We start from the raw sequence: 56,899 nt of genomic DNA on the forward strand, positions 1-56,899 counted from the left end.
CCCGTGTCCAGACCGTCGCTAAACGCCTGAACACGAGTAGAATCAATGTCATGCACCTTGTCCAGAAACTTAAACCGGACAGCAGTGGCACAAGGCGGGGATGACCGGCACGGGAGTGGCAGACTCAAAAGTCACCCTGCCTCTCCCTCGTCGCTCCTGCGCAGGCAGGAGCCCAGTAACCATCAGACGTCGTTGTCTTTTCCGGTTCTGCTCCGCCCCCTCACGCCCCGAAACCCGCACTCCGGCGCCTGAAGCATCCACAACAGGCAACCCACCCGGCCACCACCCCACCCGCGCCGTCCCGGCCCTGTGCCGGGACCTGTCAGGGTCGCCGCAGTATCTCCGCCCGGTCACCAGTCATGCAGAACGATGAGGTCCCGGCTCAAGGCCGGGACAGCACGGAGAGGCTTTCAGAAGATCGACATGACCGATGCGTGATCTGGGGGCAGCGATTATGCCGAGTCATAATCGGTCACCAAAAAGGTTGTTTGATCCAAGTTTGCCAGTTTAGGATGATTCATGGCGTTCTGGAGATAAGCAATGACTCTTGCAAATATTCCCTTGAATAAAATAACGGAATTAGATCTTTTGGCGCTATGTGAAAATAATGTACGCGAAAGTCTCAGTATTGAGTTTAAAAGAGACATATACGAGAAAAATGCCGACGGAAAAAAGAGTTTTTAAAAGACGTTAGTGCGTTTGCAAATAGAGTTGGTGGGGACTTGATTATTGGGATCGAAGAGGACGGTGAAGGGTGCGCATCAAGGATTAATCCGATAATTTTACATAATGTCGAAAATGAAAAGTTAAGTATCAATAATTTTTTAAATGACAGCATTAAACCAAGAATTTCTGGGCTTGATCTTGAGTTTGTTGCGGTTGGTGGCGGGCACGTTTTGGTCATACGTGTTCCCAAGAGCTTTTATCCACCTCATCGCACAAATGGCGGGGGCTCGAGTCGCTACTATGTGCGTAATTCATCGGGCGTGCACGAAGCTGATGTTGATGAACTCCGGGCAATTTTTCTGCAGGGAACCATGATCCGAGAAAAAGTAAGGCATTTCCACGCTGAGCGCACGGCTTTGATCATGGAAAACAGGGGCATTTACCCCATTAAGCGCGAGGGAGGTCAGATCATCCTTCATATCCAACCAATGTCGGCATTTGGCGATCACATTCCACTTAATCCTGTAGAAGTGCGAGCTATAGAGAGTGAATTTCGACCGCAAGTTCCAGTGGGTGGCAGCACCTCTCCGCGCATCAACATAGATGGCTTTGCAGTTCTCGGACACAGCAAGGAGTCGAGCATTGGTTACTGTCAGATCTTTCGTGATGGTCGGGTTGAGTATACTCGCAATACGATCTGGGGTGAGCTGGAGGACGGCAGTAAGATGCTGTCAAACATAAACGTCGAACGTCACATAGTCGGTTCTGCCTGTAAGTTTTTGAAAGGTCTGAAAGCACTGAGTTTAACGCCGCCGATGTTAGTTTCCGCAAGCCTGGTGGATGTAAAGGGCTGTGTCCTTCAACAAAGTGGATGGCACGATTATGAGCCAAATTATCCTTTGGAGCACAATATATTGGTTTTACCGGAGATATTTCTAGATTTTTATGCAACGGATAAAGAATATCAAGCAGCGCTACGGCCGATGGTCGACGGTTTCTGGAATGCCTTTGGCCGGGACTGTTCGCCGAACTTTGATAGTAACGGAAACTGGACCCCGGCACCTTAACGTCAAGTCTTGTTGAGGTATCGGTGTGTGTTTGAAAAGGCCGTAATTCTTTCCTCACCCAATGGCATGTCGACACGGTCCTACACCCGATGCGCGCTACCAGCGTCTTTCAAGATTGCGTTGGCCGTGTGCCGGCTCTTGAGGTTTCTTGGCACGAGGACGGCCTTGCCGGTTTTGGCTGATCGCCAGACCTCGTGCGATCCCTTTGCGTTTCTCTCATAGTTGAAGCCGAGCGACGATAGCAGCGTGCAGACATGCCGGTAGAAGCCCTCGACCAACTAGGCAACTTCTCGTACATCTGGACGCTGCCAGATGATTGCAGGAACAATATCCTTGAACGACCGGGAAGCGATGTCGGCAGCGGACATGTGATTGCTGATGATCATGTCGATGGCTTCGTCCATCATGATCTCTTCAAACTCATCGAGGGTTGCCGCCTCGATGTGCAGTCCCTCGATATCACTTTCGCTGTAGAAGACTTTTGCTTCGTCGTCCCACACGGCCTTCACGCGAAACGTGCGTTTCAACATGGCGAAGCTCCTCGTCGCGCGATCTATCACGCTGCGCCCATGCTCGTACTATATGGCACATCGCCTGCTTTTCAAAACGCGGCGATGCTGCAGGCCTCACCGCTCCAGAGCCGCCACCACTTCCACATGCGGGGAGTAGAGGAACTGGTCGACCGGGGTCACGCGGGTCAGCTTGTAGCCTCCGTCGAGGAGGATACGCAGGTCGCGGGCAAGCGTCGCCGGGTTGCAGGAGATGGCCGCGATGCGCTTGACCTTGGAGAGCGCAAGCTGTTCGGCCTGGGCTTGCGCGCCGGCCCGCGGCGGATCGAAGGCGACGGCGTCGAAGGCATTGAGTTCGGCGGCCATCAGCGGCCGGCGGAACAGGTCGCGACGCTCGAAGGTCAGCTTCTTGAGGCCCGAAGGCACGCGGCTTGCCTTGTCGAGCGCGGCAATGGCGGCGGCATCGGCCTCCACAGCGTGCACCGACATCAGCGGCGCCATGCGGAAGGTGAAGGTGCCGATGCCGGCGAAGAGGTCGGCGGCCTTCTTTGACGGGCCGAGGGCGTCCAGCGTCAGCCGCGCCAGTTCCTCCTCGGCAACGGCGCTTGCCTGGGTGAAGCCGCCCGGGGGCGGCACGACGGCGATCTTGCCGATCATCAGCACCGGCGCCCGCGCCTCAATGACGATCTCGCCCTTCACGGCAAGGCGGGCGAGGCCGATCTCGGCGGCGAGCGCCGAGACCTGGATCAGCTTCTTCTCGTAGCCCGTCACCGGATCGTCAATCGCCACATCCAGCCCGGCGGCCGTCGACAGCACGGTCAGGCGCAGCTCGCCCTTGCGCGGGATCAGCGGCTCGGCGAGCTTCTTCAGGCCCGGTACGGCGGCGAGGATCGCCGGGTCCAGAACCGGGCATTCAATGAGGTCCACCAGCCGGTGGCTGCCCTTCTCGTGGTAGCCGAGCAGCACCTTGTGCCCGGCCCTGAGCGCCGTCAGCACGGCGCGGCGGCGGCTGCCGGGAGGGGTGGCGAGGATCGGATCGACGGGCACCTCGATGCCCCGGTCGGCGAGCGCCCGGACCACCTGGTCATGCTTGAAGGCGAGATAGGTCGCATCATCCATGTGCTGCAGGCTGCAGCCGCCGCAATGGTGGTTCTGGTCGGAATTTGTCGCACGGCGGTGGGCCGAAGGCGTCAGAATCTCCAGAATTGTCGCACGATTGCCCTGCAACGACACCCTGAGGTGATCGCCCGGCAGGCCGCCGGTCACGAAAAGGGGGCCATCCGGTCCCTCGGCGATGCCGTCGCCGAGATGTCCGAGGGTGGAAATGGTGATGTCGAGGGTCGCGTCAGTCATGGCCGTGCGATACTCCGCTTGAAGGCGGCCCGCAAGCTTTCCCTTGGAAATCAGCTTGTTTTGCGGCCGTAGAGCAGGAATTCCCGGTTGCCGTCACCGCCAGTGACGGGCGAGGGCAGCAGCCCAAGCGCCTGCCAGCCGGGGAGGCCGTCCAGCCAGTCCCGAAGCTCCCCGGCCGAGGCCTCGGCCCGGTCCGGTGCCACCAGTCCGCCCTTGCCAACGCCTTCGCGGCCCACCTCGAACTGCGGCTTGACCAGCAGAAGCGCTTCGGCACCCGGCGCGGCAAGGTCGAGGGCCGGGGGCAGCGCGAGCTTCAGCGAGATGAAGCTGACATCGCTGACGATGAGAGAAGGTGTAGTGGTTTCAATGTCTTGCGCCGTCAGGTCGCGGGCGTTGAGACCGTCGCGCCGGTTGACGCGCGGGTCATTCGAGATGCTCTCATGCATCTGCCCGTGGCCGACATCGATGGCATGTACCCGGGCAGCGCCGCGCTCCAGCAGCACCTGGGTAAAGCCGCCAGTCGAAGCGCCGACGTCGAGACAGATGCGGCCCTCAGGCGAAACCGCAAAGCCGTCCAGCGCGGCAATAAGCTTAAGCGCGGCGCGGGAGACATAGGCCCCGGCGGGATCGGAGATCTCGATTTTGGCTGCCAGGTCAACGGGTTGGCCGGGCTTGGTGGCGGTGCGGCCATCCACGGTCACCGTGCCGCGCAGCACCGCGTCGCGAGCCCGTGCCCGGCTGGGGGTCAGCCCGAGATCAACCAGCCGCTGGTCCAGCCTTTCACGGTGCGCCATGTGTCTCAAGTGCCTGAAATAACAGAAAGATCAGAAGCAGCCAGCCAGGCCGGACATCAGGCGATCAAAGTAGATCGCTTCGCCGAACTTCAGCCAGGCGAGGCTCGCCGCCAGGACCAGGGCCCCGCCGCCAACACCTGCGCCTGTCATCCAGTATCGCGACTGCATTTCCACGCTCCCGAATGCCCGTCAGCTGGCCGCAGCTTCAGCGATCATCCGCCGCAACTTGGCCAGGGCCGTTTCCGGGTTTTCCTCGTAGGCGATGGTGCCAACGAAGCGATTGTTCTTGTCCATCAGATAGATGGCCGCCGTGTGGTCCATTGTGTAGCCGCCGGCATCCAGCGGCACCTTCTTGGCATAAACCCGGTACGCCTTGATCATAGCATCGATCTGCTCCCGTGTCCCCGACAGGGCCTGAACCCTCGGATCAAAGGCAGCGACATAGTCTTTCATCACCTGCGGCGTGTCGCGTTCCGGATCAACGGTCACGAAGGCATAGTTCAGCTTCTCTGCGTCCGGTCCGAGCTGCTCGATCCAGCCCTGCAGGTCAGACAGGGTGGTCGGGCAAACGTCCGGGCAGAAGGTGAAGCCGAAGAACATCACGGTCGGCTTGCCCTTGAAGGTGGCATCCGAGACAGGTTCATTGTTGCCATTGACGAGCGAGAAAGGCCCGCCAATCGAGGCGACCGGTTCGATCAGGGTCGTGGGGGCTGAGCCGCCCGCGACCTGCTTGTAGCTGACATAGCCTGCGCCGAGTGCAAGGGCGGCAACTGCCGCCCAGGCCCCGTAGCGCACGAATTTGAGCGCTGACATGTTGGTTTCGCCTTAATTGGAGGGCTTCTTCGTGCCATGGCCACCGTGGCCACCGTGCATGTCGTGGTTCATTTCCTTGGCGCCAATCTTGGCAATCGGCATGTCGACGGTGACAGTTCCGGCCTTCTCGAAGGTCAGGGTGATCGGCAGTGTCTCGCCTTCCTTCAGCGGCTGCTTGATGTCCATGAACATCACATGCAGGCCGCCCGGCTTCAGCTCGACCGTTGCGCCAGCGGGAACGGGAATGCCGCCCTCCATTTCGCGCATTTTCATCACGCCGTCGATGACGGCCATTTCATGCAGTTCGGTGCGCTCGGTGACCGGTGCGCTGGCAGCCACCAGCTTGTCGTCGGCCGCGCCCTTGTTGGTGATGATCAGAAAACCGCCGCCAGCCATCGCATTCGGCGGCGTTGCACGGGTCCAGGCATCACGAACGGCGATGTCACCAACGGTGGCTTCGCCGGCAAGGGCGCTGGCGGCAAGCGTGGTCGACAGGAGAGCGGCAGCAACGAGGGACTTCAGAAGGGTCATGATCAGGTCCTGAAACAGAATTCAAAGTTACGCCGGGTCGGCGTCCGGATTGGGTCGGGTGTTTCAGGACTGCGGAGGACCACGGATCTGGCGTTTGCTCCGGACAAGGGATGCAACGGGCGATTGATCAGCGTAGGGCAGGCTCGACGCCGCCGTCACGACAAGGATGGTTGGTAGCGCGGCGAAGTCCAGTGCGGGCGAGAAGCCGAGATGCAGGCACGCCGGGCCGCAGGCACAATGGATCGGATCATGCCCGCGGACGGGTTCACCAGCGCCAGCCTGCGAGGTGCAGATCAGCCCCTCGGCCCAGGCAGAGGCATCCACCGTTGCGACGGTGCCGGTCAGGCCGATCGAGACCAGAAGAAGCCGGGCGACCAAGGCCACGATGCCAAGCACGACAATCGGATGCCGTTCGCGGCGCAAGAAACGGAATGTGGTGCCTGTCCGGAGCATGGGCGCACTATGGGTGAGCAACGGGCCGTAGGCGAGTGAAATCTTGCCGCAGGCTGGGTGCCAAGGTGTGCTTGCACTGAGGACCGGACTTTGCATCAGTCCGCAGCATGTCCCGGTTCCGGTGAGATCACTGCGCCGACCGGGGATGTCGCCTCCGGGCCAAAGTCGCGCTTCATGTCTTGCGCCGGCGTCGCGCGGGCAAAAAGCCGGGTCAGGACGAATGCGATGGTTAGCAACTGGACGCCGCCGACGAGCAGGTAAAGCCCCGAAGGCCCGACAGTCTGCATCGCGATCGACGCACCAGTCGGCCCGATGATGGATCCGATCCCGTAAGACAGCAGCAGGCCTGATGAGGTTTCGACATAGTCCGAGGCCTTGGCGTGGTCAAAGGCATGCGCCACTGCCACCGAATAGGCGGGCTGTAGCACGGCTCCGACGCCCACGACGCAGAGGGTCGCGATCCATGGCGCGCGCGGCTCGATAAGCGCAATGGCGCCGGCAATCGCAAGCGTCGCAAGCGCGAGGCCCAGCAGCACGTGACGCCGGTCCATCCGGTCTGAAAGCCGGCCGAACGGCCATTGGCCAATGACACCGCCACCGATGAAGGCTGCGGCGTAGTAGGCAGCTTCCGTGGTTGTCAGTCCGATCTGTGTTCCGTAGATCGGCGCCAGCGTCCATACCGCACTGCTGGCCAGTCCGACCAGGAAGCACCCGACGAAGGCCGCCGGCGATGTCTGATACAGCTTGACCGGCCGAAACCGGACGATGGTGATCGGCGCCGGTTGGGTCGATGTGGTCAGGGAAACCGGAATGACAGCGAGGCTGACCATGACCGAGGCAAGAATGAACGGGACGAAACTCTCGATGCCGACAAGGGAAATCGAGATCTGGCCAACCATCATCGCGGCGTAGAGAACGACGATATAGAACGACATGATCATGCCGCGGTTGCGGTTGTCCGCTGCCTCATTCAGCCAGCTCTCGACGATCATGTAGAACCCGGCCAGGCAAAAGCCGGAGATCACACGGATCACGAACCACGCGACCGGATCAACGTAGACCGGGTGCAGCAGCACTGCGGCCGACATCAGCGACACCAGCGCCGCGAAGGCGCGCACGTGACCGGCTCGGCGGATAACGAACGGACCCGCCAGGCACCCCGCAACCATGCCAACGAAATAGGCCGAGGAGATCAGGCCGATTGCAAGATCCGAGAACGCTGCCTGTTGCGCCGCAAGCGGCAGCAAGGTGCCTTGCAGGCCGTGACCGACAAGCAGCAGGGCGACCGAGGCCAGAAGCGCCGAGATCGAAGCGAGAGCCTTGAACATGAGACCGGATTCCTGGTCGCCGACAGCAAGACGGCCATGCTGCCACTGCGCGCCGGCATGATAGCCGATTTGGGCTGGCTTGTTGCGATGGAGAACAGGGGCCTGACCGGCTGTTGCGGATCGTGTCCGCAACAGCCGGTCAGGTCTTATGCTGTCCGGACCGATCCGCTCATGTCACGGCCCAGAGCTTCGAACACGGTGACGAGAATGCCCTCTGACGTCAGCAGCGCATCCTTGTACATCTGCTCCGGCTTGTCCTGATCCTGATAGCGATCCGGCAGGCGCATGCACCGGACCTTGAGACCACGGTCAAGCGCGCCGATATCGGCGAGCGCGGTCAGGACATGGCTGCCAAAGCCTCCGACAGACCCTTCCTCGATCATTACCAGCACTTCGTGTTCGCGGGCGAGCCGTGCGATCAGGTCCATGTCCAGCGGCTTGGCAAAGCGGGCATCGGCAACGGTGGTCGAGAGCCCCGCAGCGTCCAGCTCGTCGGCGGCTTTCATGCATTCCGCCAGACGGGTTCCGAAGGACAGCAACGCAACCTTGGTGCCTTCCTTGCGGATCACGCCCTTGCCGATCTCAAGCACCTGGCCACGCTCGGGCAAATCAATGCCCACGCCTTCACCACGCGGATAGCGGAAGGAAATCGGCCCTTCGTCATAGGCCGCAGCCGTCGCCACCATATGCCGCAGCTCCGCCTCATCGGAGGCGGCCATCACGACAAAGCCGGGCAGGCAGGCGAGAAACGCCGTGTCGAAAGAGCCTGCATGGGTCGGTCCGTCCGCGCCGACAAGACCGGCGCGATCGATGGGGAACCGGACAGGAAGCCCCTGGATCGCGACGTCATGGACCAACTGGTCATAGCCGCGCTGCAGGAATGTGGAGTAGATGGCACAGAATGGCTTGTAGCCTTCGCTGGCAAGACCGGCGGCAAAGGTGACGGCATGCTGCTCGGCGATGCCCACGTCAAAGACGCGTGCCGGCATGACCTGCTGCATCAGGTCCAGACCTGTCCCATCCGGCATGGCGGCGGTGACGGCAACGATCTTGTCGTCGTGTTCGGCCTCCTGGATCAGGGACTGGGCGAAAACGGAGGTGTAGCTGGGGGCATTGGCCTTGGGCTTGGCCTGCTTGCCGGTGATGACATCGAACTTCGCGACGCCATGGTACTTGTCCTTGGCGCCTTCCGCCGGCGCGTAGCCCTTGCCCTTCTGGGTCACGACATGGATCAGCACCGGCCCTTGATGCGTGTCACGCACGTTCTTCAGAACCGGGAGAAGATGCTCCAGATTGTGACCATCCACCGGGCCGACATAATAGAAGCCCAGCTCCTCGAACATGGTCCCGCCGGTCCAGAAGCCCCGCGCGTATTCTTCCGCGCGCGCCGCCTTCTCCTGCAAGGGACGCGGCAAAGCCTTGGCAATGTGCTTGGCCGCATCGCGCAGAGATTTGTAGGTTGGCCCGGACACCAGCTTGGCCAGATAGGCCGACATCGCGCCCACCGGCGGGGCGATCGACATGTCATTGTCGTTCAGGATCACTATCAGGCGCGAGTTCATCGAGCCTGCGTTGTTCATGGCCTCATAGGCCATGCCTGCGGACATCGCGCCATCGCCGATGACAGCAATGACGTTGTTCTTGCGGCCGTCCAGATCCCGGGCCACTGCCATGCCGAGGCCTGCCGAGATCGACGTCGAGGAGTGCGCCGCGCCAAAGGGGTCGAATTCGCTCTCGCTACGCTTTGTAAACCCGGACAAACCGTTCGGCTGTCTCAGGGTGCGGATGCGGTCGCGGCGCCCGGTCAGGATCTTGTGCGGGTAGCACTGGTGGCCGACGTCCCAGATCAGCCGGTCGTCCGGCGTGTTGAAGACGTGATGGATCGCCACGGTCAATTCAACGACGCCAAGGCCGGCACCAAGGTGGCCGCCGGTCTGGGACACGGCATCAATGGTTTCTGCGCGCAGTTCCTGAGCCAGTTGGGGCAGGTCGGCTTCGGGAATCGACCGCAGCACCGAAATATCAGTCAGCAGATCGAGCAGGGGGGTATGCGGCTTGACGGACACGCTCTCAACCACTCCAAATGGGCGCAGACAAGCACCGACGCTTACACGAAGGGCGCAAGGGGCGCAAACCCTGCGACACGAAGGATATAGGGCGGTGCGGCTATACAGCTCGCGCTGTGATTGAACAAAAACGAAGTCAGTTTATTTTGTCACCCGCTTGGGTGATGCGGCTCGGTAAAAAATGTCATAATGGTTTTGCGTGGTCGATGGGGCCACGTGCACAGTGATAACTGGGGCCGTGCTATGCGCGGCCCCGTTTTTTTAAGTCTGCACATATTGATATGTAGTATTTCGTACGTAGAAACAATGAGGCCTTGCGGTCGGTTTTCTTGCCGTTTTCAATAAAGTGCCGAGATGCGGAACATCAGCTGATACAGCTCGGTCTGTGATCCTGCTCCGGTCTTTTCAAAAATGCGGCGCAGATGCGTCTTGCCGGTGTTTCGCGTAATACAGAGCGTTTCGAGGGTTTCGGTCAGGGAGCCGGTCATGGCGAGGTAATAGGCAAGCCGGGCCTCGCTTTTCGACAGGCCAAAGACGGACTGGAGTGCATCGCGGGCATCGCGCGAAATTGCCGGTGCTTCGCGAAGCGTGATGAGCACATGGCCGTCCGAAGGCTCGGCGTCGAGCCCAGGCACCGGCCACACCGTCCGCAGGACAAATCGGCAAAGGGCACCGTCAAACCGGCTGTGCAGGCTGTCGCGGATCTGGATTGCAGGTGGCGGCCCCGACCGATCATGTTGCCGGACCTCCTCGAGCAACTCGTCCAGGAGTTCGTCAACATCCTTGGGCACGATCTGCAGCCGGCCGCTGCGGGTATCAAACAGGTCGGCAGCAGCGAGTGCTTCGATGCCCCCTGGCGTTGTTGCGACCACGCGGCGCATTTCATCAATCAGAATCGCATTGCCGCCATCATGCCGCGTCAGCATCCGCTGGCGCTGCAGGTCGAGCATGTGGTTGCGGCGTTGCCCGGCCAGTTCCAGGCCCTGCCCAAGAGCCTGTAGAAGGCGGCGGGTGAACGGAAAATTCGCCGCTGAGAGACCGGGGCTGCCAGGCATTGACAGAAGCATGAAGATATCCCGCCCGCCGCCATTGGCCCGGACGGCGGCCAGAAGTCCATGCGTCTGTACCAGGTCACTGTGCGGGCCAGCCCAGAGCAGGTCGTCGATCTGTGAGGTGAGTGCCTGCTTGCAGTAGGGCGTTTGCAGTTCGGCCTCGTTGAGCATGAAGCCAAGCATCGAACGGCCGCTGGCTGTCTTGAGGGCGACCAGCAATTGCAGGGGCACAAGAGCCTGTTCCGGCGAACAATAGCGGCCTGTGTGCCGCCCGCCGGCAGAAAACTCGAACAGATAAGCTGTCCCGCCAAGTTCCGCCCCGATCCGGACAGCCGCATCCGGCCACATGGCAGGGGCATTCACCGCAGCGTAGAGGCTGTCGATCAGCGCATCACGGGGGTCATCGTCGGGTTGCGTCATGTCGGGACAGAACTCCCGGCCCTCACTGCCTCATGCGGGCCATGCAGCCCTTGTCGGCCAAAGTCTTGCCTGATCAGCTTTCCGGATCAAGGGGGGTGGTTCCTTGCGCCCGGCCATCGGCGCCGAGCTGAATTTTCTCGACCTTTTCCTCGGCCTGTTTCAGCAGCCGGTCGCAATGGGCACGCAACTGGGCCCCGCGCTCATACATCTCGATGCTCTTTTCCAGCGGCACGTTGCCCTGTTCCAGCGCCTGGACGATCTGCTCAAGCTGACGCAGAGCCTCCTCGAAGGAAAAAGCGGCGAGATCGGCGGGCATCTGGGTCATGGCGTGGCTCACAGAAACAACGATGGAACAGCCTCGGCTGGCGGGCCGCAACCCTCGCTGCAACCGCGCCAAAGGTCAAGAGCCGGTGCCGCATCGCAGATGTGGCTCACCGTTTATTCCGGCGCTGGCTGTTCGGCGCGCGCTAGCCTGTCATCAGGGTCATGACATGGGCCGCCGTCGAGCGGGCAAGTCCTTCAAGATCGTAGCCGCCCTCAAGAATGGATACGACATGCCCATTGCCGTGGCGATCGGCGACATCCATCAACTGTCGGGTGATCCAGCCGAAATCGGCCTCCAGCAGGGCAAGCCCGCCGAGCGGATCGCGGGCATGGGCGTCGAAGCCCGCCGAGATCAGGATCAGTTCCGGGGCAAAATGCTCCAGTCGCGGCAGCACGGCCGTTTCCACGGCTTCGCGAAATATGGCGCCGTCGTCGCCGGCGGCCAGCGGCACGTTGACAATCGTATCGGCGTCGCCCCGCTCGTCTGCCGCACCGCTGCCAGGATAAAGCGGCATCTGATGGGTGGAGACATACATCACCGAGGGATCGGCCCAGAAAATATCCTGGGTGCCATTGCCGTGATGCACGTCGAAATCAACGATGGCGACCCGGCCAAGGCCATAGCGTGCCTGTGCGTAGCGGGCGGCGATGGCAACATTGTTGAAAAGGCAGAACCCCATGGCGCGATCATGCTCGGCATGGTGGCCCGGGGGGCGCGAGGCGACGAAGGCGTTGCCAACCTTTCGGGTCAGGACTTCATCGACGGCCCGGCACGCACCGCCGACGCCGCGCAATGCGGCCTCCCAGCTTCCCGGCGACATGGTCGTGTCCGCGTCGATCCGCACCAGGCCTTCCTGCGGTGCCGCCTTGTAAAGCCGGTCGATATAGGCACCTGGATGCGCGCGGGCGATGTCCTCGATTGCGCCTATCGGCGCCGTGTCGCGCTCCAGCGACTGAAACCGCTCGTGTTCCAGAACCCGGTCAATCGCCCGCAACCGATCCGGCCGTTCTGGATGGCCAATCGGCGTCAGATGGTCAAGGAAGCAAGGATGGGAAATATACAGGGTGGACAAGGCGGCTCCGGGGCGGCGCGAGACTGAAAGTCGAGAGCCGTCAGTGAGCGTCATGATGCAAGGCCTGTCAATGCGTCAGGTCAAACACCGGCCGAATGGTGAGATAGGGCTTTTGCCAAGCATGCGCCTGGAAAAGGCACAGAAAAAAGGACCTGGCCGCAAGGCCAAGTCCTCTGGAAGGTGCGAGCATCGCTATGCTCGAGGGGAGGTCCGCTGCATCACCCGTCTAACTATTGAATACGTGATTCCGTCGCGGAACGTCGAGCGGATTACCGTAATATACGCCGGCAAAACTGTGAATAAGCGAGACCTGCAGATAATATCAATGGAGCAAATTCAGCTTGAGATTTTTAGAATTGCGTAAGGTTTTGAGGTGTTAACTCGCAAGTTACACAGAATTCTCGATACTGCCGGTTAAAAATTATGTGAATAGGCAAAATTTCGTGAAAATTTAACACGCATGTTGGTAATTTAACTTTAGGGAATGCTTCATTTTTTTCGAATATAGTCGATCTCAATGGTGCGGTTCCCCATTCCTGGAGCAAGAGTCTCGCCGCCATACAGGAGGTCCGACCCGGATCACTTGCAAAGTCTTTTACCGATCGTCAGACGCAGGAGCATACAATGCGGAATATGTTGCGGGTGAGTGTGAGCTTCTTTCTGGTGTCTGCCGCATGTTTGACGGCCAATGCAGCCGAGATCAAAATTCTCGCAGGCGACCTGCCGCCGATGATGAATGCGGACGGCACGGGCCGCGAAGCCGAAATCATCAAGACGACTTTGGAGCGCTGTGGCCATACAGTGAAATTCGAAGTTCAGCCCTTCACGCGCCACTGGGCCAGTTTCAAGGACGGTGCCGGCGATGCCGTAACAACCGTTCCTCCTGGCTTCCCGCTTCCCGGCACACCGACGTCCCAATACATTGCGTATCAGAACGGCGTCGCGTTCCTTGCCTCGCGTCCGCAACCGTTCGAAGCTCTCGGCGATCTCAAGGGCAACAGCGTTGTGGCCTTCAAGGGCGCCGCTGAAATCATTCCGGGCTTCGGTGATGCCAGCAAGGGCTTCTCCGAGTACCGCGAGATGGCGGATCAGATTACCCAGAACAAGCTCGTCTTTGGCGGGCGTGCGGCTGCTGCCGTTGGCGACGGCATGATCTTTGCCGAATACAGCCGGCAGCTGAAAGAAAGCAAGGAAGCGCTGCCGTTCGATCCGAACCAGCCGGTCCGCTTCAATGCGCTGTTCGAGCCGTCGCCCTATGTCATGCAGTTCCGGGACCCGGCCCATGCAGCCGACTTTGAACGCTGCTTCAAGGAAGCTGAAGCGGACGGCACGATTGCCAACATCAACAAGGCCTGGGTCGACAAGTACCGCGACACCCTTGGCTCGTCCTATCTGAACTACTGATATTGAAGACCTGCGCCGGGATCAGCTGCGTGGCGCAGCGGCCCGGCGCAGGCGGTCATTGATCGCCTCGCCGAGATCCCTTTCAGGAACTGGTTGCACCGCGATGGTTGCTGCGCCCGAGCGGTCGAGAATTCGCAATCCCTTGAACAGGTTGGCTGCGGCCTCCGCAAGGTCTCCTGCAACGGACAGGTTGAACACCTGAACTGCATGGCCGGCGTTCACCGGTGGCACCGACCCAAATGCGAGCAAGGCCTCGCCCGGCTGCACGTCCTTTGCATCAAGGCGCACATGCGCGCCGGGGGCATAATGCGATGTCATCATGCCAGGAGCCATCGGAGCGGCGTCATCCGTCTCCGCGACGACCAGCGGCTCACCAAGAACAGTTTCAATTGCAGACCGCGGCAGGCCGCCGGGCCGAAGCAGTGTCGGGCGCGGGCCTGCCAGGCTGACAATTGTGGACTCCAGCCCGATCGGGCAGGAGCCGGCATCGATCACATGGGCAAGCTTGCCTGCAAGGTCACCGATGACGTCATCTGCCGTGGTCGGACTGATCTTGCCAGACAGGTTGGCGCTCGGTGCCGCCAGCGGCCGTCCACTGGCCTCGGCCAGCCAGCGCATCACCGGAGCGTCTGGAACCCGCAGCGCCAGTGTCTCCAGTCCGGCTGTCACCAGATCCGCAATCGGCGAGCCTTCCCGGCGCGGCACCACGAGCGTCAGCGGGCCCGGCCAGAAAGCATTGGCCAATCTCAGGGCGCGCTCGTCGAAGATGCCATGGCACCGGGCGGCCTCAAGGCTTTCGACATGCGAAATCAACGGGTTGAAGCTCGGTCGCCCTTTCGCGGCATAAATGCCCGCGCAGGCAATGCCATTGGTTGCATCGGCCGCCAGACCATAGACGGTCTCGGTCGGCACCCCGACCAATGCCCCGGCCGCCAGCGCATCGGCAACCGGCTGCAGCAATTTCGAGGTCATCCATGCGGTGGACTTCAAATCCACGGACCAGCGTTGCATTGTGATGGTCATCCCGGCCTCATCGAAGGCAGGCTCTGCCCTGAGCAAAGGCTACCGACGGGTAATGGTATTGACGTTTACGTAAACGTCTATACGTTCGCCTGAAATCAAGAACGTTGCGCGGCGTTTTGGGGGCTAGGCCCGCTGCCGTCAAGCGGCAAGCGCTCGCGCAAGAGGGAGAAACCGATGTATCGCGCACCTCTGTCTGAAATTGCCTTCACCTTGAACCATGTCGCCGGGTTGCAGGAACTTCGCTCGCTGCCTGGAATGGATGAACTCTCCGACGATCTCGTGGAGGCAATCCTCACGGAGGCGGGGCGCTTTACAGCCGAAGAAATCGCGCCGCTCAACGCCGTCTCCGACAAGACCGGAACACCGTTTAAGGACGGCAAGGTCACGATCCCGCAGGCCTGGACTGATCTGTATCACAAGTGGATCGAGGGGGGCTGGAACGGGCTTGCTGCTGATCCGGCACATGGCGGACAGGGGCTGCCGCTGATGCTCTACATCGCCACACTGGAGATGTGGAACTCGGGTTCCATGGCCTTTGCCATTTGCCCGACTCTGACGGTCGGTGCAATCGAAGCGCTGGAAAAGCATGCCAGCGACGATCTCAAGGCGACGTATCTCGAGAAGCTCGTGTCCGGCGAATGGACCGGCACGATGAACCTGACCGAGCCGCAGGCTGGTTCCGACCTCAATGCCCTGAAGGCGCGTGCGGAGCGCAATCCTGACGGCACCTACCGCATCTTCGGCCAGAAGATCTTCATCACCTATGGCGAGCACGAGATGACGGACAACATCGTCCATCTCGTCCTGGCCCGCCTGCCGGATGCACCGGCGGGAACGCGCGGCATCTCGTTGTTCCTGGTGCCGAAGTTCCTGGTCAATCCGGACGGTAGCCTTGGCGCGCGCAACGACGTGCGCTGCGCAGGCGTTGAACACAAGATGGGCATCCACGGCTCGCCGACCTGCACCATGATCTATGGTGATGAGGGCGGGGCAACTGGCTGGCTGATCGGCGAGGAGAACCGTGGCCTTGCCTGCATGTTCACGATGATGAACAACGCCCGGCTTGCCGTTGGCGTGCAGGGACTGGGTGTATCCGAACGCGCCTATCAGAAGGCCCTGTCCTATGCGCTGGATCGCCGCCAGGGCAAGGCACCGGGCGACACTGGCGAAGGCATGAGCGCCATTGCCCTGCATCCGGACGTCAAGCGGATGCTCCTTGGCATGCAGGCCCGCACGCAGGTTGCCCGTGCGATCTGTTACGCCTGCGCCCACGCCATCGACCGCGCGCGCCTTGCCACGACCGCCGAGGACAAGACCTACTGGAGCGACCGCGCCGGTCTGCTGACCCCGATCGCCAAAGCCCTGTCGACCGACTTCGGCGTTGAAACCGCGTCGCTCGGCGTGCAGATCCACGGTGGCATGGGCTTCATCGAGGAAACTGGCGCGGCACAGCACCTGCGCGATGCCCGCATTGCCCCGATCTACGAAGGCACCAACGGCATTCAGGCCATTGATCTGGTGCAGCGCAAGCTTCCGCTGTCCGGCGGCGCGCATGTGAAGCGCTTCATCGAGGAGCTGTCGGCCATCGCGTCCGAAGCGAAGGCGCACGGGGACGCAGGCGTCGCAGGCCTGGCCAAGCCGCTGGAGGCCGCAATTGCGGACCTCACCGGGGCAACTGGCTGGATGCAGCAGGCACTGGCTGACGGTCGCATTGCCGAGGCGCAGGCCGGCGCAACGCCTTACTTGCGCCTGGCCGGACTGACGCTTGGAGCCGCGCTGCTTGCCAAAGGCGCGCTGCATCAGGACGTTGATGCAAAGGCAACCGCGCATCGCCGTCTGCTGGCCCGGTTCTTCGCCGATACGATGCTGACCGAGGTCGCCGGGCTTGCCCGTGACGTGACCGGTTCGTCCGCCAGCATCCTTGCCTATGACCCGCTGGCCCAGGCGTCCTGAGCGCACAAGGAGTACCCGAGATGATCCGCATCCACCGCGACGGCGGCGTTAATGTCCTGCGCTTTGACCGCCCTGAAAAGAAAAATGCCATCACCGGCGACATGTACACCGCCCTGGCCGAGGGACTGAAAGCGGGCGACAGCGATGGCGACGTGCGCTGCCACATGATCTGCGGCAGTCCCGGGGCCTTCACGGCGGGCAATGACATCGCCGATTTCCTGCAACATGCGGGCAAGAGTGACTTCGCCAAGATGCCGGTGCTGCAGTTTCTCGATGCGCTGGCGCGTGCGCAGAAGCCGCTGGTGGCTGCGGTTGATGGCCTCGCGATTGGCGTTGGCACGACGTTGCTGTTCCATTGCGACATGGTGTTCGCCAGCCCGCGCACGCTGATCAAGTCCCCGTTTGTGGACCTGGGGCTGGTGCCGGAGGCCGGTTCGAGCCTGCTCGCACCGCGCCTGATGGGCCACCAGCGAGCCTTTGAGCTGCTTTGCCTTGGCGAAGGCTTCAGCGCAGAGGCGGCGCAGGCGGCAGGTCTCGTCAATCACGTGGTGCCGGAGGAGCAACTGGAAGCACGCGCGCTTGCAACGGCGCATGCCATCGCATCCAAGCCGGTCGAGGCCATGCGGCTGTCGCGGGATCTGCTGCGCGGCGATCGCACTGACCTGCTGCAGCGCATGGACGAGGAGGCGAAGCTTTTCGCTTCCCGGCTGTCCTCTGCCGAGGCAATCACCGCCTTTACTGCGTTCATGTCCAAGGGCCGCGGCTGACCCGTTTCGGACTGACCTTGTGCGCCCGCGTTCTTTCGGCTTGGGGAGGCCGATCAACGCGGGCAGGCAATTTTGATTTCTCAGTCGAACTCGGGCCCGCGCGCTGGATAGGGCGTGATTTCCTTCCAGGCTTTCATCAAGGTGGCCAGTTCCTCATCGCCGTGTGGCGGGAGAACGATCTCGAGCCGGACCAACAAGTCACCGTGGCCGCCAGTCTTGGTCGGTAGCCCTTTGCCCTTCAGTCGCATGACCTTGCCACTGCTGGAGCCAGCCGGGATGGTGAGGTTGACGGCGCCATCGAGCGTCGGCGTGCGGATCTTCGCGCCCAGCACGGCCTCATAAAGGGTCAGCGGCAGATCGAGGTGCAGGTCCGACGCCTTGACCTCGAACAGCTTGTGCGGGCGCAGGCGAATTTCCACCACGATGTCGCCTGCCGGGCCACCATTGAGGCCGGGGTGGCCCTGGCCGCGCAGGCGGATCTTGTCGCCTTCCTCGGTGCCGGCCGGGATCCTCATGTCAACGCTCTTGCCCGACGGCAATGTTACGCGGGCCTTGCCGTCGCGGGCCAGTTCCTCAAGCGTGACAGCAAGCGTGATCTCGGCAGTCTTGCCAGGCTGCGGCATGGACGAGCGTCCCGCGCCCGTTCCAGCGTTGCCCGAAGCACCGCCACCGCGACGCGCGCCGAACCCGCCGAGTATGTCGTTCAGAATGTCGTCGAAGCCGCCACCGCCGCCGCTTGCGCCGCCTGTCGGTCCACCCGAGGCGCGGAAGCCGCGTGTGGCACCGGCGTCGCGGAACGGATCGAAGTCGGAAAAGCCTTCGAAGCCATGCGTCTGGAACTTCGGCTTGCCATCGGCATCGATTTCGCCGCGGTCGAATTTGGGCCGCTTCTCCTTGTCGCCAAGGATCTCATAAGCCTGATTGATCTCGGAAAACCGGGACTGCGCCTCCGGATTGTTGGCGTTCTGATCCGGATGGTACTGTTTGGCGAGCTTGCGGAAGGCTCGCTTGATGTCCTGTTCGGTCGCCGACTTGGGTACGCCAAGCACGGAGTAGGGATCGCGCATGTGTGGTCCGCTGTTGGGGCAGGTGCACCGGGGTCGGCGCAGCCGTCTGCCGATTTAACTATCGTGACTGGAATATATGATGCGAGGGGCAGTTGTACCAGATCAGCCTTGTCCCGGACTGGCGCAAATCCCGCAGCGTCAGATCTTGGCTTCCGCCAGATTGATCACCGCCATTTGCTGGCGCGCATCGCGGCAGGCATTGCCGTCATAGGCCCGGACACCCTGGATGGTGTTGGCGGTGGTGCGAAAGGCGACACAGCCAAGCAGGTCCCGTCCTTCCGGGGTGAGTGCGATGATCGTACCCGAATTGCCGCTTGCCGGATTGAGCCAGGGGATACTGATCGCGTTGCCTGGCGCTGGCGCGGTTGCAATGGCCAGGGCTATCAGTTTCCGGTCCGTCGCATCGATGTCGGATGAACGTGCCTGAGAACTCGCGCCTGCCACCTCCGTGACTGGCCCGTTGCCCGCACTGGCCCCCGCACTGTCTATGGAGCCTGTGACATCGCTCATATCGACCACGTCGCTGGTGGCAAGTGGCCCGCTTATCTGGGCGCAGGCACCAAGACCAATGTTGACCGACAAAAATGTCGCAAGCAGCCCGAGACGCTTGGAAAGCGATCCCGGATATGGAAGGTTACGCATCACCAAGGGCCCTTCTCACCCGGATCATGCCGCCCCGACGGCCACCGGATACCCCACCCAGACCAGCCGACAGAGCCAATGACCCAGAGTGATGACACTTCCTCAAAAGACTTAACAAACGGTGATTTCACGGAAGTCGCGGAGCCATTTGACCTTTTTGCAAAATGGCTTGCTGATGCCGAGCCCAAGGAGCTCAACGATCCCAACGCTGTTGCCCTGGCGACGGTGGACCCGGATGGCCTGCCGAATGTGCGGATGGTGCTTTTGAAGGGCTTCGATGAGCGCGGCTTCGTCTTCTACACCAACCTGGAGAGCGCCAAGGGACGCGAGCTGATGTCCGCCCGCAAGGCTGCCCTGTGCTTCCATTGGAAGTCGCTGCGCCGTCAGGTCCGCGTGCGCGGGCTGGTGGATGTGGTCAGCGACCAGGAGGCGGACGAGTATTACCAGTCGCGCGCCCGGGGCAGCCGGATCGGAGCCTGGGCGTCAAAGCAGTCACGGCCGCTCGAAAGCCGGTTTGCGCTTGAAAAGGAAGTGGCGCGCTACACGGCCAGGTTCGGCATTGGCGAGATTCCTCGCCCCGACCACTGGACCGGCCTCAGGATCACGCCGCTGGAGATCGAGTTCTGGCACGACCGCCCGTTCCGGCTGCATGACCGGGTCCGCTTCACACGCCCGAGCGGGGATGCGGCTTGGGACAAGGCGCGGCTCTATCCCTGACGCTGTAAATGAAGCTGCTCGGAAGCGAAGGCTTCAGAGCAGCTTCTTCATGCGGAAATAGAGGAAGGTGAGGCCGACCGAGACCACCATCAGGCCGAGCGAATAGGGATAGCCATACTCCCACTTCAGTTCCGGCATGTTCTCGAAGTTCATGCCGTAGATGGACGCGATCAGCGTCGGCGGCATGAAGATGACCGCAAGAACCGAGAAGATCTTGATGATCTGGTTCTGCTCCAGATTGACGAGGCCGACGGTGGCGTCCAGCAGGAAGCTCAGCTTGGTGTCGAGTGCGTCGGCATGTTCCTTGATCGACTGGATGTCACGGCCATAGGTCTTGCAGGCCGCTGTCTGCTCATCGGTCAGGCCGACACGTTGTGCCCTGCTGGCAAGAAACAGGAACAGGCGCAGCAGGCTGGCGCAAACGTCATGCATGCGGGCGACCTGCAGGCCAATGCGGCCCTGCATGCGGATGGCGGCGCGATAGGTGTCAGCCTTGCGGGAACTCAGCCCCTCCTCGAACACCTTGACCGACATCTTGTCGAAGGAATCCGACGCTTCCTCCAGCACATCGGCGCAGCGATCGATGATGATGTCGAGCATCACGAAAAGAACCCCCGGTCCATTGCGAGGAATGGTCGGATCGCTTTGCACCTTGCGGGAACAATTGACGATGGATTGCGGCTCGCCATAGCGCACGGTGACCAGACGCTTGGCGCTGAGGACGAACGTCACCGAGGAGAGTTTGGGGTCGGGCGTGCGTGCGGCCATAGGCAGCAAGCCTGTCATGACGATGGCACCCGGCTCATCATAAAGCCGTTCGGACGTCTCGATGGATGCGATTTCCTCGCGGGTCGGGATCTCGGCGCCCATCATATGTTCGGCGGCGAGTTGTTCCTCGTGGGTCGGGTTGAACAAGTCAATCCAGACCGCGGTCATTGGAATGTTGCCGCCGGATGGAACCTCTGATCGGGCGAAACCGTTCGTGGTCGGCGTATAGACGATGATCATGTCCCAGGCTCCGCCGGCAATGTCAACTTGCCGGACCATGCCATGGGAACACACTTCCGCCAAGCCGAAGTTATTGATTTGTCAGCGAAGTAATGAAGGGCATTCTGGTGCGCAGCCCTCCGGCGCAGGCAGCGGGACTGCCTGGCGCCGGGGCAGTTACGATGCCGGTTACCGCTTTGCGGTCCCGGCAGCCTTCACGCACATGGCAGCTGATATGGCCTGGATGGCGACAGGCTTGTATTGCTGCACGAGGTTCGGGGCAGTCTCTGGTTTCTTCTCGGTTGCGCTCGTCATGAACGAATATCCGGTTTTGGGGGCGTTGACAGGAGAACTGCTGCGCCTCGATTGCGGCGGCCTTGTGGCCAACGCCTCGGGCGCGTGTCTCTTTTGCAGTGCAAACTACTGAAAATTAACACGGATCCCAAGCCTCACCGGGTAGAGGTGACGCTTGGTTAACTCATACTCTCAAGCAAAGCCGGCGAAAAGAGTGAAATAGCGATATCGGCTTGAACTTTCGTGACAGAACGTCTCCGGCACGTGACCTGCGACAGGCCATCTGAAACCCGGCCGACCATCTGCCCATCCGTTTTCAAGTCAGGCAGGCGAACCGCCGCTGGGCCATTGCAATGGACGTCGCCATGATGACCGGGAAGCATATTGGCCGCGCAAGAGCCAGTATCCACGAGCTTGTGTGGCTTTGACCGGTGTTGACGCGCCGAATCGTCCGCATGGGCTTGCGCATTTGCAAAGAGCGTGGCTGTTTCCCTTACCCGGCGGATGAATCGCAGGGGCCTGATGCCCGCGGAGCCATCACTGCAGTCAAGTGGATGAGGCCTGTTCGTCGCGGCAGGGAACATGAAGACGATGCGGCAGCCGGTCACAATACCCGCCGCCCCGGAGACGGTTCATGAGTGCACGCCCGCAGACGGCGATCAAAGCGATCCTCTTTGACAAGGATGGCACCCTCATCGATTTCCAGCAAACCTGGTCACCAGCATTCGGTCGCCTGCTCGAGACAATGGCCGCGGGTGATGTCGCCCTGAAAGGGGAACTTGCCCGTATCAGCGGTTTCGACCTTGGAGAGGGACTGTTCGACCCGAACTCGCCTTTTGTAGCAGGTGCAAATGATACGGTGCTGGATGACTGGGCCCGCGTGCTCGGCGTAACTGATTCACGGGCGTTGCTGCTGGAGATGGAGGCGCATCTCTTCCGCTTCGGCCTTGAAAGCCTCGCACCGTTTGCAACGCTCGAACCAACGATCCGCACGTTGCACGCTGCCGGCTATGTCCTCGGGATCGCCACCAATGATACGGAAGCCGCTGCTCGTGCGCAGATGGAAGCGCTCGGCCTCAGCGACTGTTTTGCCCATGTTTTCGGATATGACAGTGGCCATGGTCCGAAGCCTGAGCCGGGCATGATCCTGGCCTTCAGCCGGGAAACCGGTCTGGCGCCGCATGAGATCGCCCTGGTCGGCGACAGCCTCCACGATATGCACGCTGGCCGAAATGCCGGGGTACGGCGGGTGGCTGTCACAACCGGCACTGTGGGCGCGTCAGTCCTGGCGCCGCATGCCGATCATGTTTTCGATGGTCTTGATGACCTTCTCGACTGGCTGGATCGCATGGAAGGCTGATCCGCTCCCATCTGTCTGGTATTTGTCCGATGTTCGGCTAGGATGCTTCCTCGCAGGCTCAAGAAGCCGGAGGGGCCGATTGCGCAAGAGATATCCAGTCCGCCGATCCGAACTGGCACGTGCCGCCCGGTTCATCGCAGCGCTCGGCTTGCCGACTTTGCTTGCAGGCATTCTGGCCCACCGGTCCGGAGTGATTGGCGCCCAGGATCTGGCCAACACGCTTCTGGCCGCCGTCGTCCTCGGTCTCACCGGTGTAGCGATGAGTTGCATCGCGATTGCAAACTGGTGGAACAAGGGAGGTATTGGAGTTGCCGATGCCGCCCGCGGCCTGTTCTACGGGCTGATCATGCTTGCTCCTGCGGCCGCTGTGCTGGCCGCGACCGCAGCATTTCCGCCCCTGACAGATGTCAGCACCGACCTGAATGATCCGCCTTCCTTCGCTGGCGAGCCTCTGGCCCTCGTCTCAGCGAGCGCTGCTGCCGCTAGCGGGGAAATCCAGCGGGGAGCTTATCCGGACATCGTCTCCCGCCGCTTCCGCATCAGTCCGTCCGATCTGCATGCGGCGGTCCTCAAGGTTGTCGAAAAGGAACGATGGACGGTACTTGCTGAACTGCCACCAGATATGCGCGATGCGCCAACCCTGATTGAGGTCAAGACACAGGTGCCTGTAGTGGCAATCGCCAATGATCTGACCATCCGGGTCCGTCCGGACCGCACAGGCGCATTGATTGATGTCAGGGCACGCAGCGCACTGCCGACGCATGACCTCGGGCTCAATGCCTGGCGCATTCGCGGGTTTTACCGGGCGCTCGACGAGACCTTGACGGAAGCCTATGGCGACATCGCAAAACTCACTGTGACGGCGGAGGAGGCGGCTGCCACCGTGGTGGAAGAGTTGCCGTTGCTCACCGAGCAGCCGCAATCCGCCGGAGCGGGAGCCGTGCCTCTGCCGTCGATGAAGCCGCTGGCAGTGCCGTCTGGTCCGGGGAGCCTTCCGGGCGAGCTTGACGAAATTTATGAGGAAGACCTGCCTCAGGGATGAAGATGTTTCATCCGGCCCGGGTGTAGTGGTCGGACAGACCTCCGTCGTGGCCGGGGCTCACAAGCCCCAGTGCGATCAGGCGCTCCAGTTGGGCAAGCACTGACAGGGCTGCTGCTCCCTTCAAGGATGGCTCAAGGCCGACATAGACCGCGTCCACGATCTGCGGAACGGACAGGGGAGCGCCGCCAAGTACGGCAAGGACTGCAGCCTCCCGCCGAAGTCTGTGGTCTTTCAAGGCCGCCACATAGTCATGCGCCGAATGAAGCACAGCGCCGTGTCCGGGCAGATAGGTTTCTTCGCTGCGCTGCAGCAGGACATCCAGCGAGTCCAGATAGTCCTGCATTGACCCGTCCGGTGGTGCGACGATGGATGTCGACCAGGCCATGACGTGATCGGCGGAGAACAGGACATTCTCATCTGGGAGTGCGAAGGCCAGATGATTTGCCGTGTGTCCCGGGGTAGCAACGGCGACGAACCGTCCGGCCGAAACATCCAGTTCCGCCCCGTCGGCAAGTTCCTCGTCTGCCCGGAATTCCCGGTCCGAACTGGCATCAAGCGGATTGATTTCGCCAAGTGTCAGATCGCGGGCGCTGTGATGCGGCCTGCAGCCGATGATCTTTGCTCCGGTGCGGTGCGCCAGGGGCCGGGCGGCCGGCGAGTGATCCTTGTGCGTGTGGCTGACGAGAATCGTGCTGATTCGCGCACCGCCTGCAGCCCGGAGAATGGCTGCGATGTGGCCCTCATCGTCGGGGCCCGGATCGATGACGGCAAGATCCTGTGTTCCCACGAGGTAGGTGTTGGTGCCGTGAAAGGTGAAAGGGCCCGGATTGGCTGCGGTCAACCGCCGGATGCCAGGCAGAACCTCAACAGCCATGCCATAGGCGGGGTCGAAATGAAGGTCGTGGACGAGCCTGGACATTGGGTCACTCCGGGGCGAAACAGTGCTGCCGAGACCCGGAAAATCCGGTCGCCGGGCCGCGCCATTGCCGAACTGCCGTGAATCGGTAATGTGCCTTGGTTAGGTTCGGGACCTTGAAGACGCGCCCGTCTGTCGGGCCCATGAACACGAAACCGGCGGCAATAGACCATGTCCAATCCCGAGCAGTCCATATCTCTTGAAGTCGTGTTGCCGCTTGCCCGGCCACAAGCCTTCGAACTGGTGGTCGAGCGGTTCGCGGCCTGGTGGCCGCGCGAGTACACGTTTCTGGGCGATAACCTCGATGATATCGGCATCGATCCTCACCTTGGCGGACAATGCTACGAGCAGGACCGGGGCGGAACGCGCATCGTCTGGGGCACCGTGCTGTCAATCGAGCGACCTTTGTATCTGCGCATCGCCTGGCAGATCGCCCCGGACCGCCAGACCATAGCCGATCCCGCGGCGGCCAGCCGCGTGATGATGTCTTTCCGCGAGGCGGGCGAGGCGACCCGGCTGGAACTGGTTCATACGGACTTTATCCGTCACGGTGAAAGTGCGGACGCATACCGGGCGCAGATGGCCTCGCCGGCCGGCTGGCCGCTTTGCCTTGCACGGTTGGCGGCGATGGCCGGGCGGCGCTGAGCCCATCCACCGGATTTGGTGAGCCGACTTATTGCGCGCGTGTGGATTGACGACCGGATTGTCGCGCAACTGACATCTGCCCTGTGTTATTTGGCCGGTTCAGTTTTGCACCAGTCTCAAGAGCCGGGAGGAGGCGCCGGGGAGTGCCATGGCCGACAATACCGAAGTGACCGAACCTGCGCCGCGTAGTGGTCCGGTGACGTCTCCCTTGCGCAGAATTCTCGACGTGAAGTGGCTGCTGTTCGCCGCCTTGCTGTTGATGGGGCTTGCCGCCGCGGTTTATGGAGTGCCGGTTCCAGCTGTGCTTGCCGCCGCGGGATTGCTTCTGGCCATAGTCCTTGTCACGCCGCGCCCCGGCCTGCTGCCACCCGCTGTCTTGCTGGACGATCGCCGCGACCAGAGACGTCTGTGGCCAGGCACCGGGATGAAGGTGACGGTGGATGCGTTGTCGATGCCCTGTTTCCTGGTCGATGGGCGCGGGATCACCCGCTATGTCAATACAGTGGCCCGTGCCCGCTACAGCGGCGTCCGACCCGGGGATCCTGTGTCCTTCGGCCTGCGTGCGCCGTCGCTGCTGGAGGCCTTTGACCGGGCCCGCACCAACGGCACGGTGGAACGCATCGAGTGGGCTGAAAAGGTGCCGACGGAATCCTGGTTCGAGGCCAGTATTGCACCGATCCACATGCCTGCCGCAAACGGCACGGCCGCAACCGGCGGCAACCCGGATTTCCTGCTGGTTGCGATCAGGGACCTGACCGAACAGCGCCGGCTTGAGCGGATGCGCACGGATTTTGTCGCCAATGCCAGCCATGAACTGCGCACGCCGCTGGCCTCCCTGACCGGCTTCATCGAAACGCTGCAGGGGCCGGCCAGGGAAGATGCAGTGGCGCGGGAGCGGTTTCTCGCCATCATGCTCGATCAGGCCAACCGCATGCGCCGGCTGATCGACGATATCCTTTCCCTGTCGCGGATCGAGCTCAAGGCCCATGTTCGCCCGGAAACGCAGGTCGACCTCGCCGAGATCGTCCGGCACACGATGGATGCCCTCTCGCCGCTGGCACGGGAACTCGATCTCGAGATTGGCCTGACAGCGCCTCCCGGTGAAGTTCTCGTGCGCGGGGATCGCGACGAACTCATCCAGGTCGCCGAGAACCTGATCGAAAACGGACTGAAATACGGAAGCATCGGCAAGCGGATCGACATCACAATCGAAGCGGGCAAGCCGAGCGGCTGGTGTCTGGCGGTCAGGGATTACGGCGAGGGCATTGCGCCTGAACACCTGCCCCGTCTGACGGAGCGGTTCTACCGGGTCGATGTCGCCTCGAGCCGGGCAATGAAGGGCACCGGTCTGGGTCTTGCCATCGTCAAGCATATCCTGACCCGGCACAGGGCCCGGCTGGATATCGACAGCCGTCCGGGTGAAGGGGCCCGGTTTGCTGTTACCTTTCCGGAACCCGTGCCGCCGGCAGACAGACTGTCGGGTCGCATTGCCGGCTAAGAGAAACGCGCCGCATTGTCACATTAGGCTCAACGAGTTCCGATAACTGTCTGTGCAGGGCAATGGCAGACAGGAGTGTAGGGTGTACGCTGCTGGTATAAAACTCGGACTTGCAGGGGTTCTGGGGCTTTGCGTGATCGCGCCGGCAGGTGCCTTCGAGCGCGAGCAACTCCAGATCGTCGGGTCCTCGACAGTGTTTCCGTTTTCAAAGACGGTAGCAGAGCGCATCGGCATGTCGGGCAAGATCATGATGCCGATTGTGGAATCGACCGGAACTGGCGGCGGGATGGAATTCTTCTGCGCCGGGACCGGCCCGCAGACGCCGGACATCACCAACGCGTCGCGGGCGATGAAAGCGGCCGAAGCGAAGGTCTGCGCGGCCAACGGCGTCACCGCGACCGAGTTGAAGATCGGCTTTGACGGCATCGTTGTCGCGAATTTCAAGGATGCGCCCGATTTTAACCTGACGCTTCAGCAGATCTTCCTGGCGCTGGGGGCCAAGGTGCCGGTTGATGGCAAGCTGGTGGACAATCCCTACCGAACCTGGTCGCAGATTGATCCATCTCTTCCCGATAGCCCGATCGAGGTCCTTGGCCCACCGCCGACATCCGGCACCCGCGACGCCTTCGTGGAAATGGCCATGGAAGGTGGATGCGCGCTGATTGAAGATGCCGTTAAACTCGGCCTCAAGGGCAAGACCTGCCACGCGATCCGGGAAGATGGGGCATTTCTCGACACCGGCGAGAACGACGACCTGATCGTGCAGTTCCTCGACGCCAATCCAAAGGCGCTCGGCATCTTCGGGTTCTCGTTCCTGAACAAGAACACGAGCCACCTCAAGGGGGCCATGATTCAGGGCATCGAGCCGGATTTCTCTAATATTGCCAATGGCAGTTATCCCCTTGCCCGCCCGCTGTTCACCTATGTCAAGCTGGAGCATGTCGGCAAAGTTCCTGGCATTGCGGACTATGTGTCCGAACTGACGCGGGAAGAGGCCTGGGGTCCGTCCGGTTACCTGAAGGAGAAAGGCCTCATACCGCTTCCCGATACGGAGCGGGACGAGCAGCGCCTCCGCATTGCCCCTGTCCTTGCGGGAAATTGATACAGGGCATCGGGTGTTTCAGCTTTCGGCATACGCAATCCGGACAGGGGCCGGATGGTTTCCGCTTCGGCACAAAAGCGTCACACTGACGATTGCCCTGATGGAGCTGACGAAGAAAAAGCAAATAATTGCAAAGATTTGCAATGTCATGAAACTGATACGCAAGTGTCATACGAGTCACATCACGCCGACCTATGGTCCGCCCATCGCCTAGGTCTCGAAAGGGATCTGGTGGTGATCTAGAAACCTTGACATTCGAAGGGAGTGGTCAAGTGAAGTTTAAGTCTCTCGTTAGCGTGGCGGCCATCGCGGTTGCTGCTACTGCCGTTTCTGGTGTTGCCCAGGCCCGCAACCAGGTCCAGATCGCTGGTTCCTCCACCGTCCTCCCCTACGCCTCGATCGTTGCTGAAGCGTTCGGCGAAAACACTGACTTCCCGACCCCGGTCGTGGAATCCGGCGGTTCGGGTGCTGGCCGCAAGAAGCTGTGCGAAGGCGTTGGTGTGAACACCATCGACATCGCCAACTCGTCCAGCCGCATCAGCAAGTCGGACATCGAGCTGTGCGCCAAGAACGGCGTGACGGACATCATGGAAGTCCGCATCGGCTATGACGGCATCGTCTTCGCTTCGGACATCAAGGGCAACTCCTTTGCCTTTACCCCGGCTGACTGGCATTCCGCTCTGGCTGCCCAGGTCCTGGTGGATGGCAAGCTCGTAGCTAACCCGAACAAGAAGTGGAGCGACGTCCGCGCTGATCTGCCGGCTCAGGACATCCTCGCTTTCATCCCGGGCACCAAGCACGGCACCCGCGAAGTGTTTGACGAGAAGGTTCTGCACGCTGGTTGCAAGGCCAATGGCGTTGAAGAAGCTCTGATTGCTGCCGCCAACGGCGACAAGGCCGCTGCCAAGGGCTGCATGGCGCTGCGTACCGATGGCGTGTCCATCGACATCGACGGTGACTACACCGAGACCCTGGCTCGCGTTGCTGCCAACCCGCAGGGGATTGGCGTGTTCGGTCTGTCGTTCTACCAGAACAACACCGACAAGCTCCAGGTTGCCACCATGGGCGGCGTTGTTCCGAGCGTCGAGAGCATTGCCAAGGGTGAGTATCCGGTTTCGCGTCCGCTGTACTTCTACGTCAAGAAGGCGCACATCGGCGTCATTCCGGGCCTGAAGGAATACGTCGAGTTCTTCATGTCTGACGACATCGCTGGCCCGGATGGCCCGCTCGCTCAGTATGGCCTCGTTTCCGACCCGGAACTGGCTGCGACCCAGAAGGCAGTTGCCGACGAAGTCGTGATGGGCCCGCTCAACTAAGCGGACCTGGCGTACCGAAAGTCCAGGGTGGCGCTGAAGCGCCACCCATTTTCTCATGGATTGGATAGCCAATGAGCCTCGGCGCCCTTCTTCTCATCGTTATCGTGCTGGCCATTCTCGGGGCTGTTGCTGGTCGCAGACGCGCTCTCGGGCTCGTCGGCGGTGACAAGCGGGCATTGCACTCGCTGCCCGGGCACTATGGCCAGGTCGTTTTCCTGTTTACCGCTGTGCCGGCCCTCGTGTTGACCGGCCTGTGGCTGTTCCTTGCCCCTCTGCTGATCGACCGAATGTCCTCCGAAAGCCTTGTTGGTTCGTCGCTCACGGATGATACGGCGATGACGCTGGTGATGACGGATGTTCGCCGTATCGCGAGGGGACTTGAAGTTCTTTCGGCAAACGGCTCACTGTCTGAGTCAGATATCAGTCAGATGCGAGCCGACTTCAGCAATGTTCGTGTGCGCATGGCAGAAGCGGGGGTCGCTCTCGGCGCAGATGTCGGGCCGCAGGTGTTCGAAGCGGCCAAAGTCTATCGGGACTATTCCAACACGTCCCGGGTTCTTATGAACATCGCTGTTATTGCCGTTGCAATTGCTGGCTTGTTCTGGTCACTGACCCGGATCAGCAAAGATTACCGCGCCCGCAACGCATCCGAGAAATTTACCGTCGTCATGTTGATCGCTGCCTCACTTGTTGCGGTGTTGACGACGTTCGGTATCGTTTTCTCACTGGTTTTCGAGACCTACAATTTCTTCCGGATGCACTCGGCCGCTGACTTCTTCTTTGGTCTTGTCTGGAACCCGCAGTTCCGTGGTGGATCCGAGCTCGGTATCCTGCCGCTGCTTTGGGGTACGTTCTACGTGTCCTTCGTGGCACTGCTCTTCGCCGTGCCGATCGGGCTTCTTGCAGCGATCTACATGGCTGAGTATGCGTCCAAACCGATGCGGTCGGTCGCCAAACCGCTTCTGGAACTGCTCGCAGGCATTCCGACCATCGTCTATGGCCTTTTCGCCTTGATTACGGTCGGACCTTTCCTTCGCGACTATTTCGCCCAGCCGCTTGGGCTCGGGAACAGCTCTTCATCTGTTCTCACCGCGGGGATCGTGATGGGGATCATGTTGATCCCGTTCGTATCGTCCTTGTCAGACGATATCATCAACGCTGTTCCGCAGTCCCTGCGTGATGGGGCCTATGGTCTCGGTTCAACACGATCCGAAACGATACGCCAGGTTGTCATGCCGGCTGCGCTGCCTGGAATTGTTGGCGCGGTCCTGCTGGCTGCAAGCCGTGCGATTGGCGAAACCATGATCGTCGTCATGGGAGCCGGTGCCGCAGCAAAACTGGGCCTCAATCCGCTTGAAGCCATGACCACCGTCACGGTGAAGATTGTCAGTCAGCTAACGGGCGACACAGAATTTGCCTCACCTGAAACGCTTGTGGCATTTGCGCTTGGATTGACACTCTTCGTCTTCACCTTGGGCCTCAATATTGTGGCGCTTTACATCGTCCGCAAGTATCGGGAGCAATACGAATGACCGATGTCGCCATTTCTCCGACGAAGTCGATCTACAATCCCGACGCACGTACGCGCCGTCGCAACGCAGCTGAGATGCGCTTCCGCCTCTACGGTCTGTCAGCAGTCGTCGTCGGTCTCGTCGCACTCGTCATTCTGCTTTGGTCCATTCTGGCAAGTGGTCTCGGTTCGTTCAGCCAGGCCTTCATCACGATTGATGTGCCCTTGACCGCTAGCGTGCTCGACAAGTCTGGCACACGGGATGTCGAGGAACTGAAGAAGGTCAGCACCGTCGGGTACGGTAATGTGTTGCGGGTTGCCTTGATGGAGCAGCTTGCACGGGACAAGGTCGACACCGCTGACGTCAGTGAAAAGGAGATCTTTGATCTTCTGTCAAAAGAAGCGCCTGCGACCTTGCGCAATATGGTCCTGGCTGATCCGTCACTCGTCGGTCAGACGATCAAGTTCAAGACCTATGCGAACGGTCGCGTCGACGGCTATTTCAAGGGGCGCGTAACCCTGGAGAGTGCGAAACTCGACAGCAACATCACGCCTGGTCAGTTGTTGCTCGCCGAGCGGATGCAGGATGCAGGCATTCTGACCAGCGGCTTCAACTGGGACTTCTTCTTCGGACCGGATGCTTCTGATCTTCGCCCTGAAGCTGCGGGTCTCGGGATCGCCTTTATCGGCTCGGCCTACATGATGCTGATTGTTCTCGTCCTGGCCGTTCCGATCGGCGTGGCTGCCTCGATCTACCTCGAGGAATTCGCACCGAAGAACAAGTTCACTGACCTGATCGAGGTGAACATCTCGAACCTCGCGGCTGTCCCGTCGATCGTGTTCGGTATTCTCGGCCTTGCAGTGTTCATCAATTTCATGGGTATGCCGCAATCGGCCTCCCTGGTTGGTGGCCTCGTGCTGACCCTGATGACCCTGCCGACGATCATCATCGCCACCCGTGCTGCCCTGAGAGCTGTGCCGCCGAGCATTCGCGATGCGGCCCTGGGGGTAGGGGCGTCGAAGATGCAGTCGATCTTCCATCACGTCCTGCCCCTGGCTGCCCCTGGAATCCTGACCGGAACGATCATCGGGCTGGCACAGGCGCTCGGCGAAACCGCTCCGCTGTTGCTTATCGGCATGGTGTCGTTCGTCCGAAGCTTCCCAGGTGCCCCGCCTGAAGGCTTCCTTGATCCGGCCGCTGCCCTGCCGGTTCAGGTCTACAACTGGACGCAGCGTGGTGACCCCGCCTTCGTCGAGCGAGCCTCCGGCGCTATTATCGTCCTGCTGATATTCCTTGTTGTCATGAACCTGGTCGCGATCGTCCTGCGTCGCCGCTTTGAACGCCGTTGGTAAGAAGGGGACATCCGATGAACGTTTCTGTAAATCTGGAGAATGATGTGGACCTCGCCCAGCACAAGATCGTCGCGAAAAACGTTCAGGTCTATTACGGCGAAAAGCACGCCATCAAGGACGTGAACATCAACATTCAGCCGTGTTCCGTAACGGCCTTCATTGGCCCGTCGGGCTGTGGCAAGTCGACATTCCTGCGGACACTGAACCGCATGAACGACACAATCGACATCTGCCGCGTCGAAGGCAATATCTCCATCGACGGCGAAAACATCTATGACCCGCGCGTTGACCCGGTCCAGCTGCGGGCCAAGGTCGGCATGGTGTTCCAGAAGCCGAACCCGTTTCCGAAGTCGATCTACGAAAACGTCGCCTACGGCCCTCGCATCCATGGCCTGACCCGGACCAAGGCTGAACTGGACGAGGTAGTCTCGGCCAGCCTGCAGAAGGCAGGCCTCTGGAACGAGGTGAAGGATCGCCTCGATGAAGGCGGCACGGGTCTCTCCGGTGGCCAGCAGCAGCGGCTCTGCATTGCCCGCGCCATCGCTGTCAGCCCGGAAGTGATCCTGATGGACGAGCCCTGCTCGGCGCTTGATCCGATCGCCACGGCGAAGGTGGAAGAACTCATCGACGAGTTGCGTTCCAACTACACCATCGTGATCGTGACCCACTCGATGCAGCAGGCCGCCCGTGTGTCCCAGCGCACCGCGTTCTTCCACCTTGGCAATCTTGTCGAGGAAGGTGCTACCCAGGACATCTTCACGAACCCGCAGGACAAGCGTACGCAGGACTATATCACCGGCCGCTTCGGCTGAGTCCTCTGGTCCTCCAACGCGAGAAGGATTTGAATATGTCCGAGCATACCGTCAGTTCCTATGATGAAGAACTGCGCGCGCTGGCCGGCCGGGTCGCCGAGATGGGTGGCCTTGCCGAAACGCTGGTGAATGACGCCGTCACCGCCCTCCTGTCCCAGGATCTGGAGAAAGCGCACAAGATCATCCTGCAGGACGCCCGTCTTGATGAGCTGCAGCAGGAAATCGAAGCCAAGTTCATCCGCATCGTCGCGCTGCGTCAGCCGATGGGCCAGGACCTGCGCGAGATCATGGCGGCCGGCCGTATCGCCAATGACCTTGAGCGTGTGGGCGATCTGGCCAAGAACATCGCCAAGCGCGTCATTGCCATCGATGGTGACTTCAACTCGAAGAAGGCAGCATTCGGCGTCGAGCACATGGCCGAGCTGGCCCTCAACCAGTTGAAAGCGGTCCTCGATGCCTATACGAGCCATGATGCAGCGGCCGCGCAGGTTGTGCGCGAACGGGACGACGAAGTGGATGCCATCTACACGTCGCTGTTCCGTGAACTCCTGACCTACATGATGGAAGATCCGCGCAAGATCACACAGTGCGCGCATCTCCTGTTCTGTGCCAAGAACATTGAACGCATCGGCGACCACGCGACCAACATTGCGGAGAACGTGTACTTCATGGTCACCGGCAACCAGTTGCTGGAAGCCCGCCGCAAGATCGACGAAACCGGCCTTGCCGATCTCGAGAACGCCTGACGCGGGTCCTCGCGTCTGTTTGCTGGAGCGTGTGAATGCCTAAGGTTCTCATCGTTGAAGACGAAGAGCCGTTGAGCCTGCTGTTGCGTTATAACCTGGAAGCGGAAGGTTACTCCGTCGAGTCCTGTGCTCGCGGTGATGAAGCGGAAATCCGGCTGCGTGAAAGCCAGCCGGACCTCCTTCTTCTTGACTGGATGCTGCCAGGCCTGTCGGGCATCGAACTCTGCCGCCGTCTGCGCGCCCGCGCGGAGACCGAGCGTCTTCCCGTCATCATGCTGACGGCGCGCGGTGAGGAAGCCGAGCGCATCCGCGGCCTTGCAACGGGCGCTGACGATTATGTGGTCAAGCCGTTCTCGATCCCGGAACTGATGGCGCGTGTCCGGGCGATCCTCCGCCGGGCCCGTCCGGAGGTGGTCTCGACCATGCTCCGCGCCGGTGACATCGAACTGGACCGCGAGACGCATCGGGTCCGCCGCAACGGCAAGGAAATCCATCTTGGACCGACCGAATTCCGTCTGCTCGAGTTCCTGATGACATCGCCTGGCCGCGTCTTTTCCCGTGAGCAATTGCTCGATGGCGTTTGGGGCCATGACGTCTATGTGGACGAGCGGACGGTGGACGTCCATGTCGGCCGTCTGCGCAAGGCCATCAACCGTGGCAAGGTGAAGGATCCGATCCGCACCGTGCGCGGCGCAGGCTATGCCTTCAATGACCAGTTCGCGGTTGCGATCTGATCGCGTCGCCAACACCTTGATCTGGAAAAGCCCGCCACGTGCGGGCTTTTTGCTGTGTGCCGCTTTCCGCGCAGGACATGAAAAAGGCCCGCCGGGCGATTGCTCCGGCAGGCCTTCAACTGGGCGAGGGGACCACAGACTGGTTGGCCCCCTCTGAGATCTGTATCAGGCGCGAGCGAGCTGCTTGCGGTCCTTGTCCCGCCGACGGTCATTGACCGGCTGGTAGGCGATGCGGCAGTGGTGCGCGCAGTAAGGCACGCCTGGATCCGAGTGCCGGCCGCAGAAGTAGAAATCCTGGGTGCTTGGATCGCCGATCGGCCACTTGCAGGTGCGTTCGGTCAAGGTCAAGATCGTGGCCCGTTCAGTAATCGGAACCACTTCAGCCATCGGCTCGACCTGCGGCTGCACATCAAGCGCCGCTTCTTCCATCGGCTCCATCTTCAGGGCGGTTGCCCCACGGCTCTGAGCCACGGGCGCCTGTGCCGGCCGAGGCGCAGACGGTGCTGCACTCGCCGGTGTGCGGGCCCGCCGCGGCTTTGCCGTCGGTGCGACTGCCTTGGCGCGCCCGGACAGCCCAAGCCGATGCACCTTGCCGATCACCGCATTGCGCGTGATCCCGCCGAGTTCGGCAGCAATCTGGCTCGCGCTCAGGCCATCCGACCAGAGTTTCTTCAGCAGTTCCACGCGTTCGTCAGTCCAGCTCATCCGTCACACCCCGCCGTTTCCGGCTGTAGATTGTAAATTCAGGCAGTAACCAGTTGTTAAGGCGCGCATGCTCCGCGCCCAACGTGGCATATCCAGTATGATTTGGTGATCTACAGCACGAGATGTCGTATCCGACAGACAGGACAGTACAATGGCGGCCAAAAGCGAGGCAAGGAGACGGGGCACATGAACCGGGGACGAAACGACTTTTCCCCAGATAACGGCGCGGTGATGCGCCGCGTCCGGCAGTGGCGGAAATGCGCCAATTGCATTGACAGGCGCAGCGTTGGGCAGTGTATAAACGTCGCTCGTTTGTTGTGCCGCCTGTCATGGGCGGCACAGTCCGTTTTGGCATCCCAATACGTATCCCTGAACCGGAGAGGTTTTCCGGGGCAAGTAGCCCCGACCCCCGCATGAGGAGTTGAGCATATGACGGCGTCGGCACTATTCGGCACCTACGCTCGGGCGGAACTTGATTTCGTCCGTGGAGAAGGCGTGTGGCTGGAGACGTCGGATGGCCGCCGATTTCTCGATTGCGGTTCAGGTATTGCGGTGAATGCGCTCGGTCACTCGCATCCCCATCTTGTCGCGGCCCTGAAAGACCAGGCGGACAAGCTCTGGCATGTCTCCAACCTCTACCAGATGCAAGGTCAGGAGAAGTTGGGACGGCGGCTGAGCGAGGCGACCTTCGCGGATCGCGTCTTCTTCACCAACTCTGGTGCAGAAGCGATGGAGGCGTGCTTCAAGACGGCCCGTCGCTTCCACTATGCCAATGGGCATCCGGAGCGGATCGACATCATCACGTTTGAGGGCGCGTTCCATGGCCGCACCATTGCGACCATCGCGGCTGGCGGCCAGGCAAAATACCTTGAAGGTTTCGGGCCGAAGGCTCCAGGGTTCCTTCAGGTTCCAGTTGGCGACCTTGACGCGCTGAAGGCCGTCATCGGTCCGACGACGGCTGCGCTCTGCATCGAACCGGTGCAGGGGGAGGGCGGTATCCGCGAGATCCCGGCCGAGTTCCTGCGCAAGCTGCGCGAGATCTGCGACGAGGAAGGCATCCTGCTGATCTTCGATGAAATCCAGACAGGTGTCGGCCGGACAGGCAAGCTGTTCGCCTACGAATGGTCTGGCATCCATCCGGATCTGATGGGCGTTGCCAAGGGCATTGGCGGTGGGTTCCCGATGGGCGCCTGCCTTGCGACTGAGGCCGCCTCTGCCTGCATGGTGCCAGGCACCCATGGCACCACCTTCGGCGGCAATCCGCTGGCGATGGCCGTCGGCAATGCGGTGCTGGATGTGATCCTCGAGCCGGGGTTCCTCGAAGAGGTGCAGCGCAAGTCGCTGCTGTTCAAGCAGCAGCTCGCCAGCGTGATCGACGCCTATCCTGAGGTCCTGCAGGAAACGCGCGGGCGTGGCCTGATGCTCGGCCTGAAATGCGTGCGTCCGAACACGGAAGTCCTGGCCAAGGTCCGTGCCAACGGACTGCTGGTCGTGCCGGCCGGCGACAACGTGCTGCGTATCCTGCCGCCACTGACGATCACGGATGCCGAGATCGGCGAAGCCGTCGCCCGTATTGAAGCCGCCGCCAAGGCCGTCGCGGCAGACCTTGCCGCCGAAAAGGCCGGAGCCTGATTACATGTCCCAGTCCCTGCGTCATTTTCTGGATCTCACCGATTTCGAGGGGGATGAGCTGCGCGCCATCCTCGACCTCGGCCGCAAGCTGAAGCGTGAGCGAAACGGCGTGCGCCGCGGCGAAGGCCCGCTGGCCGGCAAGGTGCTGGCCATGGTGTTCGAGCAGCCCTCGACCCGGACTCGCATCTCCTTCGATGTCGGCATGCGCGAGCTGGGCGGCGAAACGCTGATGCTGACTGGCGCCGAAATGCAGCTTGGCCGCGGCGAGACCATCGCCGATACGGCCCGCGTCCTGTCGCGCTTCGTCGATGCCATCATGATCCGGATCCTGAGCGAGAGCGATCTCCAGGAACTGGCCGCCAACGCGACTGTTCCGGTGATCAATGGCCTGACCAAGCGCTCGCATCCGTGCCAGATCATGGCCGACATCATGACCTTCGAAGAGCATCGCGGCTCGATCAAGGGCAAGTCGATTGCCTGGACCGGCGATAGCAACAACGTGCTGGCGTCCTGGGTTCATGCGGCTCCGCGTCTCGACTTTGAGATGCGTATCGCAACACCGGCAGAGCTCGCCCCTCCGGCCGAGCTGATCGCCGCCGCGCGCGCCAAGGGCGCCTCGATCATCGTCACGGACGATCCCTTTGAGGCCGTCAAGGGCACGGATTGTGTTGTGACCGATTGCTGGGTGTCGATGGGCGATGATGACGAGGCAAGCCGTCACAACCTGCTCAGCGCCTATCAGGTGAACAAGCGTCTGATGACCGAGGCAAAGGCTGACGCGCTGTTCATGCATTGCCTGCCGGCGCATCGCGGCGAGGAAGTCACGTCCGAGATCATGGACGGACCGAACTCTGTCGTGTTCGATGAGGCAGAGAACCGCCTGCATGCGCAAAAAGGCATTCTCGCCTGGTGCTTCAACGGCGTTTGAGGACTGATCCTTGGCATTCGACATCGCTGACTATGGCCTGACCGCCGCCGGATCGGACGCTGTCCGGCCCTTCACTGTTGAAGGGCTGGATGTGCGCGGCCGTGCGGTTGCGCTCGGACCGATGCTGAACCAGATCCTAGATCGCCATGACTACCCGGCGCCGGTGGCCCGGTTGCTGGGCGAGGCCATCGTCCTGACTGCCTTGCTTGGCACAGCGCTCAAGTTCGACGGCCGCTTCACGCTGCAAACCCAGTCCGACGGGCCGGTCTCCATGCTGGTGGTTGACTTCTCTGCCCCCGACGCGATCCGCGCCTATGCCCGTTATGAGGCTGAGGCTTTCGGGCCGGGGAAGATCGGCGAAAGCGCAGATCCGGCAACGCTGCTCGGGCGCGGCCACCTGGCGATGACCATCGACCAGGGCAAGCACATGCAGCGTTACCAGGGCATGGTCGAACTGGATGGTGTCTCGCTTGAGGAAGTGGCCCGGCGCTACTTTACGCGCTCGGAACAGATCCCGACCGAGGTCCGTCTGGCCGTCGGGCGGCTGTTTACCCGCCGGGAGGGCCAGGCACCCGGTGAAGCGTGGACGGCAGGGGGCATTCTGGTCCAGTTCCTGCCCGACGCACCCGAGCGGATGAAGCAGGCCGATCTTCACGCAGGCGACATGCCGGAAGGCACAGAGGCGCATGCGGTCGATGAGGATGACGCATGGATGGAGGCCAAGAGCCTCGTTACCACCGTGCGCGACGACGAACTGACCGATCCCGAGATCACGGTCGAGCGGCTGCTGTTCCGTCTGTTCCACGAGCGCGGCGTCCGCATGTTCGACGCCCAACCAATCGCCGACCGCTGCCGCTGCACACGGGAAAAGATCGAGGCGATCCTCGTCAATTTCTCCGAGGACGAGAAATCCGAGATGGTCGAAGACGGCAAGATCGTCGTGACCTGCGAATTCTGCAGCACCCGCTATGAATTCAAGGCCGAGGCCGTCTGATCGCTGCGACAGATCGCGACAAATGACTGATTGCCGCTGACCCGTGCCCGTGATTACCGTGACTTGAGGGATAGATCACGGTGCGTGTGCGTCGCTTGTCCGGCAGACCCTGTGTGTGCCGGCAGACTGCCATGAGGTCATCTGCCTTGGTCCGGCAACTCTGTTCAGTTGGACCTGAGCAGTTCGGCCAGGGTTTTGGCTGATCCAGCGCACCTGTTCCCGCTGTATAACGGGAATGAAGGAGGCGCTGCGCGTGCTGCAGGCTGTCGAGACAAAGCGGGACGTCAAGGTTCCGGATCAGGACGAAACTCAATTGTCTGCTCCCCGGCCAGGACGGGGAAGGTCTGTCCTTGTGCTGAAGGCCCTGCTTCAGTCCCTGCTGGCGTTGGCGGTGCTGGCTGGCGCCGTGATGGGGATGCGGCATTTTGTCCTGACGAAGCCAGAGGTGCCAAAACGCCCGGCCCAGGAACAAAGCTATGCTGTCGAGACCCTTGCCGTTCGACTGGCCGATCACACCCCTGCCATTCGCCTCTATGGCGAGGTGACGGCCGGGCGTGAGGTTGACTTGCGCTCGTTGGTCGCCGGAGAGATCATTTCCGTCAATCCGGAGCTGAAAGCCGGCGGCAGCATCCGCAAGGGCGCTGAACTCGTGGCCGTGGACCGGTTTGACTTTGAAGGCGCGGTGCGGGAGGCGCGCGCCAACCTTCAGGAAGCGGAAGCGCGGAAGATCGAGATCGAGAGCCGTGTTGCCCTGTCGCGGGACAGCCTGGAACGGGTCCGTGAGCAGCTCGCATTCGCCGAAAGGGACCTGGAGCGGGCCGAACAGTTGCGCCAAAGTGGCTCAGTGACCGAACGGGCGCTCGACGAGCGCCGCCTGCTGGTATCGCAGCGCCGACAGGCCGAGGAACAGGTGCGCAACACCCTGGCGGTGGAAGAAACCGGCATCGAGCAACAGGCTGCGGTCATCCAGCGACTGCAATGGCGTCTCGAACTGGCCGAGCGCAATCTGGCCAGCACGGTGCTGCTCGCTCCTTTTGATGCTGTCGTGCGCAGTGAAGCGGCCCAGGTCGGGCGGCTGATCAATGTCAACGATGTGGTCGCCTCGCTCTATGCGCGCGACGAGCTGGAGGTGCGTTTCACCCTGTCCGACAATCAGTATGGCCGGTTGATTGCCCAGTCAGGCTCGCTTGTCGGACGTCCGGTGGAGGTCTCCTGGGTCCTGGGAACCGAGCCTGTTCGCTACCAGGCGAATGTGGACCGGGTAGGAGCCGACGTGGCCAGAACCCGCGGCGGTGTCGATGTCTTTGCCAGGGTGGTGACGCCGGAGGGGGGCGTGCCGCTGCGCCCCGGTGCCTTCGTCGAGATTTCCATTCCGGACCGCAGTTACCCTGCAACGGCCCGGGTGCCCGAGACGGCGGTTTATGAAGATGGCCGGATCTATGTGGTCAATGATGGTCGCATGTCCCCGCGCGACATTCGCATCGAAGCCTATGATCAGGGACATGTGATTGTTTCTGGCGCGCTGCAGGATGGTGATGTTGTTGTGACGACCCGCATCGCCGGCGGTGGCAGCGGCGTCAAGGTGCGCCCGCTCGGCGAAACAGCCGCACCGGATGCGGCTGCAGCACGTCCGCAGGGTTCGGAGGCTTCAAATGCGCGCTGATGCAGCAAGCTGGGTCGCCGGGTTTGCACGCCATCCGAATGCGGCCAATCTTTTGATGGCTGTGATGCTGATGTTCGGGGTCTTCGGTCTCAGCCAGCTCAACACGCAGTTCTTTCCAACCATCCGTTCGGACCGGATTACGGTCAGCATCGCCTGGCCCGGCGCGTCGGCAGAGGACGTCGAGCGCAATGTGCTGGAAGTGGTGGAGCCGGAACTGCGGTTCCTGACCGCCCTCAAGGAAATTGCCGCCTATGCCCGCGAAGGCTCGGGGACGATCACCCTCGAGTTCCAGGAAGGCGCCGACATGCCCAAGGCATTGTCGGACGTCGAACAGGCGGTGGCCGCCATTTCCACGCTGCCGGACGAGGCCGAGACACCGGTTGTTTCGGCCTCCACCTTCACGGACGCTGTTGCCACTCTTGCCGTGCGTGGCCCGTTTACCGAGGATGCGCTGAAGGTCTATGCCCGCAAGATCCGCGATGACCTGCTGGCGCGCGGCATCGACCGTGTGGACTTTAATGGCTATCGCTCGCCGGAATATCTGGTCGAGGTCCCGGAACGCGAATTGCGCCGGCTCGATCTGACGATTTCTGACATTTCCGACCGTATCAAGCAGAACACCCAGGATCTGCCTGCGGGCAATCTCAACGGCGCAATCGAGCGCCAGATCCGCGCCGTGGCTGAAGCCCAGTCTCCGGAAGCGATCAGTTCCATCGAGGTGCAAGCCTTCGAATCCGGCGAGAAGACCCGTCTCGGTGATATAGCAACTGTCAGCCGGTCTTTTGATGATGGCGAGTTCCAGGGGTTCTCGAAGGGCGGCCGTGCCATCGAACTGCGGGTCCTTCGGCTTGAAAACACAGATACTCTGAAAGCGGCGCAGATCCTGACGTCCTATCTGGAGGAGGTTCGCCCAACTCTGCCGCCAACGCTCGAACTGCTGCAATATGACGTGCGCGCCAATCAGGTTGCAGGGCGTATCATGCTGCTGGTCGAGAACGGGCTCGGCGGTCTCGCGCTGGTGGTGCTGATCCTCTACGTGTTCCTGAACGGGCGGATCGCGCTCTGGGTTGCCACCGGCATTCCTATCGCGGTGTGCGCGGCGCTCGGATTGATGTGGCTGATTGGCGAGAGCATCAACATGATCTCGCTCTTTGCATTCATCATGATGCTGGGTGTGATCGTGGATGACGCAATCGTGGTGGGGGAGCACACCGCGACGCGCCTGGCTCTGGGCGATACGCCGGACATTGCCGCGATCAACGGTGCCAGCACCATGTTTTGGCCAGTGATCGCTTCAGGAACGACAACGATTGCGGCGTTTTTGCCCATTCTGATGATCGGGGATGTGCTCGGGCAGATCATGATGGCCCTCCCGGTTGTGGTTATTTCCATCATCGTGGCGTCCCTGGTCGAGTGCTTTTTTGTCCTGCCAGGGCATCTGTCGCATTCGCTGGGCGCGCGGTCCGGCTGGAGCTGGTGGCGTGTCGTCCTGGTCGCGGGCCTGCCGGCAGTGTTCCTGATCGGCGTGGCCGAACGGCCGGAGATGAGCGTGGCACCGTCCCTGGCTATACTCGCCGACCCTTTGCGCGCGATGCTGACCCAAACCGGGCTGCTGGTGTTTGCCGGTGTCGTGATCGGTATCTGCTTTTTGGTCGCGCTTGCCATTGAGGCTGGCCTCACCGCCTTGCGACATCGAGCGGGCGAAAAGGGTACATCGGCCTTGCGGGAGCCTGGCCGTTTCCGGCGCGGCTTTGATGCCGGTTTCGGATGGTTCCGCGACCGCCCGTTTCATGGCCTTGTCAGGCTGGCGGTTAATTGGCGCTATGTTGTTCTGGCGCTTGCGGTCGGCAGCCTGTTGTTGACTGTGGGCTTGGTACGTGGCGGGCGTGTCGGATTCACGTTCTTCCCATCTCCTGAATCTGAGAACATCCAGGCCCAGGTGTTCTTCCAGGCCGGAATTCCGGAGGCTGAGGCCATTGCGGGTGTCGCGGCAATTGAAAACGCCTTGTACGAGGCGGAAAAGCGGCTGACGCGGGACAATGGCGAGACGCTTGTGGCTGCAAGCTATGCCCTGCTTGGCCGTGCCGGCAACAACCGGGGCGACAATGTGGCCTCGATCTCGGTGCAACTGACCCTCTCGGAGGAACGAACCGTCCGCACGCCCGACATCGTGCAGGCTTGGCGCCGGGCCCTGCCCGAGATCCCGGGGCTGGCCCGGTTCTCGATATCGCAGACGCGTGGCGGTCCTCCAGGAAGAGACCTGGACATCCGGTTGTCCGGTGCGCCGCTGCACAGGCTGAAGCAGGCAGCAGCAGAACTGCAGGATGCTCTCTCGGCTTATCCCGGCACCTCTGGCGTCACCGATGATTTGCCCTTTGGCAAGCCGGAACTGCAAATGCATCTGACGCCGCGCGGCCGCGCGCTTGGCTTCACGGTCGAGACGGCCGCCCGTCAGGTCCGCAATGCGGTGGAAGGGGCAATCGCGCGGAAATTTGCCCAGGGTGATGAGGAAGTGACCGTTCGTGTCCGGCAGGGCTTTGATGGCCAGGGCTCGAACGCGCTGCGTGATCTCTTGCTGCGCGCGCCAAGCGGTGAGTTCGTGCCGCTGACTGAAGTCGTTGCCCTCAAGGACGTCCAGGGCTTCTCGGTGATCCAGCGCCGCGACGGGCGGACAATTGTCAGCGTGGTTGCGGATATCGACACCAAGATCACGTCGAATACGGAAATCGTGGCCGAACTGGAAAAGGAGTTCATGCCTCGGCTAGCAGACACCTACGGGCTTGCCTATGAGTTTGCCGGCAAGGCGGAAGAACAGGCCAATGCCATGGGGGATCTTGGGGTCGGTGTACTCATGGCGCTGGTTATGATCTATGTAATCCTCGCGGCGACATTTGCCAGCTATGCAAGGCCGCTGGTGGTGATGACCATCATCCCCTTCGGCGTGGTTGGCGCTGTGAGTGGCCACTACATCATGGATTACCAGCTGACCATGATGAGCCTGATCGGCCTGCTCGGGCTATCCGGCATCCTCGTCAACAATGCGATCATCCTGGTGTCGCGTTTTGACGAGCGCATCCGGGAGGGGGCGACGTTCCGCGAGGCGGCTGTGCTGGCAAGCTGCGATCGGCTGCGCGCCGTGATCCTCACGTCCTTCACGACAATTGCCGGTCTGGGGCCCCTGTTGTTCGAGAACAATATCCAGGCGCAGTTCCTTTTGCCGATCACCATCACCATCGTCTTCGGTCTGGGAACGGCGACGGTTCTGGTGTTGTTCCTGGTTCCGTCACTGCTGGTCATCGGTCATGATATCGGTCGCATCGTGTTCCACAGCGACCCGGGCAGCGAGCCTGGTCGCAGGCTGGCGGGCGAGGGCGATGATGCGGGGCAATCACCCGGCAAGGGGATCGTGCCGGCGGAGTAGCCGCCGGCAAGAGCGACGAGGGCGTCGGCGGTCAGGCGATCCGGGCTGCAAAGGCCACGATTGCCTCGGCAGCCTTGTGAATGTTGCCATCCCATGTCGCGGGAGACTGGCCGCGTGGGCCGAGGTCATGGTTGCCGTCTTCCAGATAGGTGATGTCGACCTGGTCCGGCAGCGCCACGGTTTCCAGCTCTGCGGCGGATCCAAAGGGGTCGCGCTCGCCCTGTGTGATGAGGACCGGTCGGCGGCATGCGGCCAGAGGCTCCAGACGCCAGACATCGGCTTTGCCGGTGGGGTGGAAGGGATAGCCGACGCAAGCGACACCCTTGACCCGGCCAGGCAGGGACGCACCGCCCGCCAGCATGGCGGCCACGCGGCCACCCATCGACTTGCCGCCGATGAGAAGAGTTCCCTCGACCTCCGGCATCACCTGTTGCAAGGCGGTCTGGAACGCGCTGACGAGCAGTTCGGCCTTGGGCGGCGGGGCCTTCTTTCCGCCCGCGCGGCGCGCCGCCATGTAGGGAAACTCGAACCTGGCCACTGCAACCCCGTTTTCCGCCAGTGCAGCCGCCATTCGGTTCATGAAACTGGAGTCCATCGCCGCTCCTGCGCCATGGGCGAACAAAAGCGTTGCGACGGGGGTCGTCTCGGGGCGGGTCCACAGCAGTTCGGTCATATGCAAGGGTGCTTTCGCTCGGGGTACGGATGGTCGATGAAGGCTGCGCTCAGGCCCAGTCCCTGCTGATCTAGCGGAGGAGGATCGGGTCCGCAATCACGCGGCTTCGGGCTTCAGAAGAAGCTGATGGGGAAATAGCGTCGGTAGAGTTCGTTGTAGACGCCCTTTTCCTGCAGCCGGCGAAGGCCGTAATTCAGGGCCTCGAGAAGGACGGCATCTTCTTGCCGGACGGCTATGCGCAGTCCGTTGCCAAAATAGGCATCCTCCAGCCAAGGGCCGGGCACGAACATGCAACAGCCTTCCGAAACGGCACCGCCCAGCCAGAACGACAGGCTCATGCCGTCCCCGAAATGGGCACCAACGTCACCTGACCGCAGTGCTTCGCGTGCTTCGGCAATGGTATCATATTCCCTCAGCACCACGTCTGGCATGCGCGCCCTGAGAAAGGCGGCGTGGCGGCTCCCGCGCTCAACCGAAACCTCTGTTCCGGCGTATTGCAGTCCATCCAGGCCAGCATCATGCGCCTGTCGGGTCACGAACCGGCCCGGCAGGCGCAGATATGGGTCGGTAAAGCTGAACTGCCGTGCAAGTTCCGGTGTTTTGGCCAGGCCCGCGATCACTGCATCGCCTTCGTCCGCCTCCAGCGCATCGGCCAAGGCCTCGAAAGCCTTGACGCGCAGACTGCAGGAACTCTGCAACTCCTCGCAGAGGGCCCGGGCCAGGTCGACATGAAAGCCGGTCAGGCGCTCTGACGTGTCCCGGAAGGCAAACGGCGGAAAGTCATCGTTCGACAGGAATTCGATCCGCTCCGGGGTCTCCGCCGGCCGCTCCATAAGGCTGCGCGGATCCCAGAAGTTCGGGATGTCGTTGGTGATGCTTCGTGTCGAGGAATCGGAAGAGGGCATTTCGGCAGATGCTGCAACTTCAAAGTTAACTATAATCGCCAAAAGAGAGAAGAAAAATAATGTAACCATTGCGCGAACCTGGCGGTTGATGGTTAACATTCCGTTACGTTCACCAGGCATCTGGGCGACACCGATCGGGGAGGCTCGGCAAGCACATGCGTTTGGAAAGCACCGGATCATTTCCCACTTCGCGGCGTGAACCATCCCTGGTTGTGCCAATGCCTGCTGGCGATGTCGGCATCCCGCTATGTCCGTCGGAAGGGGTAGCGCCAGAATTGATGGTTCTTGTCGCACGGGGGTTTCCGGCTGCAATGGTTGATTGGGCCTGCCTGATGGCATCCTATCACGGCGGCAATCCGGCGCACCACCTTCTCCGGCATTCCCTGATTACCGAAGAGACCTACTACAGCGCTGTGGCGGAGATATGCGCGGTTCCGTTCCTGCCAGACGGGTCGTTTCGTCCGCTGGTGATCGGGGATGTGGTTATGCAGTTCGGTGAAGGGGAGGCAGGTCCGCTGCTGATCGGGATCGAGACCGGGCGGCCTATCTATGCCATCGCCCCGGCGGCAGAAGATCTCTTCGAACTTCGGGCTCTCCTTGGCCGTTATCCGGACTGGGCACGTTGCATTCGCATCACGACCCCGTCGGCAATGCGCATCGCCATCACGGTTCTCAAGGCACCCGCTGGTGAACTCGAGCAGCGCTTTCCCGAGATGTCCGCCCGCGAGCGGGTTACGCCGGGCCAGTATTCCGGCTTGTCGATGCTCAGCACCGGCTTTGCTTCCGGCTTGCTCCTGCCTTTGGAGGCCCAGGCGTTCGCCTTCAGCTTCCTCGTTGGCCTCAGTTGCATCTCAACGGGCTATGGCAGGGTCGTCAGCGCGGTTCGGGCTGGCACTCTTGCCATCTGCGACCGGATCGAGCCGCATTTCGGTGTTGCCGCCCTGCCGGCTGTCGCGCAGGAGTGGCCGCTCTACACCATCCTGGTGCCGCTCTACCGGGAAGCCGGGGTGGTGCCGGGGCTTGTCAGTGCGCTGGCAAGCCTCGACTACCCGGGTGAGAAGTTGGACATCAAGTTTCTCATCGAATGCGATGATCTCGACACAAAGGCCGCTTTCAGCGGCCTTTTGCTTTCCCATATGGAGGTCGTCGTTGTGCCGGAGGGCCATCCGCGAACCAAGCCGCGTGCCCTGTCTTATGGTCTGGCGGCGGCCAAAGGCGAGTTCGTCACGATTTTTGATGCTGAGGATCGCCCGGAACCGGATCAGTTGAAGAGAGCGGTGCAGCGTTTTCGTGCGTCGCCTGAAAAACTGGCCTGTCTGCAGGCGAGCCTGTCGATCGACAATGCCGGTGACAGTTTCTTCACGCGCCAGTTCGCGATGGAATATGCGATCCTGTTCGACCAGATGATCCCCTGGTTTTCGGCTGAAGGCTGGGCCTTTCCGCTTGGCGGCACCTCGAACCATTTCCGTCGCTCCGCCCTGATCGCAGCGGGCGGATGGGATCCTTACAACGTGACCGAAGATGCAGATCTCGGCATTCGTCTCGCCCGTTTCGGCTATGACAGCGCGGCCCTCAACAGCACGACCTATGAAGAGGCGCCGGTCACATGGAAGTCCTGGTATGCGCAGCGGGCGCGCTGGTACAAGGGGTGGCTGCAGACCTGTTTCGTTCACCTGCGCGATCCGGGGCTCCTGTTAAAACAGGCCGGTCTTGCCAAGACCATCCCCATGGGCATCCTTATCGCCGGGAGTCTGGTGACCCTGGCTGTCCATCCGATTTTCACTGTGGTTATGTTCGGCTATCTCTTCGGCCTGTGGGGTTTACCCCTGACCGAGACCCTTGTCGGGCAAATGGTCGTCATCCTCAGTAGCCTGACAGCAACCGTTGGCTATGGCGCGACCGTCTTTGCCGGGATCACCGCCGCGCGAAAGCGGGCCATACCCCTGCGATTGATTGATGTGGCCGGAATACCGCTCTACTGGCTCTGTGCCAGTCTCGCCTTCTACCGCGCCATCTGGGATTTCGTGATCCGCCCGCATCACTGGCACAAGACAACCCACGGCACGGCCCGCAAACGGGCCTTGCCGGGCAGTCGTAGCGCTCATTGACATGCTGTCTGGTCGGGCAACCTCAAAGGTCAGCCGAATATCTGCGATGTGGACCCGCTGCCGCTCGAGATCCCGACGATCAGGTCGTTGAAGTCAAAGTCGCCACCCTGCGCAATGGTGAGGTCCTCAAAGCCGAAGGTGTTTTCTCCCAACAGGCGAATGTGTTCGGCTCCGTCTGAGTTGGCGAGGCCCAATACAAAGAGTTCTTGCGTGCCGCTTTTCAGGACCGGGGCATAGTAGCCGCCCTTGCCCGCGACCGTCCAACTTGTCGAAACGGGTTCTGTTTCGGTGCCTTTGAAGGTGAACGTTCCGCCCGCATCCAGCGACTTGGCCACTTCAGATCGGAAAGCTGTAGCCTCGCTCATGTTGATTCCGTTGAGGCTCACCGCCCCGTTCAGATCGACATCGAGCCTGACAAAGGCAAGGCTGTTGGTCAGGGACGTGCTGCCGGTCAACAGGAGGTCCAACGTTTGCCCCTGATCCAGATACAGCAGTGGCAGGTCCGTCCGCCGTTGCGCATCAGCCAGCAGAGCGCCGCTGCTTAGATCATTGTCGGTTGTTGCAGAAAGGGTGAGATTGCCCACGTTGACGGTGAGCGATCCAGCGGAAGCCCCTGTAACAACCGCGTCCGGCTGGAGTGTGATTGTGTCTTTGCCGGACAGCAGCGCAAAGCGCAGTTCTTCGCCCGGGCGCAGCAGGATGGATTGCGTACCGAGTGCCAGGGTGTTGCCATTGTCATCCGTCGCCGCCCCGAGGCTGCCGCGAATGGCATCTTTCAGCGTCATGTTGGCACCGGTTGCACCAGCCTTGTTGATGTAGTTGCCGGCCTGATCGACCGCGTAGACGAGAACAGTGATCCCTGTATCCGAGGTTTCCGAAACCGCAGCCAGGCGCACCCAGCTTGCATCTGCATCCGGTGCACTGGTGAGATCGATCTTGATCCCGTTGCCGGCGGTGTTGCCGACGATGGGGGCATCAGCCACGTTCACGGTCAGTGTCAGTGCGTTGCTGGCCGGGCCAACCGCCGCGCCAATGCCGCTGCCGGCTGCGAGCATCTCCGTGACGGTCACCGTGTAGGTTCCATTGCCCAGGGCCTGTGCCGCGCTGGTCTTCCACATCCCGTCGAGGTCGCCTGTCGCGTAGATCGGAGCAAGGACGTTCACGCCGGACTGCTGGAAGGAAAGCGCGGCGAGATTGGCCGCACTGACCTTGTTGGTGGTCCCGGAAATCCAGCTTGCAGTTCCGGCTGCCGAATTGGTTCCGGTCCAGGCAAAGCCGACTTCGGCGGTCGTGCTGGTGACCGTGTTGCTGACAAGGTTGGTCTGTCCGTCAAGCGCGGTGAATGCATCACCTTGCAGCGTGCCGGCGATGGGAGCGGTTGCCAGCGGCTGCTGGCTGACGTGCAGAGGATCGGTGTTCCAGGTCAGAAGGGCCGGATCGAGCGTCGTGCTGCCGCTGTAGAGGAAGTCGATTGCGAAGGTCTCGATCGTCTGGTTCGTCGAGTTCTGCGGGCTGATGAGGGCAAGCCCGTCCACGGCCAGGCTTCCTGCCTGAATTGCAACGCCCGGATTGAGAAACACCCCGTCTTCGGTCTTGGTATAAAGGTTGAACGTCTTCGCGCTTGCCCCCGTGCCGACGACGACCTGGTACCAGCCGATGCCGTTCTGAACCGTTGGCAGGCTGCTGATGACAATCGAGCCTGCGGTTTGCGGCGTATCGGGAACGGGATTGATCACAAATGTCCCGGTTGCCGCATTTTGCGAGATGGTCCAGTTCTGCCAGAGACTGTCGCCGCCGGTTCCATTCAGCGTGACCTCCTGGAAGGACGGCACGCCATTCACCGTGCCATCAAAGATCCGGAGCGTGATTGACGTGTCGCCCTTGAGGATGGCGTTCTGATTGAAGAAGTTCAGTGTGATCGAGCACGGGTTCACGGTTTCCCACGCGGGGATGTTGTAGCTCCCGGGAAAGAACTGCTTGGTGCCATAGTCCACTTCGCCAACCTGGGCGATGTAGTTGTAGATGACCGGCTGGACATAGCCGCCCGGTGTCTCGCTGTCGTCGAACAGGGTCAGATTGATGGTGTCGACGTTTTTCCAGGCGCCGTTGGCAAACTCCGAGACGGAAATCAGCGGGCCGCCCTGGGCGTAGGCCGACATCAGGTTGTCGGAATAGCCGGAGCCGTAGGAGTTTGAGAGGTTGAAGAACACCTGAGAGTAGAAGTCGTGGAAGGGCGCCTCTTTACCCGACAGGTTCTGGCTGAAGGCATAGGTCGGGTCCCAGTTCCAATTGTGGCTGAGGTTCACTGTCTGGCTGACGAACGGGTTGAGCGCCTGTCCGAGCGTACCGTAGTAGCCGGCCGTAAAGCCGGTCAGGAACTGCGTCAGGACCTCTCCCCATTGGGTGTTTGCGCCGGTGTTCATCTCCGTCGAGCCGGAGTTGAGGATCGTGTAGGCGGTGGCGTCGGTCTTGTCGGCGTAGATCTCCACATTGCCAAGCGTGGAATAGATGCTGTTGGCGAGGGCGTCCGCCGTAATCTTGATGTGGCCCTTGATCTGGCTTGTCGCCGTGGGGTTCAGCCAGAAATGCCCCTGGCCACCGTCAGTGCCTGCTACCCATTCCAACTGGTAGGCGAAAGAGCCCGCCTTGTGATAGACGCCGTTGCCGTCTTTGGCCCCGTTGAAGAAACCCGCCACCGTGACACCGGGCGCGCCTGTCTTCAACGTATCGATGTAGCCGCTCCAGCTTGACGCCGTGTAGGGCTGTTGGCCGCTGGGCTGGACGACCGACTGGGCCGGCGAAATGGCGGCACGATAGGTGCCGGCCAGCGGACCGTCAGAAAATGTGTAGAGCGATTGACCGTTGGCGTCCTTGAGGTTCAAGAACATCACGCTCCCGGACCCGGCATATCCGCGCGAAGCTGTGGTGCCGTCCGCATAGGGCACTTCGATTTCCATCGGGATGCCGAAGCCCTCGACAGAAGTCAGGTTGCCGACATCGCCGGACTGCCCCAGAAGGGTGACCTCAAAGCTGTCATAGCGGAACTGATACTGGGCTGCCGCACCCCAGTTGATCTGGCTCTGCTCCGTTATAACGGTTGTCAGATCGGTCTGGGCGCCGGATGGGTCCTGGCTCTGGATCAGGAAGTAGATCTTGCCGCCGTTCATCTGCGTCGGCAGGTCGATGGCATAGGAACCGTTGGAACTGACCGCGCCGTTGGAAACCATGCTCGTCCAATGCGCGTTTCCGTCAGTGTCGAAGTAGACAGCGTAAGCATAGGCACCTGGCTTGCCCAAGGTCGCCTGGAGCTTGGACGTCAATGCAAGGTTCAAAGTCGTCATAGTCTGGCGTCCCCCGCCGCGATGCACATGCGGAGAACACTGGGGCATAATGCCTTATGCGCAGCTTACTGCAGTTGTGAAATTTTGAAGCATCGACAACAAAGGCTTAACCCTGCCGCAACGTAAAGCTGCGCCCTTGGTCTTCAGGCCAATGATGGAAAAGGACTGGAGCGGGTAGCGGGAATCGAACCCGCGCCAAGAGCTTGGGAAGCTCGCATGATACCATTTCACCATACCCGCGCGAGCCAATAGATCGCCGCTTGCCGGACGGAAGTCAAGCTCTGTGGCAGGATTTCCAGAAGCTGCCGGAGAGGGGCAGGCCCGGGGCCCTGTAGCGGCGGTGCATTGCATCCGAAACAAGCGTCTTAGAGTTTGATTAAAAAGCATAATTTCGCTTGCGCGAACTGCAGCGCCTTGCCACGGTGCAGCCGTCGATTTCTCGGCCTGGAGCTTACTGCATCATGCGCGACGCTGTTCTCGCACTTACCTCGTCCCGTCGTTGGGAAGCATTCATTATATCGGTCATCGTCTTCAATGCTGTCACGCTGGGGCTGGAAACCAGCGGAACGGTGGTGGCGGCGATTGGTCCGCAACTGCATTTCATCGACGCGGCAATCCTCGTGATCTTCGTTGTTGAACTGTTGATGCGGCTCTACGCCCACCGCCTGTCCTTCTTCAAGGATCCGTGGAGCCTGTTTGACTTCGCGATTGTGGCAATCGCACTGGTGCCTGCAAGCGGGCCGTTCTCGGTGCTGCGTGCCCTGCGCATCTTGCGCGTCTTGCGCCTGATCTCGGTCGTCCCGTCCCTGCGGCGGGTGATTGGCGGCCTTCTGGCTGCATTGCCCGGAATGGGGTCAATTATCGTATTGATGTCGCTGGTCTATTACGTCTTTGCGGTCATGGCGACGAAACTCTATGGCGCGACTTTTCCCGATTGGTTCGGGGATCTTGGCCGCTCGACCTACACCCTTTTCCAGGTCATGACGCTGGAAAGCTGGTCCATGGGCATTGTGCGTCCGGTCATGGAAGTCCACCCCTACGCTTGGATCTTCTTCATTCCGTTCCTGCTGTGCACGGCCTTCACCGTGTTGAACCTCTTCGTTGGTATCATTGTTTCGGCAATGCAGGACGAGCACGAACAGGAGGCGCAGGAGGATCGTAAGGCCCTGCAATCCGAGACGACACTCGTGCTCGAAGAATTGCGCGCCTTGCGGGCCGAAGTGGCCGAACTCCGGCACGCGCGCGCCTGATCTCATGATCACGGGCGAGACGCTGGAGATCAGTCCAGCGTCTCCTTCGCCCAGGCGTCGACATTGACCGACTGCGCCTCGGCGAGGCTGGACAACCCGCGCCGGCGCAACTCGCCGTCCAGATGCGCCAGAATGTCCGTGACGAGCCGGGGGCCCTTGAACACCAGCGCAGAGTAAAGCTGCAGCAAGGTTGCCCCGGCGGTGATCTTGGTGAAGGCAGCTTCAGGCGTGTCGATGCCGCCGACCCCGATGATCGGGAGGTCTGGGCCAACCAGCTTGCGCATGCGGGCAAGGACGATGGTGGACCGGCGGAAGAGCGGGCGCCCCGACAGCCCTCCCGGTTCTTGTCCGGTTGCCGCGTCAAGGAGGCCCGCCCGGGACAGGGTCGTGTTCGACACGATCAGCCCGTCAACGGCATGCTGCTGCACAGCCGCAGCAATATCCTCAAGGCCTTCTGAAGGGACATCGGGAGCGATCTTCAGCAGCACGGGCACCTTGTGTCCCGTCCTCGACGCTGCTGCGTCCCGCTCCGCCATCACGGCAGCCAGCAGGATGTCCAGCGCTTCCTTTGCCTGCAGGTCGCGCAGGCCCGGCGTGTTCGGTGAGGAGACGTTGACCGTGAAATAGGAGGCCACAGCCGCGAAGGTCCGGATGCCGGCGACATAGTCGGCGATCCGGTCGGCCGTGTCCTTGTTGGCCCCGACATTGACACCGACAATGCCGCCGCGCCGACGCCGGGCCTCCAGCCGGGCCAGGAGGGCAGCGTGGCCCTCGTTGTTGAAGCCGAACCTGTTGATGACGCCGAGGTCCGCCGGCAGACGGAACAGACGGGGCTTCGGATTGCCAGCCTGCGCCAGCGGCGTCACCGTACCGACTTCTGCAAAACCGAACCCCAGTCCCAGCACCGCATCGGGCACTTCGCCGTTCTTGTCGAACCCTGCAGCCATGCCGAGCGGATTGGGAAAGTTGAGGCCGAGAACGGTCTGGGCAAGCGACTGGTACTGCGCGTTGTCAGTGCGCGGATGGAGGCCGGCCGCGAGCGCGCGGATCGTCACGCCATGGGCCGCTTCTGCGTCGAGACAGTGAAGCGCGCCCAAGGCGAAGCGGCTGGCAAGCGAGGTGATCATGCGTCGAGCTCCGGAAACAGATGCAGGCCATCAGGGCCGAGCGGCAAGGGCTGCACCCAACGGGCCTGACCTGGCGACAGGGGGGCGTACAGATGCGGGAACAGCGCGCCACCGCGCGACGGCTCCCAGATCAGAGCAGGGCCGAACCCTGCACTGTCGAATGCGGCAAGGACGAGGTCCGTCTGGCCGGCGAAGTGCCGAGCGGCCGTCTCGCGAACCTGCTCTGCCGTCGAGAAGTGGATGTAGCCGTCCGAAAGGTCCACGGGTGCGCCGTGAAACACGCCCGCATTCATGGCATCGCGCCACAGGGCCTCAGGCAGGATCTTGAATATGAGCGTCATGTCGGAAAGCCGTTATTTTTGCCGGATGCCAGTCGTCCGAAGACGTCCGGCTGGCGCGGACCCTAAACGCTGCATTTGCGTTGGACAACCGATCCGGCCAAGGTTCTCAGGCAATATTGTCTTGACTTCAGGAATAATAGCCGGAGTGTGGTGCGGTTGAAAGGGATATATTCCTGAATTGCAACCCGGGAGGTGAGCACCATGCTCTCGCACGAGCGAGTCTGGGCAGCGATTGACGCCCTGGCGGCCCGCAAGGGTCTGTCGCCATCGGGCCTGGCACGGCGTGCCGGTCTGGATCCGACGACTTTCAATCCGTCAAAGCGGATAGCGGTTGACGGCCGCCCGCGATGGCCGTCGACCGAATCCCTTGCCAAGGTTCTCGAGGCGACAGGCGCGCCGTTGACCGAGTTTGTCGCACTCGTCTCGCCTGAGGAGACGCCGCCTTGTCCGGTGATACCGGCCGGCGCCACGCTGCCGTTTGCCGGACTGCCCGATGCGATGGCGGAGGGGTATTTTGATAGCGAAGGGAACCCGGTCGGAAAGGGTTGGGATGCTATTCCGTTTCCGGATCTGGACGGCAATCCCTTGTTTGCACTTGAAATTTCTGGTGCCGGCTGGTTGCCGGCCTATCGTGATGGCGACACGGTGATCGCAGCTCCAAAGGCTCCGGTGCGGCGCGGGGACAGGGTGATTGTACGAACCGGCGACGGCGGGATCGACTTGCATGTGCTGCATCGCCGCACGGCGCGCACCATCGAGTTGCATCCTTTGTCCGCGTCCGGCACCATTGTCGTGCTCGACCTTGCCGAGGTCGACTGGATCGCCAGGATCGTCTGGGCCAGCCAGTAACCCGGGTCGCCTCGTTCTGCAGGCGACCGACCGTCCGGAGCGCGTCATGGCTTTGTGTCTGTCTGTCCCGGTGCGCCTGATGGCAGGCGTGCTGTGTGCCTGTCCGGCCATCCTTGCGGGGCCTTGGCTCGTGCTGGCGCAGGCTCAGGATCCGGCTCCGCCGCCGTCAGCAATCCGCAATGTTTCTCCACCTGGAATGGCGACCCCGGACATTTCGGGCCCCTTGATCCGTGTTGCGCCTGTCGGAAAGCTGGCGGAACCCAAGGACCCTGAGGCTGGATTGCCGAAGGATACATTCGATGTGAAGGCGGCTGTCGTTCTGGACGGCGGGACGCTGAAGGCCGGGCGTCTGCTGGTCCGCATCGCCCATGTCACGGCGCTGGGGGCAAAGCAATCCTGCACCTCCCGGCTCGGCGGCGACTGGCCTTGCGGCGCACGCGCGCGGTCTTCGCTTCAGGGGCTGGTCCGTGCCTACACTTTGTCCTGCCAGCGGGTGGCGGCAGTCGGCGAACGCGAAGTCTCTGCCACCTGCGCCAAGGGGGCGGCGGACCTTGGGCTATGGCTCGTGGCACAGGGATGGGCCGTGCCGACGGAAGACGCGCCTGAGGCCTATGTCGCGGCGGTCGAGGCCGCGCGCGCTGCCAAGGTCGGGCAATGGCAGGCCGAGTGGGTTGCCGAACTGGCGCCGCCTGTCCTGATCACACCGGTCGAACCCGTCATGACCGATCCCGGGATCTCTTCCGGGAGGGAGGCGAGTGAACCTCTGATCGTCATGCCCGGCAGCCCGGAAAGCCGTGACTGGATCAATCCGTTTGATGTGAAAGACCCGGAAGCGCAGGACGCCCCCGGGTCTGGTGTTCCCAATTGACCGACCGCTGGCTCAGCCGGCAACGAGTTCGCCGCTGAGGGCCTTGGCAATCAGCGCGCGCGTCTCGGCAATGCCATAGAGCGCCACGAAAGAGCCAAAGCGCGGGCCCTGCTGCAGACCCAGCAATACCTGATACAGCGCCTGGAACCAGGCCACGGAAACACCGGGACCACCGTCCGGGCTCTTCTTGGCGTGGTCCTGATAGCGCTCGATCTTGCGCGCCACATCAAGTGCCGCGTCCTGGATGGTGCTGCCGTCGGCTCCCGGGGCCAGTGCGGCAAGGGCGGCATCCAGCTCCTCAAGGGCCGCGCGCTCGACATCGTCCGGGGCGCGGAACTGCTTGGTCGGCTTGACGAAGTCGTCGAAGTACCGAATGGCAAAGGTCACCAGCTCGTCGAGCTTCGGATGGGTTTCTTTGGTCACACCCGGCGCATAGCGGGTGATGAAGGCCCACAGCACGTCCTTGTTCTCGGCATTGGAGGCCGAAACGAGGTTCAGCAGCATCGAGAATGGCACCGGCATGTTGATCGCCGGAACGTCGCCGGAGTGGATATGCCAGGCCGGGTTCATCAGCTTCTGGTCCGCCGACATCCCCGGGAACTTTTCCGCATAGGCGAAATACTCGTCGACGGCCTTCGGGATGACGTCGAAATAGAGCTTCTTCGCGGTCTTCGGCTTGCCGAACATGTAGAGCGCCAGGCTCTCCGGGGCGGCATAGGTCAGCCATTCGTCGATGGTGAGGCCATTGCCCTTGGACTTGGAGATCTTGGCGCCGTCATCGGCCAGGAACAGCTCATAGACATAATGCTCCGGCGGTGTGCCGCCGAGGATCTGGCAGATCTTGTCGTAAAGCGGCATGTTCGGACCATGGTCCTTGCCGAACATCTCGAAGTCGACGCTGAGCGCGGCCCAGCGGGCGCCGAAGTCCGGCTTCCACTGCAGCTTCACATGGCCGCCGGTGACCGGCAGCGTGCAGTCGCGGCCATCCTCGCCCTCGAAGGTGATGGTGCCGTTTTTTGCGTCGACTTCCTTCATCGGCACGTAGAGCACGCGGCCCGAAATCGGGGAAATCGGCAGGAACGGGCTGTAGGTCGCCTGACGCTCAGCACCCAGTGTCGGCAGCATCACATCCATCAGCGCCTGATAGCGTTCAGCTGCGTGCAGCAGGATGCCGTCGAGCTTGCCGGACTTGTAATACTCGGTCGCGCTGGCGAACTCGTATTCGAAGCCGAACGTGTCGAGGAACCGGCGCAGCATGGCGTTGTTGTGATGGCCGAAACTGTCGAAGTTGCCGCCGAACGGGTTCGGCACAGCCGTCAGCGGCATGTGCAGATAGGGCTCCAGGAACGCCTTGTCCGGCACGTTGTCCGGGATCTTGCGCATGCCGTCCATGTCGTCCGAGAAGCACAGGAGCCGCGTCGGGATCTTGTCTTCGGTCAGCAGGCGAAAGGCCGTGCGCACCATGGTCGTGCGCGCGACTTCGCCGAACGTGCCGATATGCGGCAAACCCGAGGGGCCATAGCCGGTCTCGAACAGGACCGGAATGGATGGATCCCGTTTCTCCACCCGCTTCACCAGTTTCCGGGCTTCCTCGAACGGCCAGGCCTTGGAGGTCCGGGCCGCCTCGACGAATTCGGGCGACAGGTCAAGCGAAGGGAGGGTATGTGCGCTCATCTCTAGCGGGATCCATGCATGTGTCTGGATGACGGGCCGTCGTGCTGGCCATCGTCTGGAAGCGCCTGCGCGGCCACAGCGGC

At 61.6% G+C, this 56,899-nt stretch carries 51 protein-coding genes and 1 tRNA gene; 25 read left to right on the plus strand and 27 right to left on the minus strand.

Annotation, left to right across the window (positions count from 1 at the left end):
- Positions 1-647: 647 nt before the first annotated feature.
- Positions 648-1,733, plus strand: a complete 1,086-nt coding sequence (locus C8348_RS02280; RefSeq protein WP_106751664.1) for an AlbA family DNA-binding domain-containing protein — start codon at positions 648-650, stop codon at positions 1,731-1,733.
- A gap of 80 nt (positions 1,734-1,813) precedes the next feature.
- On the opposite strand, the gene C8348_RS02285 is transcribed toward C8348_RS02280, so the two are convergent.
- From C8348_RS02285 to C8348_RS02340, 13 genes are all read right to left on the minus strand, one after another.
- Positions 1,814-2,011 carry a type II toxin-antitoxin system HicA family toxin gene (locus C8348_RS02285; protein ID WP_106751665.1) on the minus strand — a complete coding sequence of 66 codons (198 nt, stop codon included), beginning with the start codon at positions 2,009-2,011 and terminating at the stop codon, positions 1,814-1,816.
- Entirely contained in the window at positions 2,012-2,263 is a 252-nt protein-coding gene (locus C8348_RS02290; protein ID WP_106751666.1) for a DUF1902 domain-containing protein, read from the minus strand.
- 96 nt (positions 2,264-2,359) lie between these two features.
- Positions 2,360-3,595: a class I SAM-dependent RNA methyltransferase gene (locus C8348_RS02295; RefSeq protein ID WP_106751667.1), complete on the minus strand. Its 1,236-nt coding sequence runs from the start codon at positions 3,593-3,595 to the stop codon at positions 2,360-2,362.
- Positions 3,596-3,645: 50 nt separating this feature from the next.
- Positions 3,646-4,389: a TlyA family RNA methyltransferase gene (locus tag C8348_RS02300; RefSeq protein ID WP_106751668.1), complete on the minus strand. Its 744-nt coding sequence runs from the start codon at positions 4,387-4,389 to the stop codon at positions 3,646-3,648.
- Between the two features lie 30 nt (positions 4,390-4,419).
- Positions 4,420-4,557 (minus strand): hypothetical protein, encoded by a 138-nt coding sequence (locus tag C8348_RS21870; RefSeq protein ID WP_157950355.1) that lies wholly within the window; start codon positions 4,555-4,557, stop codon positions 4,420-4,422.
- A gap of 21 nt (positions 4,558-4,578) precedes the next feature.
- Positions 4,579-5,202 (minus strand): SCO family protein, encoded by a 624-nt coding sequence (locus C8348_RS02305; RefSeq protein ID WP_106751669.1) that lies wholly within the window; start codon positions 5,200-5,202, stop codon positions 4,579-4,581.
- Positions 5,203-5,214: 12 nt separating this feature from the next.
- Complete coding sequence (locus tag C8348_RS02310; RefSeq protein WP_106751670.1) at positions 5,215-5,733, minus strand: copper chaperone PCu(A)C; 519 nt, start codon at positions 5,731-5,733, stop codon at positions 5,215-5,217.
- 63 nt (positions 5,734-5,796) lie between these two features.
- Complete coding sequence (locus tag C8348_RS02315; protein WP_157950357.1) at positions 5,797-6,186, minus strand: hypothetical protein; 390 nt, start codon at positions 6,184-6,186, stop codon at positions 5,797-5,799.
- A gap of 95 nt (positions 6,187-6,281) precedes the next feature.
- Positions 6,282-7,514: an MFS transporter gene (locus C8348_RS02320; protein WP_106752012.1), complete on the minus strand. Its 1,233-nt coding sequence runs from the start codon at positions 7,512-7,514 to the stop codon at positions 6,282-6,284.
- 146 nt (positions 7,515-7,660) lie between these two features.
- Positions 7,661-9,580 (minus strand): 1-deoxy-D-xylulose-5-phosphate synthase, encoded by a 1,920-nt coding sequence (gene dxs / locus C8348_RS02325; RefSeq protein ID WP_106751672.1) that lies wholly within the window; start codon positions 9,578-9,580, stop codon positions 7,661-7,663.
- Between the two features lie 338 nt (positions 9,581-9,918).
- Positions 9,919-11,052 carry a helix-turn-helix transcriptional regulator gene (locus C8348_RS02330; protein WP_106751673.1) on the minus strand — a complete coding sequence of 378 codons (1,134 nt, stop codon included), beginning with the start codon at positions 11,050-11,052 and terminating at the stop codon, positions 9,919-9,921.
- Between the two features lie 73 nt (positions 11,053-11,125).
- Positions 11,126-11,377, minus strand: a complete 252-nt coding sequence (locus tag C8348_RS02335) for an exodeoxyribonuclease VII small subunit (protein ID WP_106751674.1) — start codon at positions 11,375-11,377, stop codon at positions 11,126-11,128.
- 142 nt (positions 11,378-11,519) lie between these two features.
- Positions 11,520-12,449 carry a histone deacetylase family protein gene (locus C8348_RS02340; RefSeq protein ID WP_208983482.1) on the minus strand — a complete coding sequence of 310 codons (930 nt, stop codon included), beginning with the start codon at positions 12,447-12,449 and terminating at the stop codon, positions 11,520-11,522.
- A 624-nt stretch (positions 12,450-13,073) separates the two neighbouring features.
- Here C8348_RS02340 and C8348_RS02350 point away from each other — a divergent pair.
- The gene (locus C8348_RS02350; RefSeq protein ID WP_208983484.1) at positions 13,074-13,853 is read left to right on the plus strand and encodes a type 2 periplasmic-binding domain-containing protein; all 780 of its coding nucleotides are present in this window, start codon (positions 13,074-13,076) and stop codon (positions 13,851-13,853) included.
- Positions 13,854-13,874: 21 nt separating this feature from the next.
- Here the strand turns inward: C8348_RS02350 and C8348_RS02355 are convergent, their stop codons facing one another.
- Positions 13,875-14,864 (minus strand): L-threonylcarbamoyladenylate synthase, encoded by a 990-nt coding sequence (locus C8348_RS02355; protein WP_106752014.1) that lies wholly within the window; start codon positions 14,862-14,864, stop codon positions 13,875-13,877.
- 186 nt (positions 14,865-15,050) lie between these two features.
- On the opposite strand from C8348_RS02355, the gene C8348_RS02360 reads away from it, so the two are divergent.
- Together C8348_RS02360 and C8348_RS02365 are read left to right on the plus strand one after the other, a co-directional pair.
- Complete coding sequence (locus C8348_RS02360; protein WP_106751677.1) at positions 15,051-16,829, plus strand: acyl-CoA dehydrogenase; 1,779 nt, start codon at positions 15,051-15,053, stop codon at positions 16,827-16,829.
- A gap of 20 nt (positions 16,830-16,849) precedes the next feature.
- Positions 16,850-17,596, plus strand: coding sequence for a crotonase/enoyl-CoA hydratase family protein (locus C8348_RS02365; RefSeq protein ID WP_106751678.1), 747 nt, complete (start codon positions 16,850-16,852; stop codon positions 17,594-17,596).
- Positions 17,597-17,676: 80 nt separating this feature from the next.
- Here the strand turns inward: C8348_RS02365 and C8348_RS02370 are convergent, their stop codons facing one another.
- Complete coding sequence (locus C8348_RS02370; RefSeq protein ID WP_106751679.1) at positions 17,677-18,663, minus strand: DnaJ C-terminal domain-containing protein; 987 nt, start codon at positions 18,661-18,663, stop codon at positions 17,677-17,679.
- A 138-nt stretch (positions 18,664-18,801) separates the two neighbouring features.
- Positions 18,802-19,305: an RT0821/Lpp0805 family surface protein gene (locus C8348_RS02375; protein WP_106752015.1), complete on the minus strand. Its 504-nt coding sequence runs from the start codon at positions 19,303-19,305 to the stop codon at positions 18,802-18,804.
- Positions 19,306-19,383: 78 nt separating this feature from the next.
- Between C8348_RS02375 and pdxH the strand changes: the two genes are divergently transcribed.
- Positions 19,384-20,022: a pyridoxamine 5'-phosphate oxidase gene (gene pdxH, locus C8348_RS02380; protein ID WP_106751680.1), complete on the plus strand. Its 639-nt coding sequence runs from the start codon at positions 19,384-19,386 to the stop codon at positions 20,020-20,022.
- A gap of 33 nt (positions 20,023-20,055) precedes the next feature.
- Here the strand turns inward: pdxH and C8348_RS02385 are convergent, their stop codons facing one another.
- Positions 20,056-21,030: a magnesium transporter CorA family protein gene (locus C8348_RS02385; protein ID WP_106752016.1), complete on the minus strand. Its 975-nt coding sequence runs from the start codon at positions 21,028-21,030 to the stop codon at positions 20,056-20,058.
- Positions 21,031-21,198: 168 nt separating this feature from the next.
- On the minus strand, positions 21,199-21,324 hold the full coding sequence (locus C8348_RS22505; RefSeq protein ID WP_279629373.1) for a hypothetical protein: 126 nt from the start codon (positions 21,322-21,324) through the stop codon (positions 21,199-21,201).
- A 613-nt stretch (positions 21,325-21,937) separates the two neighbouring features.
- Here C8348_RS22505 and C8348_RS02390 point away from each other — a divergent pair.
- Together C8348_RS02390 and C8348_RS02395 are read left to right on the plus strand one after the other, a co-directional pair.
- Positions 21,938-22,663 carry an HAD family hydrolase gene (locus C8348_RS02390; protein ID WP_106751681.1) on the plus strand — a complete coding sequence of 242 codons (726 nt, stop codon included), beginning with the start codon at positions 21,938-21,940 and terminating at the stop codon, positions 22,661-22,663.
- Between the two features lie 79 nt (positions 22,664-22,742).
- The gene (locus C8348_RS02395) at positions 22,743-23,705 is read left to right on the plus strand and encodes a DUF1499 domain-containing protein (protein ID WP_157950359.1); all 963 of its coding nucleotides are present in this window, start codon (positions 22,743-22,745) and stop codon (positions 23,703-23,705) included.
- 7 nt (positions 23,706-23,712) lie between these two features.
- Here the strand turns inward: C8348_RS02395 and C8348_RS02400 are convergent, their stop codons facing one another.
- A complete protein-coding gene (locus C8348_RS02400; RefSeq protein WP_106751683.1) occupies positions 23,713-24,624 on the minus strand; it encodes an MBL fold metallo-hydrolase in 912 nt (303 codons plus the stop codon).
- 168 nt (positions 24,625-24,792) lie between these two features.
- On the opposite strand from C8348_RS02400, the gene C8348_RS02405 reads away from it, so the two are divergent.
- The 9 genes from C8348_RS02405 (at position 24,793) to phoB (ending at position 34,337) form a co-directional block, all read left to right on the plus strand.
- The gene (locus C8348_RS02405; protein WP_106751684.1) at positions 24,793-25,266 is read left to right on the plus strand and encodes an SRPBCC family protein; all 474 of its coding nucleotides are present in this window, start codon (positions 24,793-24,795) and stop codon (positions 25,264-25,266) included.
- A gap of 148 nt (positions 25,267-25,414) precedes the next feature.
- Entirely contained in the window at positions 25,415-26,764 is a 1,350-nt protein-coding gene (locus C8348_RS02410) for an ATP-binding protein (RefSeq protein ID WP_106751685.1), read from the plus strand.
- A gap of 82 nt (positions 26,765-26,846) precedes the next feature.
- Positions 26,847-27,866, plus strand: coding sequence for a substrate-binding domain-containing protein (locus C8348_RS02415; RefSeq protein ID WP_244293928.1), 1,020 nt, complete (start codon positions 26,847-26,849; stop codon positions 27,864-27,866).
- Between the two features lie 272 nt (positions 27,867-28,138).
- Entirely contained in the window at positions 28,139-29,182 is a 1,044-nt protein-coding gene (locus C8348_RS02420) for a substrate-binding domain-containing protein (RefSeq protein WP_106751686.1), read from the plus strand.
- Positions 29,183-29,253: 71 nt separating this feature from the next.
- Positions 29,254-30,714: a phosphate ABC transporter permease subunit PstC gene (pstC, locus tag C8348_RS02425; RefSeq protein WP_106751687.1), complete on the plus strand. Its 1,461-nt coding sequence runs from the start codon at positions 29,254-29,256 to the stop codon at positions 30,712-30,714.
- The gene (pstA, locus tag C8348_RS02430; protein ID WP_106751688.1) at positions 30,711-32,045 is read left to right on the plus strand and encodes a phosphate ABC transporter permease PstA; all 1,335 of its coding nucleotides are present in this window, start codon (positions 30,711-30,713) and stop codon (positions 32,043-32,045) included. Before pstC ends, pstA begins: the two co-directional genes overlap by 4 nt.
- Before the next feature lie 14 nt (positions 32,046-32,059).
- Positions 32,060-32,857 carry a phosphate ABC transporter ATP-binding protein PstB gene (pstB, locus tag C8348_RS02435; RefSeq protein WP_106751689.1) on the plus strand — a complete coding sequence of 266 codons (798 nt, stop codon included), beginning with the start codon at positions 32,060-32,062 and terminating at the stop codon, positions 32,855-32,857.
- Between the two features lie 35 nt (positions 32,858-32,892).
- Complete coding sequence (phoU, locus tag C8348_RS02440; protein ID WP_106751690.1) at positions 32,893-33,603, plus strand: phosphate signaling complex protein PhoU; 711 nt, start codon at positions 32,893-32,895, stop codon at positions 33,601-33,603.
- Between the two features lie 35 nt (positions 33,604-33,638).
- Entirely contained in the window at positions 33,639-34,337 is a 699-nt protein-coding gene (gene phoB, locus C8348_RS02445) for a phosphate regulon transcriptional regulator PhoB (protein ID WP_106751691.1), read from the plus strand.
- A gap of 165 nt (positions 34,338-34,502) precedes the next feature.
- On the opposite strand, the gene C8348_RS02450 is transcribed toward phoB, so the two are convergent.
- Entirely contained in the window at positions 34,503-35,042 is a 540-nt protein-coding gene (locus tag C8348_RS02450; protein WP_106751692.1) for a GcrA family cell cycle regulator, read from the minus strand.
- 429 nt (positions 35,043-35,471) lie between these two features.
- Here C8348_RS02450 and C8348_RS02455 point away from each other — a divergent pair, with 429 nt between their 5' ends.
- The 5 genes from C8348_RS02455 to C8348_RS02475 all read left to right on the plus strand — a co-directional run bounded on the left by C8348_RS02455 (position 35,472) and on the right by C8348_RS02475 (position 43,680).
- Positions 35,472-36,674 (plus strand): aspartate aminotransferase family protein, encoded by a 1,203-nt coding sequence (locus tag C8348_RS02455; protein WP_106751693.1) that lies wholly within the window; start codon positions 35,472-35,474, stop codon positions 36,672-36,674.
- Positions 36,675-36,678: 4 nt separating this feature from the next.
- Positions 36,679-37,602, plus strand: coding sequence for an ornithine carbamoyltransferase (gene argF, locus C8348_RS02460; protein ID WP_106751694.1), 924 nt, complete (start codon positions 36,679-36,681; stop codon positions 37,600-37,602).
- Positions 37,603-37,612: 10 nt separating this feature from the next.
- On the plus strand, positions 37,613-38,596 hold the full coding sequence (locus tag C8348_RS02465; protein ID WP_106751695.1) for an Hsp33 family molecular chaperone: 984 nt from the start codon (positions 37,613-37,615) through the stop codon (positions 38,594-38,596).
- Between the two features lie 253 nt (positions 38,597-38,849).
- A complete protein-coding gene (locus C8348_RS02470) occupies positions 38,850-40,259 on the plus strand; it encodes an efflux RND transporter periplasmic adaptor subunit (RefSeq protein ID WP_198646899.1) in 1,410 nt (469 codons plus the stop codon).
- Positions 40,249-43,680 carry an efflux RND transporter permease subunit gene (locus tag C8348_RS02475; RefSeq protein WP_106751697.1) on the plus strand — a complete coding sequence of 1,144 codons (3,432 nt, stop codon included), beginning with the start codon at positions 40,249-40,251 and terminating at the stop codon, positions 43,678-43,680. The genes C8348_RS02470 and C8348_RS02475 overlap by 11 nt, the downstream gene beginning before the upstream one ends.
- 31 nt (positions 43,681-43,711) lie before the next feature.
- Here the strand turns inward: C8348_RS02475 and C8348_RS02480 are convergent, their stop codons facing one another.
- Together C8348_RS02480 and C8348_RS02485 are read right to left on the minus strand one after the other, a co-directional pair.
- Positions 43,712-44,353, minus strand: a complete 642-nt coding sequence (locus C8348_RS02480; protein ID WP_106751698.1) for an alpha/beta family hydrolase — start codon at positions 44,351-44,353, stop codon at positions 43,712-43,714.
- A gap of 113 nt (positions 44,354-44,466) precedes the next feature.
- Positions 44,467-45,462: a transporter substrate-binding domain-containing protein gene (locus C8348_RS02485; RefSeq protein ID WP_208983488.1), complete on the minus strand. Its 996-nt coding sequence runs from the start codon at positions 45,460-45,462 to the stop codon at positions 44,467-44,469.
- Between the two features lie 128 nt (positions 45,463-45,590).
- On the opposite strand from C8348_RS02485, the gene C8348_RS02490 reads away from it, so the two are divergent.
- Entirely contained in the window at positions 45,591-47,366 is a 1,776-nt protein-coding gene (locus tag C8348_RS02490) for a glycosyltransferase family 2 protein (RefSeq protein WP_208983490.1), read from the plus strand.
- 29 nt (positions 47,367-47,395) lie between these two features.
- Here C8348_RS02490 and C8348_RS02495 read toward each other — a convergent pair whose 3' ends face one another.
- Positions 47,396-50,707, minus strand: a complete 3,312-nt coding sequence (locus tag C8348_RS02495; protein WP_106751701.1) for a DUF4114 domain-containing protein — start codon at positions 50,705-50,707, stop codon at positions 47,396-47,398.
- 166 nt (positions 50,708-50,873) lie between these two features.
- Positions 50,874-50,947 (minus strand) — tRNA-Gly (locus C8348_RS02500).
- Between the two features lie 221 nt (positions 50,948-51,168).
- On the opposite strand from C8348_RS02500, the gene C8348_RS02505 reads away from it, so the two are divergent.
- Positions 51,169-51,957: an ion transporter gene (locus tag C8348_RS02505; protein WP_106751702.1), complete on the plus strand. Its 789-nt coding sequence runs from the start codon at positions 51,169-51,171 to the stop codon at positions 51,955-51,957.
- A gap of 29 nt (positions 51,958-51,986) precedes the next feature.
- On the opposite strand, the gene C8348_RS02510 is transcribed toward C8348_RS02505, so the two are convergent.
- A complete protein-coding gene (locus C8348_RS02510; protein ID WP_106751703.1) occupies positions 51,987-53,084 on the minus strand; it encodes a quinone-dependent dihydroorotate dehydrogenase in 1,098 nt (365 codons plus the stop codon).
- Positions 53,081-53,425, minus strand: coding sequence for a DUF952 domain-containing protein (locus C8348_RS02515; RefSeq protein ID WP_106751704.1), 345 nt, complete (start codon positions 53,423-53,425; stop codon positions 53,081-53,083). The genes C8348_RS02510 and C8348_RS02515 overlap by 4 nt, the downstream gene beginning before the upstream one ends.
- Before the next feature lie 201 nt (positions 53,426-53,626).
- On the opposite strand from C8348_RS02515, the gene C8348_RS02520 reads away from it, so the two are divergent.
- Positions 53,627-54,274, plus strand: a complete 648-nt coding sequence (locus C8348_RS02520; protein ID WP_106751705.1) for a S24 family peptidase — start codon at positions 53,627-53,629, stop codon at positions 54,272-54,274.
- Positions 54,275-54,320: 46 nt separating this feature from the next.
- The gene (locus C8348_RS02525; RefSeq protein ID WP_106751706.1) at positions 54,321-55,142 is read left to right on the plus strand and encodes a thermonuclease family protein; all 822 of its coding nucleotides are present in this window, start codon (positions 54,321-54,323) and stop codon (positions 55,140-55,142) included.
- A 12-nt stretch (positions 55,143-55,154) separates the two neighbouring features.
- Here the strand turns inward: C8348_RS02525 and C8348_RS02530 are convergent, their stop codons facing one another.
- Positions 55,155-56,816: a lysine--tRNA ligase gene (locus C8348_RS02530; RefSeq protein ID WP_106751707.1), complete on the minus strand. Its 1,662-nt coding sequence runs from the start codon at positions 56,814-56,816 to the stop codon at positions 55,155-55,157.
- Between the last annotated feature and the right edge of the window lie 83 nt (positions 56,817-56,899).

Origin of the sequence: Pannonibacter carbonis (genome assembly GCF_003012935.1) — a bacterium.
Taxonomy (GTDB): Bacteria; Pseudomonadota; Alphaproteobacteria; order Rhizobiales; family Stappiaceae; genus Pannonibacter; species Pannonibacter carbonis.

Excerpts from the sequence above, each read along its gene's own strand:
- C8348_RS02505 (WP_106751702.1), top strand. The coding sequence starts at position 51,169 with ATGCGCGACGCTGTTCTCGCACTTACCTCGTCCCGTCGTTGGGAAGCA.
- C8348_RS02495 (WP_106751701.1), bottom strand. The coding sequence starts at position 50,707 with ATGACGACTTTGAACCTTGCATTGACGTCCAAGCTCCAGGCGACCTTG.
- C8348_RS02405 (WP_106751684.1), top strand. The coding sequence starts at position 24,793 with ATGTCCAATCCCGAGCAGTCCATATCTCTTGAAGTCGTGTTGCCGCTT.
- pstC (WP_106751687.1), top strand. The coding sequence starts at position 29,254 with ATGAGCCTCGGCGCCCTTCTTCTCATCGTTATCGTGCTGGCCATTCTC.
- phoB (WP_106751691.1), top strand. The coding sequence starts at position 33,639 with ATGCCTAAGGTTCTCATCGTTGAAGACGAAGAGCCGTTGAGCCTGCTG.
- C8348_RS02360 (WP_106751677.1), top strand. The coding sequence starts at position 15,051 with ATGTATCGCGCACCTCTGTCTGAAATTGCCTTCACCTTGAACCATGTC.
- C8348_RS21870 (WP_157950355.1), bottom strand. The coding sequence starts at position 4,557 with ATGCAGTCGCGATACTGGATGACAGGCGCAGGTGTTGGCGGCGGGGCC.
- C8348_RS02365 (WP_106751678.1), top strand. The coding sequence starts at position 16,850 with ATGATCCGCATCCACCGCGACGGCGGCGTTAATGTCCTGCGCTTTGAC.
- C8348_RS02295 (WP_106751667.1), bottom strand. The coding sequence starts at position 3,595 with ATGACTGACGCGACCCTCGACATCACCATTTCCACCCTCGGACATCTC.
- C8348_RS02490 (WP_208983490.1), top strand. The coding sequence starts at position 45,591 with ATGGCATCCTATCACGGCGGCAATCCGGCGCACCACCTTCTCCGGCAT.
- C8348_RS02320 (WP_106752012.1), bottom strand. The coding sequence starts at position 7,514 with ATGTTCAAGGCTCTCGCTTCGATCTCGGCGCTTCTGGCCTCGGTCGCC.
- C8348_RS02290 (WP_106751666.1), bottom strand. The coding sequence starts at position 2,263 with ATGTTGAAACGCACGTTTCGCGTGAAGGCCGTGTGGGACGACGAAGCA.
- C8348_RS02510 (WP_106751703.1), bottom strand. The coding sequence starts at position 53,084 with ATGATCACCTCGCTTGCCAGCCGCTTCGCCTTGGGCGCGCTTCACTGT.
- C8348_RS02330 (WP_106751673.1), bottom strand. The coding sequence starts at position 11,052 with ATGACGCAACCCGACGATGACCCCCGTGATGCGCTGATCGACAGCCTC.
- pstA (WP_106751688.1), top strand. The coding sequence starts at position 30,711 with ATGACCGATGTCGCCATTTCTCCGACGAAGTCGATCTACAATCCCGAC.
- C8348_RS02305 (WP_106751669.1), bottom strand. The coding sequence starts at position 5,202 with ATGTCAGCGCTCAAATTCGTGCGCTACGGGGCCTGGGCGGCAGTTGCC.
- C8348_RS02300 (WP_106751668.1), bottom strand. The coding sequence starts at position 4,389 with ATGGCGCACCGTGAAAGGCTGGACCAGCGGCTGGTTGATCTCGGGCTG.
- pdxH (WP_106751680.1), top strand. The coding sequence starts at position 19,384 with ATGACCCAGAGTGATGACACTTCCTCAAAAGACTTAACAAACGGTGAT.
- C8348_RS02410 (WP_106751685.1), top strand. The coding sequence starts at position 25,415 with ATGGCCGACAATACCGAAGTGACCGAACCTGCGCCGCGTAGTGGTCCG.
- C8348_RS02385 (WP_106752016.1), bottom strand. The coding sequence starts at position 21,030 with ATGATCATCGTCTATACGCCGACCACGAACGGTTTCGCCCGATCAGAG.
- C8348_RS02515 (WP_106751704.1), bottom strand. The coding sequence starts at position 53,425 with ATGACGCTCATATTCAAGATCCTGCCTGAGGCCCTGTGGCGCGATGCC.
- C8348_RS02485 (WP_208983488.1), bottom strand. The coding sequence starts at position 45,462 with ATGGTTCACGCCGCGAAGTGGGAAATGATCCGGTGCTTTCCAAACGCA.
- C8348_RS02480 (WP_106751698.1), bottom strand. The coding sequence starts at position 44,353 with ATGACCGAACTGCTGTGGACCCGCCCCGAGACGACCCCCGTCGCAACG.
- C8348_RS02450 (WP_106751692.1), bottom strand. The coding sequence starts at position 35,042 with ATGAGCTGGACTGACGAACGCGTGGAACTGCTGAAGAAACTCTGGTCG.
- C8348_RS02390 (WP_106751681.1), top strand. The coding sequence starts at position 21,938 with ATGAGTGCACGCCCGCAGACGGCGATCAAAGCGATCCTCTTTGACAAG.
- C8348_RS02530 (WP_106751707.1), bottom strand. The coding sequence starts at position 56,816 with ATGAGCGCACATACCCTCCCTTCGCTTGACCTGTCGCCCGAATTCGTC.
- C8348_RS02400 (WP_106751683.1), bottom strand. The coding sequence starts at position 24,624 with ATGTCCAGGCTCGTCCACGACCTTCATTTCGACCCCGCCTATGGCATG.
- C8348_RS02375 (WP_106752015.1), bottom strand. The coding sequence starts at position 19,305 with ATGCGTAACCTTCCATATCCGGGATCGCTTTCCAAGCGTCTCGGGCTG.
- pstB (WP_106751689.1), top strand. The coding sequence starts at position 32,060 with ATGAACGTTTCTGTAAATCTGGAGAATGATGTGGACCTCGCCCAGCAC.
- argF (WP_106751694.1), top strand. The coding sequence starts at position 36,679 with ATGTCCCAGTCCCTGCGTCATTTTCTGGATCTCACCGATTTCGAGGGG.
- C8348_RS02355 (WP_106752014.1), bottom strand. The coding sequence starts at position 14,864 with ATGCAACGCTGGTCCGTGGATTTGAAGTCCACCGCATGGATGACCTCG.
- C8348_RS02335 (WP_106751674.1), bottom strand. The coding sequence starts at position 11,377 with ATGACCCAGATGCCCGCCGATCTCGCCGCTTTTTCCTTCGAGGAGGCT.
- C8348_RS02475 (WP_106751697.1), top strand. The coding sequence starts at position 40,249 with ATGCGCGCTGATGCAGCAAGCTGGGTCGCCGGGTTTGCACGCCATCCG.
- C8348_RS22505 (WP_279629373.1), bottom strand. The coding sequence starts at position 21,324 with ATGACGAGCGCAACCGAGAAGAAACCAGAGACTGCCCCGAACCTCGTG.
- C8348_RS02350 (WP_208983484.1), top strand. The coding sequence starts at position 13,074 with ATGCGGAATATGTTGCGGGTGAGTGTGAGCTTCTTTCTGGTGTCTGCC.
- C8348_RS02520 (WP_106751705.1), top strand. The coding sequence starts at position 53,627 with ATGCTCTCGCACGAGCGAGTCTGGGCAGCGATTGACGCCCTGGCGGCC.
- C8348_RS02315 (WP_157950357.1), bottom strand. The coding sequence starts at position 6,186 with ATGCTCCGGACAGGCACCACATTCCGTTTCTTGCGCCGCGAACGGCAT.
- phoU (WP_106751690.1), top strand. The coding sequence starts at position 32,893 with ATGTCCGAGCATACCGTCAGTTCCTATGATGAAGAACTGCGCGCGCTG.
- C8348_RS02525 (WP_106751706.1), top strand. The coding sequence starts at position 54,321 with ATGGCTTTGTGTCTGTCTGTCCCGGTGCGCCTGATGGCAGGCGTGCTG.
- C8348_RS02370 (WP_106751679.1), bottom strand. The coding sequence starts at position 18,663 with ATGCGCGATCCCTACTCCGTGCTTGGCGTACCCAAGTCGGCGACCGAA.
- C8348_RS02455 (WP_106751693.1), top strand. The coding sequence starts at position 35,472 with ATGACGGCGTCGGCACTATTCGGCACCTACGCTCGGGCGGAACTTGAT.
- C8348_RS02310 (WP_106751670.1), bottom strand. The coding sequence starts at position 5,733 with ATGACCCTTCTGAAGTCCCTCGTTGCTGCCGCTCTCCTGTCGACCACG.